At 43.3% G+C, this 57,671-nt stretch carries 44 protein-coding genes and 1 pseudogene (2 of these 45 only partly in view); 27 read left to right on the top strand and 18 right to left on the bottom strand.

The window, feature by feature from the left end:
- The 5 genes from groL to DXC10_RS10045 form a co-directional block, all read left to right on the top strand.
- Positions 1–348 carry the end of a chaperonin GroEL gene (groL, locus tag DXC10_RS10065; RefSeq protein WP_101544889.1) on the top strand. The gene continues 1,290 nt to the left of window position 1, outside the view, so the window shows 348 of its 1,638 coding nt (coding positions 1,291–1,638); its start codon lies off the left edge, out of view; it ends in the stop codon at positions 346–348.
- A 255-nt stretch (positions 349–603) separates the two neighbouring features.
- Positions 604–822 carry a winged helix-turn-helix domain-containing protein gene (locus tag DXC10_RS10060; RefSeq protein ID WP_117737801.1) on the top strand — a complete coding sequence of 73 codons (219 nt, stop codon included), beginning with the start codon at positions 604–606 and terminating at the stop codon, positions 820–822.
- A gap of 176 nt (positions 823–998) precedes the next feature.
- Positions 999–2,021, top strand: a complete 1,023-nt coding sequence (locus DXC10_RS10055; RefSeq protein ID WP_101544894.1) for a low specificity L-threonine aldolase — start codon at positions 999–1,001, stop codon at positions 2,019–2,021.
- 100 nt (positions 2,022–2,121) lie between these two features.
- Positions 2,122–3,090, top strand: a complete 969-nt coding sequence (locus DXC10_RS10050; RefSeq protein WP_117737800.1) for a J domain-containing protein — start codon at positions 2,122–2,124, stop codon at positions 3,088–3,090.
- 16 nt (positions 3,091–3,106) lie between these two features.
- Entirely contained in the window at positions 3,107–3,400 is a 294-nt protein-coding gene (locus DXC10_RS10045) for a chaperone modulator CbpM (RefSeq protein ID WP_101544898.1), read from the top strand.
- Positions 3,401–3,477: 77 nt separating this feature from the next.
- Here DXC10_RS10045 and DXC10_RS10040 read toward each other — a convergent pair whose 3' ends face one another.
- Genes DXC10_RS10040 through DXC10_RS10030 form a run of 3 tightly spaced genes read right to left on the bottom strand, consistent with a single transcriptional unit; the run spans position 3,478 to position 7,109 of the window.
- Entirely contained in the window at positions 3,478–5,184 is a 1,707-nt protein-coding gene (locus tag DXC10_RS10040) for an acyl-CoA dehydrogenase family protein (RefSeq protein WP_117737799.1), read from the bottom strand.
- Between the two features lie 7 nt (positions 5,185–5,191).
- Positions 5,192–6,211 (bottom strand): electron transfer flavoprotein subunit alpha/FixB family protein, encoded by a 1,020-nt coding sequence (locus tag DXC10_RS10035; protein ID WP_117737798.1) that lies wholly within the window; start codon positions 6,209–6,211, stop codon positions 5,192–5,194.
- Between the two features lie 4 nt (positions 6,212–6,215).
- Complete coding sequence (locus DXC10_RS10030; protein WP_101544906.1) at positions 6,216–7,109, bottom strand: electron transfer flavoprotein subunit beta/FixA family protein; 894 nt, start codon at positions 7,107–7,109, stop codon at positions 6,216–6,218.
- A 471-nt stretch (positions 7,110–7,580) separates the two neighbouring features.
- Between DXC10_RS10030 and DXC10_RS10025 the strand changes: the two genes are divergently transcribed.
- The 3 genes from DXC10_RS10025 (at position 7,581) to DXC10_RS10015 (ending at position 10,893) form a co-directional block, all read left to right on the top strand.
- Positions 7,581–8,504, top strand: coding sequence for a DUF362 domain-containing protein (locus DXC10_RS10025; protein WP_233519910.1), 924 nt, complete (start codon positions 7,581–7,583; stop codon positions 8,502–8,504).
- Between the two features lie 16 nt (positions 8,505–8,520).
- Positions 8,521–9,018 carry a DUF1893 domain-containing protein gene (locus DXC10_RS10020; protein ID WP_158557842.1) on the top strand — a complete coding sequence of 166 codons (498 nt, stop codon included), beginning with the start codon at positions 8,521–8,523 and terminating at the stop codon, positions 9,016–9,018.
- 111 nt (positions 9,019–9,129) lie between these two features.
- Positions 9,130–10,893 (top strand): 1-deoxy-D-xylulose-5-phosphate synthase, encoded by a 1,764-nt coding sequence (locus DXC10_RS10015; protein ID WP_117737797.1) that lies wholly within the window; start codon positions 9,130–9,132, stop codon positions 10,891–10,893.
- A gap of 187 nt (positions 10,894–11,080) precedes the next feature.
- On the opposite strand, the gene DXC10_RS16540 is transcribed toward DXC10_RS10015, so the two are convergent.
- The 3 genes and pseudogenes from DXC10_RS16540 to DXC10_RS10005 all read right to left on the bottom strand — a co-directional run bounded on the left by DXC10_RS16540 (position 11,081) and on the right by DXC10_RS10005 (position 15,137).
- Positions 11,081–12,475, bottom strand: a complete 1,395-nt coding sequence (locus tag DXC10_RS16540) for a hypothetical protein (RefSeq protein WP_233519908.1) — start codon at positions 12,473–12,475, stop codon at positions 11,081–11,083.
- A 612-nt stretch (positions 12,476–13,087) separates the two neighbouring features.
- A pseudogene (locus DXC10_RS16735) lies at positions 13,088–13,471 on the bottom strand (PL29 family lyase N-terminal domain-containing protein); the annotation flags it as partial.
- 466 nt (positions 13,472–13,937) lie between these two features.
- The gene (locus DXC10_RS10005) at positions 13,938–15,137 is read right to left on the bottom strand and encodes an aminopeptidase C (RefSeq protein WP_117737816.1); all 1,200 of its coding nucleotides are present in this window, start codon (positions 15,135–15,137) and stop codon (positions 13,938–13,940) included.
- 97 nt (positions 15,138–15,234) lie between these two features.
- On the opposite strand from DXC10_RS10005, the gene DXC10_RS10000 reads away from it, so the two are divergent.
- Entirely contained in the window at positions 15,235–16,083 is an 849-nt protein-coding gene (locus tag DXC10_RS10000; RefSeq protein ID WP_187120677.1) for a patatin family protein, read from the top strand.
- Between the two features lie 22 nt (positions 16,084–16,105).
- On the opposite strand, the gene DXC10_RS09995 is transcribed toward DXC10_RS10000, so the two are convergent.
- The 3 genes from DXC10_RS09995 to DXC10_RS09985 form a co-directional block, all read right to left on the bottom strand.
- The gene (locus DXC10_RS09995; protein WP_101544919.1) at positions 16,106–16,297 is read right to left on the bottom strand and encodes a hypothetical protein; all 192 of its coding nucleotides are present in this window, start codon (positions 16,295–16,297) and stop codon (positions 16,106–16,108) included.
- A 93-nt stretch (positions 16,298–16,390) separates the two neighbouring features.
- Positions 16,391–19,948 (bottom strand): pyruvate:ferredoxin (flavodoxin) oxidoreductase, encoded by a 3,558-nt coding sequence (gene nifJ, locus DXC10_RS09990; protein ID WP_101544921.1) that lies wholly within the window; start codon positions 19,946–19,948, stop codon positions 16,391–16,393.
- Between the two features lie 39 nt (positions 19,949–19,987).
- Positions 19,988–21,166, bottom strand: a complete 1,179-nt coding sequence (locus DXC10_RS09985; protein WP_101544923.1) for an ATP-binding protein — start codon at positions 21,164–21,166, stop codon at positions 19,988–19,990.
- Positions 21,167–21,328: 162 nt separating this feature from the next.
- Here DXC10_RS09985 and DXC10_RS09980 point away from each other — a divergent pair, with 162 nt between their 5' ends.
- Entirely contained in the window at positions 21,329–22,519 is a 1,191-nt protein-coding gene (locus DXC10_RS09980) for a hypothetical protein (RefSeq protein WP_101544925.1), read from the top strand.
- An 85-nt stretch (positions 22,520–22,604) separates the two neighbouring features.
- Here DXC10_RS09980 and DXC10_RS09975 read toward each other — a convergent pair whose 3' ends face one another.
- Positions 22,605–24,068 (bottom strand): glycoside hydrolase family 10 protein, encoded by a 1,464-nt coding sequence (locus DXC10_RS09975; protein WP_117737814.1) that lies wholly within the window; start codon positions 24,066–24,068, stop codon positions 22,605–22,607.
- Between the two features lie 126 nt (positions 24,069–24,194).
- Here DXC10_RS09975 and DXC10_RS09970 point away from each other — a divergent pair, with 126 nt between their 5' ends.
- From DXC10_RS09970 to DXC10_RS09960, 3 genes are read left to right on the top strand one after another with little or no spacing between them, the layout of a single operon-like run.
- Positions 24,195–25,625, top strand: a complete 1,431-nt coding sequence (locus tag DXC10_RS09970; protein WP_117737795.1) for a carbon starvation protein A — start codon at positions 24,195–24,197, stop codon at positions 25,623–25,625.
- On the top strand, positions 25,625–25,849 hold the full coding sequence (locus tag DXC10_RS09965; protein ID WP_101544930.1) for a hypothetical protein: 225 nt from the start codon (positions 25,625–25,627) through the stop codon (positions 25,847–25,849). Before DXC10_RS09970 ends, DXC10_RS09965 begins: the two co-directional genes overlap by 1 nt.
- Before the next feature lie 28 nt (positions 25,850–25,877).
- Positions 25,878–26,363, top strand: coding sequence for a hypothetical protein (locus DXC10_RS09960; RefSeq protein ID WP_101544932.1), 486 nt, complete (start codon positions 25,878–25,880; stop codon positions 26,361–26,363).
- Between the two features lie 164 nt (positions 26,364–26,527).
- On the opposite strand, the gene uvrA is transcribed toward DXC10_RS09960, so the two are convergent.
- The 4 genes from uvrA to DXC10_RS09940 form a co-directional block, all read right to left on the bottom strand.
- Positions 26,528–29,320 carry an excinuclease ABC subunit UvrA gene (gene uvrA, locus DXC10_RS09955; RefSeq protein WP_101544935.1) on the bottom strand — a complete coding sequence of 931 codons (2,793 nt, stop codon included), beginning with the start codon at positions 29,318–29,320 and terminating at the stop codon, positions 26,528–26,530.
- Positions 29,321–29,958: 638 nt separating this feature from the next.
- Positions 29,959–31,026: a BF3164 family lipoprotein gene (locus tag DXC10_RS09945; protein WP_117737794.1), complete on the bottom strand. Its 1,068-nt coding sequence runs from the start codon at positions 31,024–31,026 to the stop codon at positions 29,959–29,961.
- Positions 31,027–31,414: 388 nt separating this feature from the next.
- Positions 31,415–31,780, bottom strand: a complete 366-nt coding sequence (locus DXC10_RS16330; protein WP_158557840.1) for a hypothetical protein — start codon at positions 31,778–31,780, stop codon at positions 31,415–31,417.
- A 37-nt stretch (positions 31,781–31,817) separates the two neighbouring features.
- Positions 31,818–32,054 (bottom strand): winged helix-turn-helix domain-containing protein, encoded by a 237-nt coding sequence (locus DXC10_RS09940; RefSeq protein WP_147331302.1) that lies wholly within the window; start codon positions 32,052–32,054, stop codon positions 31,818–31,820.
- A gap of 473 nt (positions 32,055–32,527) precedes the next feature.
- Here DXC10_RS09940 and DXC10_RS09935 point away from each other — a divergent pair, with 473 nt between their 5' ends.
- The gene (locus DXC10_RS09935; RefSeq protein ID WP_117737792.1) at positions 32,528–34,489 is read left to right on the top strand and encodes a sensor histidine kinase KdpD; all 1,962 of its coding nucleotides are present in this window, start codon (positions 32,528–32,530) and stop codon (positions 34,487–34,489) included.
- Between the two features lie 21 nt (positions 34,490–34,510).
- Complete coding sequence (locus DXC10_RS09930) at positions 34,511–36,022, top strand: glycoside hydrolase family 10 protein (protein ID WP_101544947.1); 1,512 nt, start codon at positions 34,511–34,513, stop codon at positions 36,020–36,022.
- Between the two features lie 81 nt (positions 36,023–36,103).
- Here the strand turns inward: DXC10_RS09930 and DXC10_RS09925 are convergent, their stop codons facing one another.
- The 4 genes from DXC10_RS09925 to purL all read right to left on the bottom strand — a co-directional run bounded on the left by DXC10_RS09925 (position 36,104) and on the right by purL (position 45,175).
- Positions 36,104–36,652 carry a chromate transporter gene (locus DXC10_RS09925; RefSeq protein WP_101544949.1) on the bottom strand — a complete coding sequence of 183 codons (549 nt, stop codon included), beginning with the start codon at positions 36,650–36,652 and terminating at the stop codon, positions 36,104–36,106.
- Positions 36,653–36,702: 50 nt separating this feature from the next.
- Entirely contained in the window at positions 36,703–37,251 is a 549-nt protein-coding gene (locus tag DXC10_RS09920) for a chromate transporter (protein ID WP_101544951.1), read from the bottom strand.
- Positions 37,248–41,279 carry a hybrid sensor histidine kinase/response regulator transcription factor gene (locus DXC10_RS09915; protein WP_117737791.1) on the bottom strand — a complete coding sequence of 1,344 codons (4,032 nt, stop codon included), beginning with the start codon at positions 41,277–41,279 and terminating at the stop codon, positions 37,248–37,250. Before DXC10_RS09915 ends, DXC10_RS09920 begins: the two co-directional genes overlap by 4 nt.
- A gap of 191 nt (positions 41,280–41,470) precedes the next feature.
- Positions 41,471–45,175 (bottom strand): phosphoribosylformylglycinamidine synthase, encoded by a 3,705-nt coding sequence (gene purL / locus DXC10_RS09910; RefSeq protein ID WP_117737790.1) that lies wholly within the window; start codon positions 45,173–45,175, stop codon positions 41,471–41,473.
- Between the two features lie 359 nt (positions 45,176–45,534).
- On the opposite strand from purL, the gene DXC10_RS09905 reads away from it, so the two are divergent.
- The 12 genes from DXC10_RS09905 to DXC10_RS09845 form a co-directional block, all read left to right on the top strand.
- On the top strand, positions 45,535–46,188 hold the full coding sequence (locus DXC10_RS09905; RefSeq protein WP_101544957.1) for a LysE family translocator: 654 nt from the start codon (positions 45,535–45,537) through the stop codon (positions 46,186–46,188).
- 35 nt (positions 46,189–46,223) lie between these two features.
- On the top strand, positions 46,224–46,763 hold the full coding sequence (locus DXC10_RS09900; protein WP_101545132.1) for a DUF4924 family protein: 540 nt from the start codon (positions 46,224–46,226) through the stop codon (positions 46,761–46,763).
- 49 nt (positions 46,764–46,812) lie between these two features.
- Complete coding sequence (gene rfbD / locus DXC10_RS09895; protein ID WP_117737789.1) at positions 46,813–47,667, top strand: dTDP-4-dehydrorhamnose reductase; 855 nt, start codon at positions 46,813–46,815, stop codon at positions 47,665–47,667.
- Positions 47,668–47,688: 21 nt separating this feature from the next.
- A complete protein-coding gene (locus DXC10_RS09890; RefSeq protein WP_101544961.1) occupies positions 47,689–49,263 on the top strand; it encodes a peptide chain release factor 3 in 1,575 nt (524 codons plus the stop codon).
- A 184-nt stretch (positions 49,264–49,447) separates the two neighbouring features.
- The gene (locus DXC10_RS09885; RefSeq protein WP_101544963.1) at positions 49,448–50,428 is read left to right on the top strand and encodes a hypothetical protein; all 981 of its coding nucleotides are present in this window, start codon (positions 49,448–49,450) and stop codon (positions 50,426–50,428) included.
- A gap of 134 nt (positions 50,429–50,562) precedes the next feature.
- Positions 50,563–51,663 carry an ATP/GTP-binding protein gene (locus DXC10_RS09880; protein WP_101544965.1) on the top strand — a complete coding sequence of 367 codons (1,101 nt, stop codon included), beginning with the start codon at positions 50,563–50,565 and terminating at the stop codon, positions 51,661–51,663.
- A complete protein-coding gene (locus DXC10_RS09875) occupies positions 51,660–52,472 on the top strand; it encodes a hypothetical protein (protein WP_101544968.1) in 813 nt (270 codons plus the stop codon). Before DXC10_RS09880 ends, DXC10_RS09875 begins: the two co-directional genes overlap by 4 nt.
- Positions 52,473–53,232: 760 nt before the next feature.
- The gene (locus tag DXC10_RS09870) at positions 53,233–54,027 is read left to right on the top strand and encodes an ADP-ribosylglycohydrolase family protein (protein ID WP_101545134.1); all 795 of its coding nucleotides are present in this window, start codon (positions 53,233–53,235) and stop codon (positions 54,025–54,027) included.
- Positions 54,028–54,381: 354 nt separating this feature from the next.
- The gene (locus DXC10_RS09860) at positions 54,382–54,870 is read left to right on the top strand and encodes an HU family DNA-binding protein (RefSeq protein WP_117737788.1); all 489 of its coding nucleotides are present in this window, start codon (positions 54,382–54,384) and stop codon (positions 54,868–54,870) included.
- Between the two features lie 218 nt (positions 54,871–55,088).
- Positions 55,089–55,349, top strand: coding sequence for an OadG family protein (locus DXC10_RS09855; RefSeq protein WP_101544975.1), 261 nt, complete (start codon positions 55,089–55,091; stop codon positions 55,347–55,349).
- 39 nt (positions 55,350–55,388) lie between these two features.
- The gene (locus tag DXC10_RS09850) at positions 55,389–57,221 is read left to right on the top strand and encodes a biotin/lipoyl-containing protein (RefSeq protein ID WP_101544977.1); all 1,833 of its coding nucleotides are present in this window, start codon (positions 55,389–55,391) and stop codon (positions 57,219–57,221) included.
- Positions 57,221–57,671, top strand: the beginning of a protein-coding gene (locus DXC10_RS09845) for a sodium ion-translocating decarboxylase subunit beta (protein ID WP_101544979.1). Its footprint extends 785 nt past the window's final position; 451 of the gene's 1,236 nt are visible here — the first part of the coding sequence; the start codon lies at positions 57,221–57,223; its stop codon lies beyond the right edge, outside the window. Before DXC10_RS09850 ends, DXC10_RS09845 begins: the two co-directional genes overlap by 1 nt.

Raw genomic sequence — 57,671 nt, 5'->3', positions numbered from 1 at the left:
GGTGAAAATGCTGATGAGACTACAGGTATTGATATCATTAAACGTGCCATTGAGGAACCGTTACGTCAGATTGTTGCCAATGCCGGTAAAGAGGGTGCTGTTGTCGTACAGAAAGTACGTGAAGGTAAAGCTGATTTCGGATATAACGCCCGTACTGATGTTTATGAAAATCTGCATGCGGCCGGTGTAGTAGATCCTGCCAAAGTGACTCGTGTGGCTCTTGAAAATGCAGCTTCTATTGCAGGTATGTTCTTGACTACTGAATGTGTGATTGTAGAAAAGAAAGAAGACAAACCTGAAATGCCGATGGGCGCTCCTGGAATGGGAGGTATGGGTGGAATGATGTAATAATTGTTTTTTCCCTGATTTCTGAATTAAATAAAGTGACTGCGGTATCTTATAGAGACACCGCAGTTTTTTTATTCTCTTTTCCTTGATATATGTCAATATAAATCGTGTAAAATTACAAAACTGTTACAAAAGTAATTAAATCCTATATCTTTTGTTTGATTTTAGTGTTATCCAACTTTAAAACGGTATCTTTATATTTCATGGAGATAACCTGATCAACAACTATTAACCTTTTTTAATTTGGAAAGTAAAATGAACAAAGACGAAATTGGGCTGAATGCCGGTAAAATTTGGCAATTGCTCAGCGATTATGCCAAATGGAGTTATGGTACCTTGAAAAGAAAGTCCGGATTGAAGGACAAAGAATTGGGAGTAGCCATTGGTTGGCTTGCCCGTGAGAATAAGATTGAGCTTTATCAGGAAGATGATGAACTTTATGTCTCACTGGGAGTAAACGTATATATCGGATAAGGAGAACCGATTAAATTAAGTTTTGGAGAGACGCGGATTTTGCAATACGGAAGGAATTTTGGGTAGATTGTGAAATTTGTGTCTCTTTCTATAAAATCTGTATCTCTTTGTTTTCTCATGTTGTAGAATATTATTTCCTTTGTGTATCCTTTTTCAATAAAATAAAAAAAACGACAATGAGAAGTTTTGCATCAGACAATAATTCCGGCGTACATCCTTTGGTAATGGAGGCTTTGAACCGGGCAAATCAGGACCATGCTGTAGGTTATGGTGATGATCCTTGGACAGAAGAAGCTATCCGTAAAATCAAGGAAGTATTTACTTCCGATTGTGAGCCGTTGTTTGTATTCAATGGAACAGGCAGCAATGCAGTAGCCCTACAACTCTGTACGCGTCCTTTCAATTCCATTATATGTGCCGAGACTGCACATATTTATGTGGACGAGTGTGGCTCGCCTGCTCGCATGACAGGTTGTCAGATACGTCCTATAGTCACTTCTGATGGTAAACTTACTCCTGAATTAATTCGTCCTTATTTATGTCATTTCGGTGAGCAACATCATTCGCAACCGGGAGTTATTTATATCTCCCAATGTACTGAAATGGGTACTATCTATAAGCCAGAAGAACTTCGTGCTCTTACTGAACTGGCACATTTATATGGTATGTATGTCCATATGGATGGTGCTCGCTTGGCGAATGCTTGTGCAGCATTAAACCTTGGTCTTAAAGAGTTGACAGTGGATTGTGGAATTGATGTACTTAGTTTTGGAGGAACGAAGAACGGTTTGATGGTAGGTGAGAGCGTTATCGTCTTCAATCCGATTTTAAAGAAAGAAGCTTGTTTTATCCGTAAGCAGTCTGCTCAGCTTGCCTCTAAATTACGTTACTTGTCGTGTCAGTTTACTGCTTATTTGACAGATGAACTTTGGTTGAAGAATGCTTTACATGCCAATGTAATGGCGAAAGTACTGTATGATGGCTTGAAGAAATTACCCGGCGTTCGTTTTACGCAGTCGATGGAAAGTAACCAGTTGTTTCTTACCCTGCCTCGTCCTGCTATTGAACGATTATTCAAATCTTATTTCTTTTATTTTTGGAATGAGGAGGCAAATGAAATACGTTTTGTGACTTCTTTTGATACAACTCCCGAGGATATTGAACATTTATTGCAATCGGTAAGAGAAAGTTTATCGTAGTTCCTCGTTCAATTAATTATCGTTTACTTATTTTAGCACATCAAACTTTGGTTTGGTGTGTTATTTGTTTTTGTATATATAGAAACAAAACTTATAAACTATGGCTTATATTGATTATTATCAAGTTCTTGGAGTGGACAGAACGGCATCTCAGGATGACATCAAAAAGGCGTTCCGTAAATTGGCTCGCAAATATCATCCTGACTTGAACCCTAATGACTCTACGGCTAAGGATAAATTTCAGACCATCAACGAGGCAAACGAAGTGCTGAGTGATCCTGAAAAGCGGAAGAAATATGACGAATATGGTGAACATTGGAAACATGCTGATGAGTTTGAAGCACAAAAGAAGGCACGGCAACAAGCCGGTGCAAGAGGCTTCGGAGGATTTAGTGGAGGCGGTTTTGATGGAGCAGGTTTCGGTACGGATGGAAGTGGTACGTATTGGTACTCATCGGACGGGCAGGAATTCTCGGGTAGCAATGCCGAAGGTTTCTCTGACTTTTTTGAGCAGATGTTTGGACACAGAACTCGTGGTGGAGGTGGTGCAAATTCCGGTTTTCGAGGGCAAGACTTTAATGCAGAACTAAGCCTGTCACTTCGGGATGCTGCTCAAACCCATAAACAAATATTGACGGTGAACGGAAAAAAAGTCCGTATTACTATACCGGCAGGTGTGGCTAATGGGCAGGTCATCAAGTTGAAAGGTTATGGTGGTGAAGGTATTAACGGAGGACCTGCGGGAGACTTGTACATCACTTTTATGATTGCAGACGATCCTGTATTCAAACGTTTGGGCGACGATTTATATGTAGATGTGGATGTTGACCTTTATACGGCACTTCTGGGGGGTGAAAAGTTGGTGAATACGTTGGAAGGTCAAGTGAAGTTGAAGGTGAAACCTGAAACACAAGGTGGAACGAAAGTTCGTCTGAAAGGGAAGGGTTTCCCTATATATAAGAAAGAAGGACAGTTTGGTGATTTAATTGTGACCTATTCTGTGAAGTTGCCAACGAACCTGACGGAACAACAGAAAGAGATGTTCCGTAAAATTCAAAGTATGAACTAAAAAAGGAGAACGAGTTATGCAAAGCGAATTAATTATAATCAGTGAGTATTGTGACAAGTGCCACATAGAGCCCTCGTTCATTGAAATGCTGCAGGAAAGTGGTCTGATAGATATTCAGGCGGAGAATGGAGAACGTTATTTGTTGTTTTCCCAATTGCCGGATGTGGAACGCTACAGCCGCATGTATTATGATTTATCCATTAATATGGAAGGCATTGATGCCATCCATCATTTACTGGAACGTATGGAGGAAATGCAGCGTGAGATACACTCCTTACATAACAGGTTGAGGTTGTTTGAGGATTTCTGATTGAGAATAAATAGATAAAAAAACGTTCCATCTTTCAAAAGAAGGATGGAACGTTTTTTTGTGAGAGTATCTATTGTTTATTTACGATAGCTTTCCAGTTCTTCAGCTCTGAACTTACGGATAAAATTGAAGTGCTTTTCTATTTCTGCTTCTGCATAATTTACATAAACAAGAGCAGACTTAGAAAACAGTTCGGGAGCCTTTGTTGCATCTTGAATCAGTAAATGAGACATTACGCATACGGCAGCCATTTCGTAAAGACGGCGTGAAACGAAATCCAGCAGTTCTTGATTACCGCTTTCCTTTACGGCATTGTTGCAAGCATCGAACTTGTTGGTCATTTCTTTTATACGCTCCATCAACGGCTGCATTTCTGCGCTGCAAGATATTTGCTCATAATCACGTAAGGTGGCGGTATAAGAACCATTCGTTACATAGCGGATGGCGGCTACTGTCTGTAACTGGGTAGTACCTTCGTAAATACTCGTGATACGTGCATCACGGTAGATACGTTGGCATGCATATTCCAACATGAAACCGGAACCGCCATGTATTTGGATACTGTCGTATGCATTCTGATTGGCATATTCGGAGTTCATACCTTTAGCCAGCGGAGTGAAAGAGTCAGCCAGTTTGGCATATTTCTTTTGTTCCTGACGTTCTTCCGGGGTTAGTTTACGTTCGCGGGCAATATCATCCAGGGCTTTGTAAATGTCTACATAACGTGAGGTCTGGTATAGCAATGCACGACCGGCATCCAACTTGGCTTTCATGATAGCCAGCATGTCGTATACGGCTGGGAACTCAATGATTGCTTTACCGAACTGCTTACGGTCTTTTGCATATGCCAAACCTTCATTGTAGGCGGCCTGACTCAAACCAACCGACTGGGCGGCGATGCCTAAACGTGCACCGTTCATCAGTGCCATTACATATTTAATCAAACCGAGCTTACGGTCACCGCAGAGTTCAGCTTTGGCATTCTTATAAACCAGTTCGCAAGTAGGTGAACCGTGGATACCTAACTTGTTTTCAATACGGCGAACGTTTACACCACCTTCGCGTTTGTCATAGATGAACATGGAAAGACCACGGCCATCTTTTGTCCCTTCTTCAGAACGTGCCAATACGAGGTGCAAGTCAGCATCACCATTAGTGATGAAACGCTTTACACCGTTCAGACGCCAACAGTTGTTTTCTTCGTCGAAGGTAGCTTTCAACATAACACTTTGGAGGTCGGAACCTGCATCCGGTTCCGTCAAGTCCATAGACATGGTTTCTCCGGCACAAATACGCGGGATGAAACGGCTATGTTGGTCTTCGTTACCAAATTCATAAAGCGTTTCGATACAGTCTTGCAATGACCAGATATTACCAAAGCCGGCATCGGCTGCTGCAACGATTTCCGCACACATGGTGTACGGGGTAATCGGGAAGTTCAGCCCACCGAAACGGCGTGGCATGGTCATACCGTTCAATCCGGCTTTTACCATGGCATCGAGGTTCTGCTTTGTACCACTGGCATATTCTACACGGCCATTGGCACAGTGGGGACCTTCTTCGTCTACACCTTCTGCGTTGGGAGCTATAATCTCTCCGGTAATTTCACCGGTAATTTCCAGCACTTTGTCATAAGAGTCTATTGCGTCCGTATAGTCCTGCGGGGCATAGTCAAACTTATCTTTATCTGCATATCCGCGTTCTTTCAGTTCGCAGATGCGCTCCATCATCGGATTGTTTAAATGGAACTTGAGTTCCGGAATTTCTGTATAAAAATTAGCCATAGTTTCCTTACTTACTGTTCTGTTTGTAATACTTGATCATCTTCGGAATTACTTCTTCAACCGTACCATTGATTACGTAATCGGCAATAGTATTGATAGGAGCATTCTCGTCATTGTTGATAGAGATGATGATACCACTCTCTTGCATACCGGCAATGTGCTGAATTTGTCCGCTGATACCGCAAGCGATATAAAGTTTGGGACGAACCGTAACACCTGTCTGACCTATCTGGCGGTCGTGGTCTGCGAAGCCTGCATCAACAGCGGCGCGGCTGGCACCTACCTCGGCATGAAGTTCCTTAGCCAGTTCGAACAGCATATTGAACCCTTCCTTGCTCCCCATGCCGTAACCACCGGCAATGACGATAGGGGCACCTTTCAAATTGTGTTTGGCTTTTTCTACATGACGGTCAATGACTTTCACTACATAGTCTGTTTCGGGAACATACTTGGCAACGTCGTGTCTGATGACTTCACCTTTATAGTTGGCATCGAGAATTTCTTTCTTCATCACACCCTCGCGTACAGTCGCCATTTGCGGGCGATGTTCGGGATTTACAATCGTAGCCACGATGTTGCCACCGAATGCGGGACGGATTTGGTATAACAGGTTTTCATATACTTTACCTTCTTTCTTGTCTTCGTGTTCACCGATTTCAAGAGCCGTACAGTCGGCGGTCAATCCACTGGTCAGTGCCGAAGAAACGCGCGGACCGAGGTCGCGGCCGATAACAGTGGCGCCCATCAGGCAGATTTGCGGTTTTTCTTCCTTAAACAGGTTGATGAGTACAGAAGAGTGGGGAAGAGAAGTATAGGGGAATAGACCCGGAGCGTCGAAAACATGGAGTTTGTCAACGCCGAAAGGGATTACTTGTTTTTCAATACCTGCCAGATTACTTCCGGCAGCCACAGCTTCCAGCTGGCAACCCAACTGATTAGCTAATTTACGACCTTTGGTCAGGAGTTCGAGACTGACATCGGCAACTGTAGTACCTTCTATCTCTAAATATACAAATACATTATTCATAATCTTATCCTATCGTGTGGTTAGCTAACAGTTCAACAATCAAATCTTCTACATCCCGGTCGCTGCCTGTCAGTGTCTTGCTTTCTTTGGCTTGGAATGAAATATTCTGAATGGTTTTTACCTTGGTAGGCGAACCGCTCAGACCACATTGAGGAAGGTCACCGTTTACGTCGGCTACACTCCATTCCGTAATGTTCAGATAAGGATATTTCTCATAAAGTTCTGCATAAGCCAGTGCGGCGCCTTCTTTGGTGATGGCGGCTTTTTCTTGTGCACCGAGGGCACGTTTGTATTTCTGTACCAGTTTGGCATTGCGCGGACGGCAAGGAGCGGCACTTCCGTTAACGGTAATAACGATAGGCAGAGGAGCCTCTACTGTTTCTACGCCACCGTCAATATGACGTTTCACGGTAATCTTTTTGGAGGCTTCGTCTACATTCAGAATTTCTTCCGCGTATGTAACCTGTGTCAACCCCAATTTCTCGGCAACCTGCGGACCTACCTGTGCCGTGTCACCATCGATAGCCTGGCGGCCACCGATGATAATATCATAATCACCGATTTTCTTGATGGCAGTGGCGAGAGCATACGAGGTAGCCAACGTATCTGCACCGGCAAAGGCGCGGTCGGTCAACAGATAACCGTTATCGGCGCCACGATAAAGTCCTTCACGAATAATTTCGGCTGCGCGTCCCGGTCCCATGGTCAGGATCGTCACGGTAGAACCCGGATGTTCATCTTTCAGTCGGAGAGCTTGCTCAAGGGCGTTCAGGTCTTCGGGGTTGAAGATGGCAGGGAGTGCCGCACGGTTAATGGTTCCGTCGGCTTTCATGGCATCTTTCCCGACATTACGTGTGTCGGGAACTTGTTTTGCCAATACAACAATTTTCAAACTCATGCTATATAATTATTAGTATTAGTATTTCGTCAGGTCAGTGCCGGGAATAGGAGTAGTAGAATCTTGCTACTGAAATTATCCGGTTAACTATCAGCGTGCAAATTTACGCAAAGAGTTGGGTTTGACAAGAAAAAGGGATGAAAAATGCACAAGTTGAGGGATTTTGCGCAAAGAGGAAGGGGTACACTGGTTTTCTTCACGGTGACTGATAAATGTTTGTAAGTAAGAAGTAATCTATCGATATAGAGTTTATTTGCCATCCTGTAATATTGGTAAAAATTACCGTAATATATCTACCGACAGGCATTGGAAATCCCGGTACTTTTGCAAACGATTTCAATCGTAAATAGCAACTATATAACAAAAAGAAAAATAATAATTATGATTATGAGAAAGTTTTTAGTCTTTTCTACAATGCTTGCTTGCGTCAGCTTATCGGCTTGCGGAGGCAAAAAGAATGGGAATACGGAAATGGCTGCCGACTCAGTTTCAATTTCCGAAACAGTTATTCCCAAAGTATATATGACAAGGGAAATCACACCCGAAGCGTTGGTAAAGGTTTATGAAGCGCTGGGACGTCCCGCCGAAGGACGTGTTGCTGTGAAAATCAGTACCGGGGAACCGGGAGGACACAATTTCCTGCAACCTGCTCTTATCAAGAATTTGGTACAGAAAGTAAAAGGAACGATTGTAGAGTGCAACACGGCATACGGAGGTAAACGTTCCACTACCGCCGAACATCTTCAGGCGGCACGCGATCACGGTTTCTTTGAAATTGCCGATGTTGACATCATGGATTCCGAGGGTGAAATCAACATTCCGGTCAAGGATACAACACATATCAAATATGACATTGTAGGTTCACACATCAGCAACTATGATTTTATGATTAATCTGGCGCACTTCAAGGGGCACGCCATGGGTGGTTTCGGTGGAGTACTCAAGAACCAGTCCATCGGGGTAGCTTCTGCCAACGGAAAAGCCTATATCCATACAGCGGGTAAAACCACGAAACCGGGTGAACTTTGGGGAAATCTGCCCGAACAAGACCATTTTCTTGAGTCCATGGCGGCTGCTGCCCAAGCTGTACATGATTACTTCGGAGACAAAATCCTATATATAAATGTAATGAACAACCTTTCCATCGACTGTGACTGCGATGCCCACCCGCACGCTCCTGAAATGAAAGATATCGGTATTCTTGCCTCTACAGATCCCGTAGCACTCGATCAGGCTTGTCTCGACCTCGTTTTCAACGTAAAGCCCACCGAGGGAGACAATAATCAGCCATTGATAAATCGCATTAAAGAACTTCATGGAACGCATACTGTGGAGTATGCGGCAGCGATAGGTTTAGGAAGTATGGAGTATGAATTGGTGTCAATTGATGATTAAAAAGAATGGTTATACAATGAAACGGATATATAAATATGTATGGCTCCTTGTCCTTCCCTTTTTATGCACTACCGGACTGATGGCGCAATCAAAGGTGGAAGAAGCCAGAAAACTGATTCAGGATGGCAAGGCCGAGTGTATATTGATAAAGAATGATACCATTTACGGACAGGAGCGAGGACATGGTGTCAGTCCGCTATTGGTGATGTACGATGAGCATAGGGAGGCGATGTCCGATGCAGTCTTGGTAGATAAAGTCATAGGGCGTGCGGCGGCTGCCATAGCCATTTGTGGCAAGGTGAAGCATGTACATGGCGAACTGATGAGTGAAGATGCTATAGAGTTTCTGAACAAAAACGGTATCACGACGAGCTACACGATACTGGTTCACCGGATATTGAACCGGAAAAGAGATGGCCTTTGTCCTTTGGAACAATCGGTAGAAGGTGTGGAGGATGCCGCAAGTGCTCTTGTGGCATTACGCAAACGGATAGAGACATTACAAAAACAATAGATGAAAAAGATGGAGTATCTGTTCAAAACGAACAAGATATCCAAACAAAAGTAGAATTCGGACATTAATATTAATAACCCGGAATTGAAAAATAACTTAAAACCATAAAGTATGTATATTGAAAGAATAAATAACCCTGCTGACTTGAAGACGCTTCAAGTTGATGAGCTGGAAACATTGAGCGGAGAAGTCCGCCGAATATTATTGGACAAACTGAGCGCACATGGCGGACATGTAGGTCCCAACTTGGGAATGGTAGAAGCTACGGTAGCTTTGCATTATGTGTTCTCTTCGCCTATCGATAAGATTGTTTATGACGTTTCGCACCAGAGTTATGCACATAAAATATTGACCGGACGTAAAGAAGCCTTTATTAATGCTGCTAAGTACGATGACGTATCGGGATATACCGAACCGTCGGAAAGCGAACATGATTTCTTTGTCATCGGTCATACGTCGACCTCTGTCAGCCTTGCCACCGGACTTGCCAAGGCGCGTGACCTGAAAGGAGAGCGGGGGAACGTGATTGCCGTCATCGGTGATGGTTCCCTGAGCGGAGGTGAGGCATTCGAAGGGTTGAATGTGGGAGCCGAGTTGGGTTCGAATCTCATTGTCATTGTCAACGATAACCAGATGTCCATTGCCGAGAACCACGGCGGACTTTACCGCAACCTGCAGCTGCTGCGCCGGACAGACGGACAAGCTCCCTGCAACTATTTCAAGGCGATGGGTTACGACTATTTCTATGTGAAAGACGGTAATGACGTGAAGCAACTGCTGGAAGCCTTCCGTCGGGTGAAGGATATAGACCATCCCGTCGTGGTGCATATCAATACCTTGAAGGGTAAGGGATACCGTCTGGCAGAGGAGCAGCAAGAACGTTTTCATTACAGTATTCCGTTTAACCTTGAAACCGGAAATCCGACCGTAGGTTTGGATGAGGAAGAAGATTATGCCGACCTCACTGCCACCTATCTTTTGCAAGAAATGAAGAAAGACCCGGCTCTGGTAGGCATTACAGCGGGTACGCCTACCGTGTTTGGCTTCACGGCCGAACGGCGCAAAGAAGCTGGCAAACAGTTTTTGGATATGGGTATCGCCGAAGAACAGGCGGTCGCCATGTCTTCCGCCATTGCCGCAGGAGGTGGAAAACCTGTGTTCGGGGTTTACAGTACCTTCATCCAGCGTGCCTACGACCAGTTGTCGCAAGATCTTTGTATCAACAATAATCCCGCGTTGATACTTGTTTTCTGGGGAAGTTTGTCGAGCATGAACGACGTCACTCACCTTTGTCTCTTTGATATCCCTGTTATCGGCAATATCCCTAATATGGTTTATCTGGCACCCACCTGCCGCGAAGAGTATCTGGCGATGTTGGAGTGGGGAATTCGCCAGACGGAACATCCGGTTGCCATCCGTGTACCTGCCAATGGGGTTATCCGCAGGAATATCGAGCCGGAAAAAGATTACGGTAGGATATTGAACCGTTACGAGGTGTCGCACCGCGGTAGCAAGGTGGCTGTATTGGGGCTTGGTTCCTTCTACCAGTTGGGCGAGGCGGTGGTTGCCCGTCTCAAGGAGGAGAACGGCATTGATGCCACACTTATCAATCCCCGTTACATTACCGGGGTGGATGAGGCTTTGCTCAATGACCTGAAACGTGACCATACACTGGTCATCACTCTTGAAGACGGCGTACTGGACGGTGGTTTCGGGGAGAAGATTGCCCGCTACTATGGAGCTTCGGATATGAAGGTGTTGAATTATGGTGTGAAGAAGGAGTTCATGGATCGTTATAAGGTGAGTGAACAACTGAAAAAGAACCGTCTGACGGTTCCACAGATTGTGGAGGACATTTGTCACTTCGTGTCTTGATAGAAAGGAGAATACCCAATGAACGTCGGCTTCTGCAAAGGGATAAAAATCAACCTTGCAGAAGCCGGCGTTATGAATGTTTATCCCGGAGGATTTTCGTTTTGATCTTCACGCTGTCATGGATGAAACCGCTTTCCGGGTGTTCATCCGTTTTTTGCTCCGTGGCGATCCGTTTTCCGCAGCCCGGTTATGGGGTGGTGACGGCTTTGAGCACGAGCGGTGTCCGGGCGCCGGTGGCTGCGTCGGAATTGGCTTCGTACTTATAGTTGCACTTCAGGGAGGTGTCCGTTTGATTGGCGTTCCATGTGTCGATGGCGGCGTTCATGGTGGCGAGGGCGTTGTCGGCGCCGCTGCCTGCCGTCCATTGCACGGTGCTGCCGTCTACTTTTACAGGGGGATTACTGCTGTCGTTGTCGTAGCCAATCGCGTTGAGGGACGAACCGCCCGGGATGCCCCAGTAGCAGGTGGATTGCTCTCCGCCGTCGCGTGATCCGATGGCACCTCCCAAAGAGGCTCCCGAGGGACCGTTGACGTTGCCTGTGCTGTAGCAAGCGGTGATATCTTTTTGGGTAGTGCCTACGATGCCGCCTGCGTAGCTGCTGCCGGTAGTCGCCACGTTGCCGGTGTTGTAGCAGGCGATGAGGCTTCCGTACATATAACTTCCGGTGATACCGCCTACCGTATATTTTCCTGTAATGTCTCCTGTATTGATGCATCCGGAGATGATATCACCTTTTGTCTCTGCTGTAATGCCGCCGACGCATCCAATTCCCGTCACATTTCCTGTGTTGGTACATCCGGTGATGGTATTATTGTTTTTTCCCGAAATACCTCCTGCATATCCATCGTTAGCATCACTTTCGCCTTCCGATAGTATGGTTGCCGAATTGGTACAGTTGATGATGATACCTTCATCGTAATTACTTCCCGTTATGCCGCCTATCGGGGAGCTATAATTACCGGTAGCTGTTATCTTTGCTTCGTTGTGGCAGTCGATGATGGTTCCGTCATTCTCTCCGGTGATGCCGCCTGCATAGCCTGCATCTTCTCCTTCTTCTGTAGCAGAATTCGCTAATACAATACATTGGTTGGTACATCCGCTGATAGTTCCTCTGTTGCCTGCCGCGATACCGCTTATGTATTTATATCCCGATACTTCCCCCTTCAGGGTAAAGTTCTTCACCGTGGCGTTTGGCCCGATATAGCTGAACAGGGCTTGGGCGTTTTTTCCTTTCGATACTCCGTTGATGTATAGCCCGCTGATGGTGTGTCCGTCGCCATCGAAGGTGCCTTCAAAGCTTGCGTAAATATCATTATCATAATCGGCATATCCTATCGGTGTCCAGTCAATCCCCGCGCCGTCATTCAAATCCTTGCCACATACATCGGCAAGGTCGATGTCCCGCGTCATTTTGAAGTGGCTGCCCTCATAGTTTTGTTTCGCGTTCACTATTGTAGCAAGCCCTTTTAGTGCTTGTGCAGTGGCCAGCAGGTAAGGTTCTGCCGCCGTGCCCTTTCCCTCGAACGCGAATTTCACCGGGAGCGTGTAGCTGCGGCTGAAGTCTTTGTTGTCCGTCAGCATCACTACCAGCGTTGCCGAGAGGGTGGTGTAGGTACTGGATAGGGTGATGGTTTTCGTTGCGCGGTCTGCTTTTGCCGTCCATCCTTCGCCATCCGCCATCAGTGCGCTCACGGTCAGGTCGTTTTGCATTACACTGGCGTCGCTGCCGGTCAGGGTATAAGTCAGCACGTTGCCCTGTATCACGTTCAGCGGTTGCGTCAGGTCGAGGGCGGTGGCGGAGCCTTGCAAGGTCAGGGTGATGCCTATGCCTTTATAGAGGGGGATGCGCAGGGTGGGGTTGTCTGCGGGGTCGTCCGGCGTGTTGTCCGCCAGGGTGAAGGTGACGTAGTCCGTACTGGTGGTATAGTCCACGCCGTTCTTGGCGAAGAGGACGTCACCGTCTGCACCGTCTGTTCCGTTGATGCGATACCACGTCACTTTGTTGTCTACGCTCAGGTACCAGGCATCGTCGTTCTTTGCTCCGCCGTCGGTCTTGATGGTGATGCCTGTGGGCAGGCTGCTGCCCAGAAGTATCTGCGGGGCGGGGGCGGAAGTGCCCGGTTCTCCTTGCTCTCCCTGTGTGCCGTTGGCCTGTATGGCATTTCCCGCTTCGTCTTTCAGCGGTTCGCCGTTCAGCGTCCAGTACCAGTTGCCGTCCGCTTGCTGCGCGACGCTGATTTTGGGGGTGCTTCCCGCTTCGCCCTTTTCGCCTTGCGCGCCGCTTTCTCCTTTTTCACCGTTATAAATGGTGATGGGGGCGGTGTGCAGGAACTGGATGGTGTAGCCCACCTGTACGCCGCTTTGGGTGACGGGCGTGACGCCGGTGATGTAGTCCGTGGTACTGAGCAGTTGTTGCAGGGAGGCAAGGTTGCTGTTCACCTCTTCCTGCCACTTTTCGAGCGCCTTGATGCGGTCGGCGTTGCTGTTGATTTTCTTCCACAGGTCGGTGTGGTCGCAGTTGCACCCGGCAAGGAGTATTGCCGTGAGTGCCGTTAATAGATAACTCTTCAATCTCATAGTAGTATAAAATATTGATTAATTGATTACGGTGCCTGGTGTTCCTAAGCTATTGTTGGCAGGAGGGATACTACGATTGCCGCCCGTAGAGTAGGCTTGTGGCTTACTTTACGGGCGGAAACTTCGCTCGCAGCACGGGACTGCAAGTATTGTAAGGTTAATAATGTTTACAAATGCGGGGGGGGGGTAAAAGCTCTTTTCCGGCTGCAAGGCAGTGGGAGAGGAATATATACGCCGGTGTAGTTTGTTTTGTTGCGTGAGTGGCTCATTACGGCAATTTTTAGAATTATTAAAATACAAAGTTAAGTATTATAAAGAAGCGGCAATGCTTTTCGGAGTATTTTTTTTCGGAAATTTTATTTATTCATTACGTTCCGGCCGGTGATATAAATAAAACCGAAGCATTTCTTCTCTTGATATCGGGAGAAGAGATGCTTCGGTAAGTACTGCTCTTTATGTCAGGTCTTTATTTCAAGCCCAGTTTTTTCTTTATATCTTTAGGCAGCGCGTCTTTGTGTACAACGATGTTCATCGTTTTGTAGCGTGCAAACGCTTTGGAGGCATACCACAGTCCTTCATACTTGCCGGCTTTGCCCCAGGAATTCTTTACCATGTAGTATTCGTTACCTGCCTGGTCCTTAGCTATACCATAAATCAGCATACCGTGGTCGTCGGTTGTTTCCCAGTTGTCGTAACCCTCTTGGCGTTCTTCTTGGGTACACCATTTCTGTGGTTGAGGTTTGCTGTTCAACTTCTTCTCTTCGGGTTTCATTTTCAGCCAGTGTGCCATGTCCGAACCGCTCAACTCCTGTACTTTTTCTGCATCGGGCATCACGGCTATACCGTCGCGGGTAAAGCCTTGTTCGCTTACGTCGGCACCCCAGGCAATGGTGTAGCCGTTGTTGATTGCATTGTCAAATACCTGCATCAGCTCGTCAATGGGCAGGTTATAGGAAAGTCCCCAACGCCAGTTGTCTTGAATTTCCAGTACGAACGGCTGATAGAACGGATGGTGGGTATAAGAAGTCAGTGAGATATAATCATCGGCGTTCAGTCCGGTAGATTCATAGAAAGATTGCGGGGTATATTCTTTACCTTGATAGGTAAACTTCTCGGGACGTTGACCCAGGTAGATGTCATGGATGGCGGTAACGGCCTTTTTCCAAAGCGGGTTTTTATCTTTGTCGGTCTGCAAGCTACGGAGTTTTCCTTTGGCGATGGCTGCCACTACGGCATCGGCCACGGCAGACAGCTCGGTGTGGTTGCTCAGGGTATCACCATACATTACTCCCGGACGCATTTCCTCTTCGGGTACCAGCCCGAAAGTTTTCATGCCGTATATCACGTCGTAGAATGAACCGCCTTGAGAGAAGGAAATGTCGCCGTGTGTGCGTACTGCCTTGTCGGCACGGTCCAGGTAAGTATTGTGTACGATATACATTTCGGACAAATCATACTCTCCCTTGCCCATACGGAGCAGCTCGGACTCGATGAACGCCAGCCCGGAGTAGCACCAGCATGTACCGGCACGATTCTGGTTCTTGATGGAGGTGATAGGATTTTCTTTGACGGTTGTAAAGACAAATCCCTCTTCTTTCGGAGTGTCTTGAGCTGTTGTGTGCAGGCTCAACAATCCCATTGCGACAATTAATATCGATTTTTTCATCATGATTAAAATATTTTTGATTTATTAGTTGTGACCGCAAATATAGGCAGAATATCGTAAACAAAAGCTATCTTTGGGGCGTTAATTCCCACACTGTATGATGAAAACTATACAAATAGACAATTTGAGCGGACTTGTTCTTGAAGGCGGCGGTATGCGTGGCGTCTTCACTTGTGGTGTGCTGGACAATTTTATGGATCGGGGTGTCCGGTTTCCTTATACCATTGGTGTAAGTGCCGGAGCATGTAACGGACTTTCGTATCTGTCCGGCCAGCGTGGACGTGCCAAATACAGTAATATAGATTTGTTGGAGAAGTATAATTACATAGGTCTGAAGTATCTTCTGAAGAAACGGAACATCATGGATTTTGACTTGCTGTTTCGGAAGTTTCCCGAACATATTTTGCCCTATGATTATGAAGCTTATTTCAATTGTCCCGAACGTTACGTTATAGTGACTACCAATTGCCTGACCGGTGAAGCAAATTATTTTGAGGAAAAACGAAATAAAGATCGTGTGATTGATATTGTCCGGGCTTCGAGTAGTTTGCCGTTTGTTTGCCCCATTGTCTATGTAGATGGCATTCCTATGCTGGATGGGGGGATTGTAGACAGTATTCCCCTGATGCGTGCCCGGCAGGATGGTTATACCCGTAATGTTGTAGTACTGACCCGTAACCGTGGTTACCGGAAGGACATCCAGGGAACTAAAGTACCCCCTTTTATTTATCGCCAATATCCCCGTTTGCGTGCAGCCATCAATATGCGTAGCCGTGTCTATAATGCGCAGCTGGATTTGGTGGAACGCATGGAGGATGCAGGTGAGATCACCGTGATCCGGCCGCAAAAACCGGTTATTGTAGACCGTATTGAGCGGGATATCCGCAAGCTGACCGATCTTTACGAAGAGGGGTATGCCTGTGCGGCGGAATTCCAAATCTGTTGATAATGTCTAACTATATAGGACACTATTTCAGCATTTGCGGCAAATTCTCTTTGCCCCAGAAGTAATACACGGCCAAGCCTATCCAGCTGGTTAAGATTATGAGTATGATTGCTACTATTTTTTTCTCGGCAGCAATATCTTTCCATTGCCACATTTCCATGGCTGCTTTGATTGTCAGTATTACACCGATAATCCAAATGATAAATCCTATCATAACATTCGTTGTTTTTGTTTCTCAAAACAAATAAAGGCTGTATCCGGTTCACGGAACAGCCTCTATTTTAGTTTATTATTTCAGAATTTAAAATTATTCGGAAACTTCAGCGCCCCAATTTTCTTTAGACAGACGCTTATAGCTATTATAACGCCATTTAGCGTTCTCTTCAGCAGCCTTGAACAGTTCATCAGCTTCCTGTGGATATTGTTTCATTACAGAAGCATAACGAACCTCACCTTTCAAGAAGTCTTGGAAGCCGCTCCAATCCGGCTCTTTGCTATCCAGCGTGAACGGATTCTTGCCTTCTGCTTCCAAAGCCGGGTTATAACGCCACAAGTGCCAATAGCCACATTTAACAGCCTTTTCTTCCTCAGCTTGGCTCTTACCCATACCTTGTTTCAAACCGTGGTTGATACAGGGGGCGTAAGCGATGATGAGTGACGGACCGGGATAAGCTTCTGCTTCACGGATAGCTTTCAATGTCTGAGCTTGGTCAGCACCCATTGCAATCTGGGCAACGTATACATAACCGTAAGTAGTAGCCATCAAACCGAGGTCTTTCTTACGTACACGCTTACCGGCAGCAGCAAACTTAGCGATAGCACCTACCGGAGTAGCCTTAGAAGATTGACCGCCTGTGTTAGAATAAACTTCAGTATCCAGAACCAAGATGTTGACGTCCTTACCACTGGCAATTACATGGTCGAGACCACCGTAACCGATATCGTAAGAAGCACCGTCACCACCGATGATCCACTGGCTGCGTTTAACAAGATATTGAGACAATTCGGAGATTTGCTTGCAATGGTTGCATTTGTCCTTACCTGCTTCAACCAAAGGAATGATCTTTTCAGCTAATTCCTTGGTCTTATCGGCATCGTACATGTTTTCGATCCATTCGCTGAACAGAGTTTTTGCTTCTGCCGGAGTACAATCGGCTGCGATAGCCTCTTGCATAACTTTCACGATACGTGCACGCATTTTTTCATTAGCAAGCTCCATACCTAAACCAAATTCGCAGAAGTCTTCAAACAAAGAGTTTGCCCATGCAGGACCATGACCCTTTTCGTTCTTTGTATAAGGAGTAGAAGGTACTGAACCAGAGTAGATAGAAGAACATCCAGTAGCGTTAGCAACCATTTCACGGTCACCGAACAATTGAGAAATCAATTTTACATACGGAGTCTCACCACAACCTGAGCAGGCACCGGAGAATTCAAACAACGGAGTAGCGAACTGAGAATTCTTCACGTTAGCTTTAATGTCAACCAGATGTTGTTTGCTCTTTACATTCTCTACGCAGTAAGTCCAGTTGGCAGCTTCAGCCAATTGGCTTTCAAGATGCTTCATGGTCAAAGCCTTACCGCCTTTCTTCGGATTACCCGGACAAACATCGGCACAGTTACCGCAGCCCAAACAGTCAAGAACGTCTACTTGCATACGGAATGTCATGCCATCGAATGCTTTACCAACAGCTTTCAACTGAGTGAAGTTAGCGCCTTTTTGTTCTTCAGCATCGAGTACAAACGGACGGATAGAAGCGTGAGGACAAACGTAAGCACATTTGTTACATTGGATACAGTTCTCCGGATTCCATTCTGGAACGAAAGCTGCTACACCACGTTTTTCATATTTTGCAGTTCCCTGATACCAAGTACCGTCTTCGATACCCTTGAATGCAGATACTTTCAACAAGTCACCGTCTTGTGCATTAATAGGACGAACTACTTCGTTGATGAATGCCGGATCGTTGTTTTCAGCTTTGGCGTCGTCACTCAGGTTAGCCCAAGCCGGATCAACAGTCAAAGTCTTGTATTCACCACCACGGTCTACGGCAGCATAGTTCTTGTTGACTACGTCTTCACCCTTCTTTCCGTAAGACTTAACGATGAATTTCTTCATCTGCTCAACAGCTTGTTCTACAGGGATTACGCCTGTGATACGGAAAAATGCAGATTGGAGGATTGTATTGGTACGGTTACCCAAACCGATTTCCTGTGCAATCTGAGTTGCGTTGATATAGTAAACAGAGATATTATTCTGTGCAAAGTATTTCTTCACTTTGTTAGGCAGATTCTTAGCCAACTCTTCGCCTTCCCAGATAGTGTTTAGCAAGAACGAACCATTCTTACGCAAACCACGGGTTACGTCATACATGTGCAGGTAAGCCTGAACATGGCATGCCACGAAGTTCGGAGTGTTTACCAGATATGTAGAACGAATCGGAGTATCACCGAAACGCAAGTGAGAACAAGTGAAACCACCTGATTTTTTGGAGTCGTATGAGAAGTAAGCCTGGCAGTGCTTGTCGGTATTGTCACCGATAATCTTCACTGAGTTCTTGTTGGCACCTACCGTACCGTCAGCACCCAGACCGTAGAACTTAGCTTCGAACATACCTTCACCACCCAATGCGATTTCTTCTTCCTGGGGCAGAGAAGTGAAAGTAACGTCATCTACGATACCGATAGTGAAGTGGTTTTTAGGCATCGGCATAGCCAAATTCTTGTAAACGGCGATGATTTGGGCAGGAGTCGTATCCTTAGAACCCAAACCGTAACGACCGCCTACGATAACCGGAGCATCTGCTGCACCGTAGAAGCAGTCTTTTACGTCAAGATATAAAGGCTCACCGTTGGCACCCGGTTCTTTCGTACGGTCAAGTACGGCAATCTTCTTGGCTGTCTTAGGTACAGCAGCGAGGAAGTGCTTAGCGGAGAATGGGCGGTACAAGTGAACTGCAACCAAACCAACCTTTTCACCATTAGCTACAAGGTAGTCGATAGCCTCACGGGCAGCTTCTGTTACAGAACCCATAGCGATGATGACACGTTCTGCGTCTTCTGCGCCATAGTAGTCGAACAAACCGTATTTACGACCTGTAATTTTAGAAATCTCATTCATATATTCTTCTACAATAGCTGGTACTGCTTCATAGAAGTTGTTACATGATTCGCGGTGCTGGAAGAAATGGTCAGGATTTTCGGCCATACCGCGAGCAACAGGATTCATCGGATTCAATGCGCGGGCACGGAATTCAGCCAAAGCTTCCTGATCAATCAGCGGAGCGAGATCTTCATTTTCCAACATTTCGATCTTTTGGATTTCATGAGAAGTGCGGAAACCGTCAAAGAAGTTGACGAACGGTACGCGACTCTTAATAGTAGCCAGATGGGCTACACCTGCCAAGTCCATAACTTCTTGTACAGAACCTTCTGCCAACATGGCAAAACCGGTCTGACGTGTGGACATTACATCTTGGTGGTCACCGAAGATACATAGTGCGTGACTTGCCAGCGTACGCGCAGATACATGGAATACACAAGGCAGGAATTCACCGGCAATCTTGTACATGTTAGGGATCATCAGCAACAAACCTTGTGAAGCAGTGTACGTAGTAGTCAACGCGCCCGCCTGCAGAGAACCGTGAACAGCGCCGGCTGCACCAGCTTCAGACTGCATTTCCTGTACCAATACTGTTTCGCCGAAGATGTTTTTGCGACCTGCGGCAGCCCATTCGTCTACGTATTCAGCCATCGTAGAAGAGGGAGTGATGGGGTAGATAGCAGCTACTTCAGAGAACATATACGAGATATGCGCAGCAGCCTGGTTACCATCACAAGTAATGAATTTCTTCTGTTTAGTCATAACTAAATTGAATTTATTAAATAAAAAAATCTCTCGAATTTAATATAGAAAACCAAACAACCAGAGTGGAATTTGATTTCCCCGGCCTATCTCCGCTTTATGCAGTGCATAGGTCACTCCCGGATTGTTTTTTATTTTTATTCCTTCTGGACAAATTTTGAAAGGCATCACTTCATCCACCATAAAGGAAATGTTCTTGTCACCCTTGTTCACCTTATGATCTTTCCACAAAGTATTTACAAAGAATGTATCCAGCACATCCTGCTCTTCCACTTTTACGGGATAGATGGAGTACATCAGATTGGAGTTGTGCATCATTATTTTGGATGGTTTCTTGGGGAATTCTTCACCCTTCGGATAGACCATATTAATGAGCCGCGCGTCTGCCAAATACTTGATATAGTTCATCACCGTAGCGCGGGAAGTCTGTATATCGTTTGCCAATTGGCTTACGTTCGGAGCTTTCGGCCCATCTACGGCAAGCAAATATAACAATTTCTTTATTTTTGAGAGGTATTTCAGCTCAATTTGTTTAATGAGTAAGATATCTACCTCTACCATCATGTTCATTGTCTTCAATAAATTTTCCGAGAAATTACGCTTTTCAAGAAAGAAGGGGTAGAACCCGTGATGCATATAATCTTGCAAATATTCCAAAGGACGTACTTTCGAGAGGATACCTTTAGCTATCTGTTCGTGGTTGCTTAATATCTCCTCCAAAGAGTAAGCGTGGAATTTCATGCCTGTCTGCAAGTTCAGATATTCGCGGAAAGAGAAACCACGCAGATTATAGCTCTTCACAATATCGCGTAATTCCAGATTTTCCTCTTTCAACCGCATTACCGACGAACCGGTAAATACAATTTTAAGATTCGGAAAACGATCGTAACACAGACGTAACTCCTTGCTCCAGTCAGGATGCTTGAAAACTTGATCTATCAACAAAACCTTTCCGCCACGACGCTGGAATTCATAGGCGAAATCCACAATACTGTGCCCGGAAAAATAGAAATTATTCATGTTGATGAAGAGACAAGAACGGTCAGTACCGAATTTCTCTTTGGCATATTGCAATAAGAAAGTAGTTTTACCTACGCCTCGAGTACCTTTGATACCGATGAGCCGGTCATTCCAGTCAATCTCATCCATGAGGTCACGACGGACAGGGGCATTCGTATGCTCTACCAGATAAGCGTGTGTTCGGTAAAATGCTTCCATGCTTTTAAATTCGGTTTATCGGGCGACAAATATACACCTTTTTTATAGATTTGCAAAGTAGAGATAGCAAAATATATTTTTCATAGTTAAGTTTTATATATTTTGTATCCTGTCCTTTTTCTCTGTAAGTTTGTAGTCTTTAATGATAACGAACTCTAATTAATGAAACTATATCTTTTCAATCCCGATTCCGATCTTGCGTTGGCCAGTAACGAAGAAAACTACATGGCTCCGGCATCTGCCCGCCGCATGATACAAGATTTGGCATTACTGCCGATGTGGTATGCCCAGCCCGGCAGTGCGGTATTGGCACCTTCTGCTTATAATATGGATTTCCTGAAACGAATGAAAGAATATTTTCCGTTGCAGGTACAACTGGTCACGGAACCTGAGTTGCCCGATTATACCGAGGCGCAGATTATGCCGTGGGGATGGAACCCTGCTCTGCGCAAGTATCTACTGAAAGGAGGAGTATTGGAACGGAAACTTCCCACCTTGCGGTTTCTTGCAGAATACCGGTTGCTCTCTTCCCGTCTTCAATGTATCTGGCTGACAGAAATCGTAAGGCGCAATTATCCCGAATATACTTGCGGCAGGCATTATCTTATCGAGACGATGGTAAGTTGCAGGGAGGTGGTAAAAGAAATGCATACTTGTCTGTTTAAAGCTCCTTGGTCCGGTAGCGGCAAAGGTTTGAATTGGTGCCGTTGTGGTTTCACCAAGAACTTGTCCGATTGGTGCGAACGGGTTATAAAAGAGCAAGGGTATCTTGTGGCAGAACCTATATATGATAAGGTGGAGGATTTTGCCATCGAATTTTATTCCGACGGGTATGGAAAAGTTCTTTTTGCGGGTTACTCCTTGTTTTCCACCAACGGACGAGGTGCCTATGCAGGTAATGTCCTCGTTTCGGATAAGTGGGTGGAGGAGTGGATCGAGCAATATATTCCCCTCACGGAATTGATACGTATCCGCGAATGCTTGCAAAGTAACTTGGCAACCGCTTATGGTGATTTTTATACCGGTTATTTGGGTGTAGACATGATGGTATGCCGCAGGAATAGCGGACGCAGGTACGTCATTTATCCTTGTGTTGAAATAAATATGCGAATGAATATGGGGGTTGTCTCCCGCCTTTTCTACGATAACTTCGTGTTACCCGGTAATACAGGGCGTTTCAATATCGAATATTTCCCTACCAATGAAGCGTTACGGGCACAACACGAACAGGACATGCGCGAATTCCCGATGGTAGTGGAAGCTGGTAAACTGGTTTCCGGATATCTGCCATTGGTACCAATCACCCCAAAGAGCCGTTATCGGGCATTTGTGGAGGTAATGGCGCGAATGTAGATAGTCTAAAAGGTTTGCCATTATAAGCGCCGGGTTTCTCTGTCGTGATGGAAACCGGTTCCACTCACGGAGGAAGCGGTAGAACTCATTGGATGGCTTCACTTTCGTTTCCGCATCTGTCTATGGCCGTTACCGCAAAATATTTTTTGGCAGTCCAAGGCCGTATCGGGGCGTATATATATTCGGTACCTGCTACCCGCTGCGCTAAAATATTCTCAGGATTGGAAGTATCTACGGGATAGGTGTCCGAACCATAGACAACGTAAAACGGTGCATTTCGTTTATCATTGTCGGTAGAAGGTTGCCAGCGTAAAAGGGTATACCCTTCGGATTGCTTTTCCACACTGAGATGAGTGGGGGAAGTGGGAGGGATGTTGTCAATCCACGGCATGGCAGGTTGCAGGGCGGGGGCAGCATAATAATTTTCTTCCAGAATGTCGTAGATCTCTTGCGTATTATTCATCAGGTATTTTACGCGGTAGTGACCTTCTCCAGCCAGTCTGTGGGCACGGATAAAATGAATCTGGCGCTCTATTTCGTCTACTGTCCAGTTGCCTTCGGCAGGATCAAGGAAATAGATGCCGAGACCGGGGATAATGTGCCGGTTATTGTTCTGTTCCTGCCAGTCGAGGGCGAAGGGATAGAAACCGTTACCACGGAAGTACATCATGGGATAAATTTGGTCTTGGATACCTTCACCAAGCCAACCTTGTACATCCTGATAGACAGTATTGAAAGAATTCCAGCCACGGGAAGAGTAACGAGAGGTGTCACGATATTTACCAACGGGACAGGTACTGACCTTCACCCAAGGCTTCAGCGCTTTTACGCCTTTGTAGATGTATCGGACAATGTCGGTGATGTTGTCTCTCCGCCATTGGGCAAGGCTGCGGCCGTTACTACGCTTTTTATAGTCATAACTGTCCGGGAAACGTGAGGCGTTTTCGGGATAACGAAGGTAGTCGAAGTGTACACCATCCACATCGTAACGTTCAACCACCTCACGGACGAGGCTCATTAGATATTCTTTTGTTTGCGGATGGCCGGGATTGAGGAAATATTCACGTTTATAAGGTACACAAATGGCAGGTTTACGTTTGGTGACGGATTGTTTGCCAAGAGCGGCCACATGCTTACGGTTACCTAAAGGGATGGTTACCATCCAGGCGTGACATTCCAATCCTCGTTTATGGCATTCGGTTACGGCGAAAGCGAGAGGGTCGTAACCGGGATTACCTCCTGTTGTTCCTGTCAATATCGGGTTATAGGGTTCGATAGCGGATTTATATAGAACATCGCCACGGGTACGGGTCTGAAACAGTACCGTATTGAAGTTGGCGGCTTTCAACTTGTCGAGGATTTCAATCAGCTCGTCTTGTTGTTTGCGGATGGAAGCGGGAGAGGTGGCACGGGTTTGTGGCCAGTCAAGCCCATAAACGGCGGTGACCCAGGCAGCGCGGACTTCGTGTTTGGGAGGCTGGGCGACAAGAGATGATAGGGGTAATAATAGTACACATATATATATAAGTGGAATACAGATACGTTTCATGGATAGTCTTCCTTTTTTCTTTATTTCTGTTATATTTAGCGGCGAAGTTAAGCAAAACACTTGATAATTTTGTGATGTTTGCTTGGAAACTGTTACATTTGCGTGCATTAAAAAGACTAACACGCCATGATTACATTTACGCTTTGCCTGTTGACATTAATTGCGGGCTACTTCATTTATGGACATCTTATCGAACGCGTCTTTGGTCCTGACGACCGTAAAACTCCTGCTCTGACTAAGGCCGATGGAGTGGACTACATGCCTCTGCCTACCTGGAAAATATTTATGATACAGTTCCTTAATATCGCCGGAGTCGGCCCTATATTCGGTGCCATTATGGGAGCTATGTTCGGAACGGCTTCTTACCTTTGGATTGTATTTGGTTCTATTTTTGCGGGAGCGGTACACGATTATCTGGGAGGTATGCTTTCTCTCCGTCATGGTGGAGAGAGTCTTCCCGAAATTATCGGACGTTATCTGGGGTTGCCCACCAAACAAGTGATGCGCGGTTTCACTGTTATTTTGATGATGTTGGTGGGTGCGGTTTTTGTGGCTTCTCCAGCGGGATTACTTGCCAAATTAACTCCGGGTGCTTTGGATAACACATTCTGGATAATAGTTATATTTGTTTATTATATAATGGCTACATTACTTCCCGTTGATAAAATCATCGGTAAGGTTTATCCATTGTTTGCCATAGCCTTGATATTTATGGCGGTAGGAATACTGGTGATGCTTTATGTATATCATCCTGCACTGCCCGAAATATGGGACGGATTACAGAATACGCATCCGAAAGCAGCTTCCAATCCTATCTTCCCGATGATGTTTATCACGATTGCTTGTGGGGCCATTTCTGGTTTCCATGCTACGCAAAGTCCGCTGATGGCACGTTGCATGACCAGTGAACGTTATGGACGTCCTATCTTCTACGGTGCTATGATTACAGAAGGTATCGTAGCTCTTATATGGGCAACTGTCGCAACTTATTTCTTCCATAAGGAGGGGATGGGAATAACCGATGCGTCGATAGTGGTATTTGATATCAGTAAGGGATGGTTGGGGACATTCGGTGGTGTACTTGCCATATTGGGTGTAGTGGCTGCACCGATTACCAGCGGAGATACGGCATTTCGTTCGGCACGTCTCATTGTAGCTGACTTTCTGGGATTAGAACAAAAGTCAATGCGGAGACGTTTGTATATTTGTATTCCGATGTTTGCTGTAGCAGTGGGATTGTTACTCTATAATTTGCGTGATTCGGATGGCTTTCAAACGATATGGCGCTATTTTGCATGGGCCAATCAGACATTGTCCGTTTTTACATTGTGGGCTATTACGGTATATCTTGTGCGTGAGAGAAAGGGACATTATTTTTATGTAACTTATTTACCGGCTCTTTTTATGACGGCTGTTTGTACGACGTATATCTGCGTTGCTCCCGAAGGATTTGGCATGCAACTGCATGTTGCTCCTTTTGTCGCTATCTTTGCAGCATTGGTAGCCGCTATTTGGTTTAAGATTTGGTATTTTAAAACGACTAAAAAACTTTGGTAATGAAGAAGATTAAGAAATCAACCGGCCTGACTTTAGCTTTACTTATCTATGTTACTGCAACCGCTGCCTACTTCTTGCCCCGTAATACGGAAATCAGCAATACGGAGAAATATGTGACTGTAGCTGTATCGTACGTAATTGTATTGGTACTGTGGTTGGTACTCCGTAAAAAGGAAGATTTGCAACGAAAGCGTTGTGAGGAGGATAAAAATAGAATGAAATGATAATTATTTACTTAAAAATAAAAACAAGATGAAAAGACTTGCATTACTTATTTGTCTGCTTGTTGCCACAATGGCTGTCCAGGCACAATTTGAAAAAGGAAAATGGTTTGTAAATCCTTCTGTAACCGGCCTTAACCTTTCATACAATACGGAAGCGGACAAGGTTAGTTTCGGTATTGAGGCCAATGGCGGTGCATTTTTGATGGATAATGTTGCCTTATTGGTAAAAGCCGGTGCAGGTTGGAATCAAGGAGATTTGCGAAAGGATGTTTATACCCTTGGTGTAGGCGGTCGTTATTACTTTGATAAAATAGGTATTTATCTGGGTGCTGACGTCAATCTGAATCGTTATGATTGGGATGGAGGTGACAGAACTCTTTTTGGATTCGGTATGGAAGCTGGTTATGCTTTCTTTCTCACGCGTACAGTAACCATTGAACCGGCTGTTTATTGGGATATTAATAAGGATCGTTCCGTATTGGGATTGAAGGTAGGATTTGGATTCTATTTCTGATGAATAAATGAAAATTTATTTCATCACAGAGGTCACTGATGGATTTTATTCAAACGCAGACTCACACAGGTTTTCGTGAAGAAAAAAAGGATTTGAATTTTGAGCTCTCTGTGACCTTTGTGGTGAAATAAAATACTCACACGAATGGAAGCCTTGTTCCGTCATTATACCGATAAATTATCATTCTCCCGTAACTTTTCTTTCAAGAACTGCCCCGTATAGCTTGCCGCACATTCCGCCACTTCTTCCGGAGTACCCACAGTTACAATGTTACCCCCCTTGTCACCACCTTCGGGACCAAGATCTATGACGTAGTCGGCACATTTCACTACATCCAAATTGTGCTCAATAATGACAATGGAATGACCACGGCGTATTAGGGCATCGAAAGCTTCAAGTAGTTTACGGATATCATGGAAATGTAGTCCGGTAGTCGGTTCATCAAAAATGAATAGAGTAGGATCTGCTTTTTCAATACTGAGATAATAAGCCAGTTTCACACGCTGGTTCTCACCACCGGAAAGGGTAGAGGAGGACTGGCCGAGTTTGATGTAGCCTAATCCTACATCCTGTAGTGGTTGCAAACGCTTTACAATCTTTTTTTGTCCATGCATGCTGAAGAACTCAATGGCTTGGTTGACGGTCATTTCAAGAACATCGTAAATATTGGCATCATGGAATTTTACTTCCAGCGTATCGGCTTTAAAGCGTTTTCCGTGGCAAGATTCACATTCCAGAACAAGGTCTGCCATAAATTGCATTTCTACGGTGATGGTACCTTCTCCCTTGCATTCTTCGCAACGTCCGCCTTCGCTGTTGAAGCTGAAGTGCCCGGCAGTATAGCCCATTTGTTTCGCAAGCGGTTGTTCGGCCCATAGCTTGCGAATTTCCTCGTATGCCTTGATGTAGGTTACAGGGTTGGAACGTGACGACTTTCCGATGGGATTTTGATCTACGAACTCCACATTGCGCAGGTTCTGTAAGTTACCGCTGATAGAGGCAAATTCACCGGGGCGGTCGCTACATTCATCCAATTCACGTTTCAAGGCACGATAGAAAATGTCGCGTACCAACGTGCTCTTTCCGGAACCGGATACACCTGTAACAACGGTCATCACGTTGAGTGGGAAACGTACATTTACTCCTTTCAGGTTGTTTTCGCGGGCACCTGTTATTTCTATATATTGGTTCCACGGACGGCGGCTTTCCGGAATTGGAATAGTTTCTTCACCCAGAAGATAGCGGACGGTGTAGCTGTCACTACCTTTTTGAATATCTTTCATATCTCCCTGGTATACCACTTCTCCACCCAGGCGACCGGCTTTAGGACCTATATCAATGATGTAGTCTGCCGCACGAATAATTTCTTCATCATGTTCTACTACAACTACCGTATTACCCAATTGTTGAAGCTGGCGCAACACATGTATCAACTTGTCGGTATCCCGGCTGTGCAGACCGATACTCGGTTCGTCCAAAATATAGAGACTACCTACCAGGCTACTGCCTAAAGAGGTAGCTAAGTTGATACGCTGACTTTCACCACCGGATAGTGAATTGCTGAGGCGGTTGAGCGTAAGATATCCCAGTCCTACGTCCAAAAGGAAACGGATACGACTGTTGATTTCCGTCAGGATGCGACGGGCGATATCAGTATCATGCTTATCCAGTTTCAGGTTGTCGAAGAATAACTTCAGTTCGGTGATAGGCAGGTCTACCAATTCCGAAATATTGCGTCCTCCTACTTTGACATAACCGGCTTCCGGTTTCAGACGGGTACCGTGACACGTGGGGCAAAGTGTTTTGCCACGATAGCGGGCCAGCATCACGCGGTATTGTATCTTATACTGGTTTTCCTGTAGCATTTTGAAGAAAGCGTTGATTCCTTCAAAATAACGGGTGCCTTCCCATAACATCCGTCTTTGCTCATCAGTCAGTTGATAGTAAGGCGTAAAAATAGGGAAACCGGCTTTCTCCGCGCCACGTATCACCATATCTTTCCATTCACCCATTTTCTCTCCTCGCCAGCAAACCACGGCACCATCGTAAACGGAGAGTGAACGGTTGGGGATGACAAGATGTTCGTCAATACCGATAACGCGGCCGAAACCTTCACATTCCGGACAAGCGCCAATCGGAGAATTGAAAGAAAACATCTGGTCGTTAGGTTCTTCAAAAGTGATGCCGTCCGCCTCGAACTTAGTGCTGAAGCGGTAGAGGCAGGTAGACCCGTCCGTTTGGTAAAAACGTAGCAGGCAAGATCCGTCTCCCTCATACATGGCGGTTTCCGCGGAGTCCGTCAAACGGCTGATTGCGTCTTTTTCCCGGGAAGCGGTCATACGGTCTACCAACAGGAAGACGGTATCTCCTTCTTCCGGGGTATATTCGTCGATGCGGATCATTTCTCCGTTCACTTCCAGACGGTTGAACCCCTGTTTCATGTCTATCTCCAGCTGTTGTTTCATCGTGCGTCCTTCGTGAAGCAGAATAGGGGTGAGCACAGTGTAGCGCGTTCCTTCAGGATGTTCCAGCATACAGTTCACGATATCTTCTGCGGAATGCTTTTTTACCTCTTGCCCGCTGATGGGGCTGAATGTACGTCCTACACGCGCATAGAGCAAACGCAGATACTCATAAATTTCAGTAGAAGTACCTACGGTAGAGCGTGGATTACGGCTACTTACTTTCTGTTCAATGGCAATTGCCGGCGGGATACCTTTGATAAAGTCGCACTCCGGCTTACTCATACGTCCCAAAAACTGGCGTGCGTAGCTGCTGAGACTTTCCACATAACGGCGTTGCCCTTCGGCATAAAGAGTATCGAATGCAAGTGATGATTTACCGGAACCGGACAACCCGGTGATGACGACTAATTTATTACGGGGAATCTCTACATCGATATTCTTGAGGTTATTGACGCGAGCTCCTTTTATGATGATAGATTTCTGTTCAGCCATAATTCTTATACAATACGCTTTAAACCGCAAATTTACTGATTTTTTTGTTGAAATAGAAATGAGGTGTAAGTAGTTTTATTGGAATTTAGGAAAAGATGTGTCATCTTCAATCTGTCAAATTGATTTTAAAATACTCCTTTTTAGGTGCTTTCTGTCTCTAAATTACCCGTTTTGCTGATATGATCACTTTCTGAAAAAACAAAAGCGTACGGTTAAAAGCATAAATATGCCGTGTTTTTATCGAATATCCACTGGTTTTTATACTTTCCGAGGGAGGGATGTTAACTTCCCACATGAAGGATATTAACTACCTATGCGAGGGATGTTAACTTCCGGCGTGATGGATGTTAACTTCCCTTCCGGGAAAGATGAACATTTCTCCTGAGAGTATCCTTTTTTTGCCGGGGAAAGGGTGTTTTTACATGGAAAGCCGGCTATGTCCCGTCTATTTGAGTTGTATATATTTCTGTATTCCGCTATCCATGAGGAAGATACCGTTTTCCGTTGGCATATTTCCACTCACACCTGTCAACGGGTGGAAATACGCTATTCTCGGAACGCGGGAAATTCAAAGTGTCAAGAACTTACGTCTTTGTCACAGCGGATGAAAAACATCCGCTGTGACGGATATATCAAAATCAGATAGCATAGTTTACTATGCTCCATCCACCCTCTGCATTTTTCACTGCGGCATACACAGTTTGATTAGTATCATCGACTGCAATATAATAAGCATCGGTATCTAAAATATACTTTTGTATGGCATTACCATCCCAATCAAAAACCAATATCACATTAGATTTTCGTCCTTTTTCAAAAAACTTTTTATCCGAATACAATGCATATATATACTTGGATGTAGCACTAAGATTTATATAACCCACGCTGCTATTTTCCGTTAAGTCCACACTTTGATATATTCCATCTGACATGGGCTTATATAGCGGATCAGCAAATCTTAATGATTTTATCAATTTGATTTTCTGACCAACTATTTCGACAATGTCTAAATTAGAGGAAAAGTTGACAGAGTAAGCAAACACATTCTTTCCGGGCTGCATAACTAAATCTCCTTGATTAGCCAAATACTTGGTATACATATTAAAAGCATCATCAGAAGCATTATAAACATTTATACCATAATCTAATATTTTGCTATTTTTATCAAACAGCAAATATTGATATTTGGAATTGTATGTTCCGGCACCCAAGAAAGTGCTGTCATTTATAGCAATAAGCCTTGATATTCGTGCATCCGAGATCTTATATTTTGCTAAGCGTACAGGGTGCTTTACCATACTATTATTACGAAGAGAATCAAGACTATATTTCATTACTAATCCTATTTGGTCATCAAATACTGAAAACTTTTTGTTCCGCAAATAGCCATAACAACCTGCGGGTATTTCATCAGGCCCCTGTCCTATAGTCCCAAAGCGAGTAATATATGCTCCCGTATTTTTATCAAACAGGGTATAACTTTCACCTGAATGAAGATCATAAACAATCAAATTCTCCTCATCACAAACCAATCCTTCTATCACAGCCAAAGAATCATCCGGAATATTACTCTTCTTTTGAGATAATAACCGGGATTCCGAAAATAAATCCAATACTGAATGAGGCTTTTCATTCTTACACGCTCCCAAGATGCATATAAATAGTAGTATGAGTAAGAAGCTGTTTTCTTTTGTCTTTTTTTTCATTATATAATATTATTAATAAATTTATCTGCAATGAGCATACCAGGAGATATACTCATTGCAAAAATAACTACAAAAGATTACTTACATACACCTCTTTATAATTATTCATTTTCTTCATACTATTTCTATTTTTTATTAGTATAAGATTAATCTTTTTATGATATATCACAAGCATAGTGCTTGCGTGCAAGAGACAAGATTAAAGAATCTTGGAGAACTTTTTTTTCGCCATATCTATCGAAATGGCAGAAAATACATTCCGATTTCAATTTTATTTTATATCTTTGCCAAGACCTCCTTTTTTGGTGGGTTTATGGAACGGACGGCACGCAATGCATCAACAAGACGTTCGCCGTCCGTTCCTCTTCATCTACATTAATATTCAATTTTATCCATACATGCTCTGATCGAGACTGTAGTGTCTTGCTACGAAATACACCTTAACATGGGTTGAAGGGCAATCTACAGTACCGGTTCCCACACAGTGAACAGGTTTGTCCCATTCACCTGATGCCAAAGCATCTATATTTTCAGCACCAAACTCTCCAAACAATCCTTCTTTGAATTGAATTGAAAAGAAGCCGCAATGGCTGCAATCAAAAAGATCCCGATAAATAAATTTTTCTTTTTCATACTTTCCAAGTTTTCTATGATTGATAATTTTGTTCCTAAGAAGTTGATACAAAGTTACAGGAAAAGAAAAGAAATCACCCAATAAAAAGCCTGACAAAGTCTGACATTGCGCAAAATACACATTTGTCAGGCTATACTCTAAAACTCCAATTATCGCTCTATTCTTCGATGGAATGGGGATTTTTTAACTGATAACTGTCATTTTCATTCATTATCTTCCAATCAGAAAGAGTAATTAAGTCTTTACGAAGTCTTTTTATAATAGTATATACCCTTGCGATGTCCACCGCATCCCCAGACCATAATAGCTCAATAATCTCATTGACAGATAATCTGCGTTTTTCTGCCTCCAAGAAACCCTGTAGCAATTTTGCCGGCATTGAAGTCAGTTTCACAAAGTATCCTTTCGGCTCAACACACCTGACCCTGTATAAAACCGCAAATCATCTTCCAACTGATAAATACGAGCCTGATCCTTTTCGACCATAACGACCGGCACTTTCTTTTCAACTACCACGGTAGCTTTCTTGACGAAGAAATAGCGATAAACCTTTATTATATATTCTTGTATAAAAAACAGCGGCTGAAGAATATCCGCTGTGGCGAAGCGCTCCAGATAAAGTAGACATTTAAACCATTTTCATCCCCACTACCTATCTGCCCCATACTTGGTTCATACCCAGCCCAATGCTATGGACACGGAGCAAATACGGCCATGGCACGTTCGGATTATAAAAAAACGGAGAAAAAGGACAAAAGCAGGGGGCATTTCCGGCAAGGTTAAGATTTGTTATACTTTCTGATATCTGCAAATTTACCTTAAATAAAAACGTTATTTTCGCATCATACACTTAATCTACAATCTGAAATGATAAAAGCTGCCGTAAAACGGTTTATTATTGTGCTGATGCTGGGACTGTCTCCTTGGGCTTTAAAGGCCGTTGATCTTCCTGAGGAAATGAAAATTCTGGCGGACAGTGCGCAAGGTTTATTGGGAAACAGCCGGTTGCCTGCCCTGAATGCCCAATGGATGGAAATAGCCCGGGAACTGAATGATACAACTCAAATGGAGGCGGCTTATGATAATCTGATATCACACTATTATCGTTTGGGAGATATTGACAGCTTAAAAGAGGCGACTTATGAGTATATGGATTGGTGTACGAGGTATAACAAGCCGGATATGCGTTATATGTACTGGCGCCAGTATATTCAGCGTGTAACAGAAAAAGGTATGCAGGAAGAGGCTATTGCCGAAACTGCCCGTTTACATCAAGATGCTGAACAGGCTAAAAGCAAATATGGGTTGGCATGCAGTGAAATGTGTATCGGATATAATCACCGGATATTTGCCAATAATGTGGAAGTTTGTATAGAATACTATAATTATGCGCTGAAGCATTTTGAAGAAGGCAAGTATTATAGAGATGTCTATGTGGTATTGCTCAACATTATCCAGACTTATCTTTCACGTAACGAGTATGTCGAAGGCGAAATATATCTGAATAAGTTGGAGCAACTGGAAACAAAGCTGAGACAGGAAAAGCAGAAAATAGACCCTTCTTTACATTTGCGTTTTAGTGAGTTCCGTGTAATCTGTATGTTGGCAAGTAGAGGGAAAATAGCCGCTGAGCCTTATATCAAAGAAACAGATAATTTTTACCGTCAAAATCCGGAAAGTACGATCCCTGAAGCATGGTTTGCATATAAAATAATGTGTTGTCGTATTTTAGGTGACTTAAAGGGCAATATTGCTTATGTCGATTCTCTAATGGCCTACCAACATTCTTTGGGTATTTGCTATCCTTACAATCATAGGATGAAAGCTGAATTGCAAGCGCAGTTGGGAGATTATCGTAAGGCATATCAAAGTTATACCGAATATGCCCAAGTCAATGATTCTGTACGAAAAGCAGAACAAGATGAACTGTTGAGTAAATATACAGCCAAATTTGAGGTAGACAAGCTGAAGATGGAGAAGTTGGAATTGAGTGCCAAATTGAATAAAGATAAACTGACAATTGCTTTGATAGCCGGAAGTGTGGTATTGATACTATTGTTGGTGATAAGTTATTTGTATATCCGTACTCTTTCGATGAACCGTAAATTGGATGCAGCACATAAGGCGGTGAAAAAGATGAGTAAAGTGAAAAGCTCGTTTATTCAACATATTACTCACGAGATACGTACACCTTTGAATTCTATTGTAGGTTTTTCTACTTTGCTGGCTGAAGACGAGGTGGAGGAGGACGAAAAGAAAGAATATGCCGCTCAGGTAGAGAACAATAATACTTATCTGTTGGGGTTGATAGAGAATATTCTTACTATGGCGGATATGGATTCATTGGTATTGGATAGGTCACGGGAAGAGGTGGATATCAGTATATGTTGTCAAGAATGTGCTGCTTTACTTCATCCGGTTCTGAAAGAGGAGGTTATATTAGAATGTATTCCTTCATCGGAGACTTTTACTATTTATACCGTTCGTCCCTGGTTGAAACTTGTGATGATGGCACTACTGGATAATGCTGTGAAGTTTACAAATGAAGGTTATATCCGTGTCTCTTGTAAACAAGATAAAGTTCGCGGGGTGTTGGATATCATTGTAGAAGATACAGGTATCGGCATCAAGCCGGAGAATAAGAAACGTATTTTTGAACGTTTCTATAAGGTGGATACTTTTATTAGAGGTACAGGACTGGGACTTGCCATAGTACAGGAAATTATGGATATGGTTGGTGGACGAGTTTATCTGGATGAGACTTACCGGAAGGGTTGCCGTTTTGTTTTGGAATGGCCAATGAGAGAAAAAACAGAATATAAATTATAAGTATAAAGTTGTAACTGAAAAATGAAAGTAAAATTCCTTTTATGTTTATTCCTCTTGTTGATGATGGCAGGAGGAATTTTTGCACAAGTGCAAATACCATCTGCATATCCTAAACGTGAATTTCGTGCTGCCTGGATTCAGGCAGTGAATGGACAGTTTCGTGGTATACCAACTGAGACCTTGAAACAAACATTGATAAACCAGTTAAATTCTTTACAGGGAGCGGGTATTAATGCCATCATCTTCCAAGTACGTCCTGAGGCAGATGCGCTCTACGCATCCCAATATGAACCATGGAGCCGTTATTTGACTGGTGTGCAAGGTAAGATGCCCGAACCTTTTTGGGATCCGATGCAGTTTATGATTGAAGAATGTCATAAACGGAACATGGAGTTTCATGCCTGGATAAATCCTTACCGGGTAAAAACCTCATTGAAGAATGAACTTGCTCCGACTCATGTTTACAGGGAACATCCCGAATGGTTTGTGACGTATGGTAATCAGATTTATTTTGATCCGGCTTTGCCCGAGAGCCGTAATCATATCTGTAAAGTGATAACTGATATTGTATCCCGTTATGACGTGGATGCTATTCACATGGACGATTATTTCTATCCTTATCCAATCAAAGGGACAGACTTCCCGGATGATGCCAGTTTTGCACGTTTTGGTGGCGGTTTTGCTAATAAAGCAGATTGGCGTCGCAGTAATGTGAATATATTGATCAAGAAGATACACGAAACTATTCGTGGACTGAAACCCTGGGTGAAGTTCGGTATTAGTCCTTTTGGTATTTATCGCAATGAAAAGAATGATCCGTTGGGCAGTAAGACCAACGGTTTGCAGAATTATGATGATCTGTATGCAGATGTGTTACTATGGGCGCGAGAAGGTTGGATTGATTATAATATCCCCCAAATATACTGGCAGATAGGTCATCCGGCTGCCGATTATGAGACTTTGGTAAAGTGGTGGGCCAAGCATTCGGAAAATCGCCCTCTGTTCATCGGGCAGTCTGTGATGAATACGGTACAGAATGCTGATCCGCAAAATCCGTCGATTAACCAGCTTCCCCGTAAGATGGCTCTGCAACGTGCTTATCAGACGATTGGAGGCAGTTGTCAGTGGCCTGCAAGTGCAGTGGTGGAAAATGTAGGTAACTACCGGAGTGCTTTGATTGCAGAGTATCATAAGTATCCGGCTCTTCCTCCTGTTTTTGATTTTATGGATAATGAAGCACCCGACAAGGTACGTAAGATGAAGCCGGTATGGACCGAGGATGGATATATCTTATTCTGGACAGCACCGAAATATGATGACGAAATGAATCGTCCGGTACAGTATGTGGTGTATCGTTTTGCTTCAAAAGAGAAGGTGAATATAGATGATCCGTCGCATATTGTTGCTATCACACGCAATACTTTCTATAAATTACCGTACGATAACGGAAAAACCAAGTACCGCTATGTTGTGACGGCATTAGACCGCTTGCATAATGAATCAAAATCAGTTGGGAAAAAGGTGAAATTATAGATATACACTCTTTATATGTTGGGGTTATACCCTTTGTTCCTTACTGTAATATAGTTAAGGGATAAAGGGTATAACTCTTTTTTAGTAGAGTATAAGTCCTGCAATTCCGCATATGATAATCATTAATATTGGATTGGCCTTGTATTTTTTCGTTCCAATAAAAACAACGAGAAAAATTATTACACTCATGATGAAAGAATAGAGGTCTTCCATAGGAGAATTGAAGTTTTCTGTATTCATCAATACCAATGCGGCAGATGCCAACAAGCCTACTACTGCCGGACGGAGTCCACTGAATACTGCTTCTACAGACGGATGTTTTTGATATCTCAGAAAAAACTTACTGATGGTGAGCATCAGGATGAATGAGGGTAATACTACTGCAAAGGTAGCTACAACAGAACCCCATATGCTTCCCGTTGCCGTGAAGCCTACATAGGTAGCGGAATTGATGCCGATGGGACCCGGAGTCATTTGGCTGATAGCTACAATGTCTGTAAATTCCTGTGACGAGAGCCAGCCATAACGAGTGACTACTTCACCTTGTATCATAGAAAGCATGGCGTATCCACCGCCAAAACCGAAAAGGCCGATTTTGAAGAAAGTATAGAATAATTGAAGGAATATCATGATAAGTGATTAATGGTTAGTGATTGGTAATTTATCATTGACGGAACTTTTTATTTCTTGTCTTTCCGATGTTTCCAACGTCCGAAACAGTAACCGCCCGCTCCGGCAGCAATAATGATCCAGATGGGGGAGAAGCCCAGTAACCAAATAAGCAAGGCAGAAATAACAGGTATCCAGATATTATAGCGATTGATCCGGGCTGATTTAGCCATGCTGAATGTGGGGGCGGCAATCAAAGCAACCACCGCTGGACGTATACCTTTGAAAATACGTTCCACATAAACATTGTCCTTGAAGTTATGGAAAAACAGCGCTATGGCAAGGATAATGAGAAAAGAAGGTAATATGGTACCTAAGGCAGTGATAATGCTTCCCCTCAATCCGCGTAGTCGATAACCGATAAAGATGGAAATGTTAACAGCAAGGATACCTGGAGCCGATTGCGATATGGCAAGTAAATCGATAAAATCTTCCTGAGCTATCCACTTACGTTTGGTTACAATTTCATTCTCAATCAGCGGTACCATGGCGTAACCACCTCCAATAGTAAATGCTCCTATTTTGAAAAAAATGGAGAACGCTTCGATATACATATTCATTTTTCTTCTTTTTCCTTTACTTCTTCTGAATCTTGTTTACCATATTGACTCGGACTCATATTGAAATATTTCTTGAATACCTCACGGAAATATTTGGCGTCGTTGAAACCTGTCATTTCCGCAATCTCGGTGACTGTATGCTTTTGCTCTTTCAGCAGTTTGGCGGCATATTTCAAGCGGATAAAACGTATGTAGTCACTTGGTGCCTGGTCTGTTAATGCTTTGAGTTTGGAGTAGAAGCTACTTCGACTCATATTTAGCAATTTGGCAAGCGTATCGACAGTGAAGTCGGAATTATCCATATTATCTTCTACGCTTTTCTTAATGGTTGCGATAAATTTCCATTCCTTATCCGAAGAACAGTTGATGCAATCGCTATGATTTTCATCATCGTCTAATTCCAAATTGGCATATTTACGACGCAAGATGGCGCGATTTACCAAGAGGTTGGCTATAGTGGCACGAAGAATTCCGATATTGAACGGTTTCACAATGTATTCATCTGCACCAATTTGTAATCCTTCGATAATGTTTTTATCTGTATTGAGGGCTGTGAGCAAGATGATAGGAATGTGGGAGGTAGTGATATCGCTCTTTATCACCTTACATAATTCATCACCACACATTTCGGGCATCATGATATCAGAAATAATCAGGTCTGGGAAATATTCTTTCACAATGATGAGCGCATCTTTGCCGTTACTGCATATTTGTATATTATATTCCTCAGAAAGGGAATTACGTAAGTAGTTACGTAATTCATCATTGTCCTCTACGATCAATATTTTCTGACGTTCTTCAGCTTCAAGAGTTTGTTGTTTCATGTTTTCGTAGATGCTACTGTCTGGCTGAGAAATACTGACTGGTACGCCAGCTTCCGAGTAAACCACTTTCTCACCCTTCAATGGAGGGCGCTGTATAGCTTTACGATAATATTTCTCTGCTTTCGGGAACGTAACCTTCATATTGGAACCCTTACCTTCGGTGCTGGTAAAACTCAATTTACCTTTGTGTATACTTACGAGTTTACCTACCAAAAGCAATCCGATACCACTACCGGTAATCTTGGAATTGATAGCATTGCTACCTCTGAAATGTATCTTGAACAGTTTCTTTTGTTCAGATGCGGGAATACCGATACCGGTGTCCTTCACTTCAATACACCAGTTGTCCGAACTTTCGCCTGCATAGATATGTACACTTCCACCTTCAGGAGTATATTTCAAGGCATTGGATATAAGATTTTTCAGAATTGAATCCATCTTATCCTTATCCAGCCAAACATTCAGATAACGGAAGTTCGTTTCATAAGTTAGATTAATATGTTTTACATTGGCGTATGAACGGAAGGCATTGACAGTTTCTGTCATATAGGCATTCAATTCATATTCGGATATATAGAGACTGGATGTATATGTATCGGCACGCTCAAAGTTGATTAAGTTTGTTGTCAAACGTAACAGGGCATTTACATTACGTAAGGAAGTATTGATATTATTACGTCCATTGTCGCTCAATGTCTCGCGATCGGCAATTTCTTCCAAAGGAGCTTTGATAAGTGTCAATGGGGTACGGATATCGTGTGCTGTATTGATGAAGAACCGTATTTTCTCATCGGATATTTTTCTTTGTTTACGCATTACAATAACGCGCAAAGTGATGCTTGCAATCGCTATGATGATTATGGCGTATAGTAATAAAGCCCATATACTAAGCCAGATGGGTTGTTCAATGATGATAGTCATCGCACGTTCTTCCAGAATAATGCGGCGATCTTCATTGGAGATGGCACGTACACGCAATGTGTATTCGCCGGGGCTCAAATTCGTGAAACGGATAATGTTTTCCTGTCCCGGACGGCTCCATCCGTTGTAAAAACCTTCCAACTTCCAAGAATATAGAATGAGAGAAGGATAATCATAGTTGATAGTCGAAACGTTTAAAGAAAATATATTCTGATTATATTTTAATTGTAAGGTTTTTGTTTCGTCTATATCCACCATTAATGGAGAACCGTTATCTTTAGGATAAACGGTTTGGTAGAATACGCGGAGGTCACTGAAGATCATCTTAAACTTATAATCACGTGGTAATACCATGTTTTTATCAAATTCAATGGCACCGTCCGTGCTGCCAAAGATGATATTTCCATTTTTGCGTAATGTACCCGAAGCTGCACTGAAGTGATCTGATTTTAAACCTTGTTCCTTAGTCCAATTGTGGAAAGTCTTTTCTGTAGGATTGAAACTGGATAAACCGTGTTCCGTGCTTAAGAATATATCTAGTTTCCCATCGGAGAGTATAGTATATATATTATTGGAAATAAGTGCACTGTTATCTTTATGGAAATGTTCAAACTTTTTGGTTTGAGGATTATAAATCAACAATCCCGAATTATTGGTTCCTATATATAATAAACCCTTGGGTGATTGATATAAAGAATATATATAGATCGATTCTACCGGCATTGGGATATATTGATATTTGCCAGTTGATTTTTCTAATAAGTAAAGCCCATTGGCAGTACCTATCCACATGTATTGGTCATTCTTCTCAATGATTCCCGTAATTCCGTCCAATCCGGGAATGTATTCTATTTTCTTATTTACGTAGTCTATCTTTTTGAGATTATAATAGCCTCCCGACCATATATTCCCTTTATTATCTTTGGTAATGGCACGGATATATTTATCCGGACGGATATTCAGATTACTAAATAAGGAAGGTGTAAAAAAGTCTACAGACAAATTCTTTTTATCTATTTCGTAGATACCGGAGCTGTAGCCTCCTACCCAAATGATACCAGGGCTTACCTCGCATAGTGAAATAAATGTGTGGTTTTGGTTGTGGTTATCCTTATTGAATACACTGAGGAAGGAATGCCATTGCTTTGTTTTTTCAACGTATAAACTTACTCCATTATTAGTGGCATACCACATGTCACCATCAGTATCTTCCATGACGGCATTTACTTGGTCATTGATAAGCGACTGGGAATTTCCGATAGAATGTTTTATCCATTTATAATCGTTATATCGGTTATTTCGTACAGTAATGCCGATAGGATAGTTGGCCATCCAGATTCGTTGTTCATTATCAACATATATATCATTGATGGTATTGCCGTTCATGGCATTATAACGATTGTAATCGGCTACAATGTATGGTTCGCATTTATAGGTGTCTACATTCATTTTGTAAACTCCTGCGCCATCGGTGGCGATCAGTATCTCATTATCACCAAAGATACAGATACGGTTGATACTAATATCTTCCAAACCAGATTTCAGCATGACCGTGTGATGAAGGTTCAGGTCATACACGAATATTCCTTTTTGAAACGTTCCAATAAATACTTTATTACTACCTTTATGGAAATAGAGTTCATTGATCTGGAATTGCAATGTATCAAGTTTGTCACAAGGACTGAGTGACAGAATATTATTCTTCAACTCTGCATAATGTATGCCGACATCTGTTCCAATAAAATAGTGTAAACTGTCTATCTGTACAATCTTTGTTATGTTTTCTTCAATAGCGTTTCGAATTACAATGGACTTGTCTGTTTTGCTATCATATAAGTATATGGCTTTATCATTGCATAACCATACGATATCATTATTGTCGATATAACCGAAAGTGACAGGAGTATGACGGTTTTTGGATTCACTGTCGGGTAACTTATATACCAGTTGGAAGCGATCATGCTTATTCTCATAACGAAACACGCGGCCTTTCTTGCCGATTTGCCATAATCTGTCTTGGGTATCTACATAGAGCCAATTTAAGTTCATCATGGAGTTGACTTCTTCTTCGCCATCCATTAACTTGTACTGTTTGAAGTCTTTACCATTATAGCGATCGATCCCATCGTGTGTCAGAAACCACATGTAACCTTTGGACCCCTTTTGAATTGCGTATACCCGTCTATTACTTAGTCCATCTTCTACACCAATATATTTATATGTCTGAGCGGTGCAAAAAAGTGAAGACAAAAGGTACACAAGAAAAATGAAAAACTTTCTCATAAATAACCTATTTAGGGTTTGAATATGATGATAAATTCTGGGGGGACTAAAAATTAACACAAAAGTAGTGAATTTGTTTATGATATGCAAAAAAAAATGGAGAATACGCAAGGAATAATAAGCAAAAACAGACGCGGATTATAGAAAAATCCGCGTCTGTAAGTTTCTGTGGAAAGTGATATAAAATGTTTTTATTTTTTCTTGTTTTCTACCCATTTACGTGCATTGACGAAGGCTTCTATCCACGGGGTAATCTGATCGGAATTTATGCGATCTGCAGGATAATAAGCATTCTGCCACGGGAAGATGGCACGTTCCAAGTGAGGCATCATTGCCAAGTGGCGTCCGTCGGCACTTGCTAAACCGGCTATTGAATAATCTGAACCATTGGGGTTGGCTGGATATTCGTCATAAGTGTATTTTAGTACAACGTTATACTTATCTTCATCGTAAGGCAGTGAGAACTTACCTTCTCCATGAGCTACCCAAATACCCAATTTACTACCACTCAATGAACCAAACATTACACTACGGTTGGTAGGAACGGTAACGCTGAGGAAACGGGACTCAAACTTGTGGGAGTCGTTATGCAACATCTTGCCTTGTTTCTTTAGTTCAGGATTAATAAGATTGAGTTCCATCATCAATTGGCAACCGTTGCAGACACCTAATGAAAGGGTATCTTCGCGGGCATAGTACTTATCAAGGGCTTCTTTAGCCTTCGGGTTGAATAGGAACGCGCCTGCCCATCCTTTGGCAGAACCGAGAACATCGGAATTGGAGAAACCACCACAATAAACAATCATATTTACGTCTTCCAATGTTTCACGTCCGCTGATAAGATCAGTCATGGTCACGTCTTTTACGTCGAAACCGGCAAGATAGAGTGAGTAAGCCATTTCACGCTCGCCGTTGGTGCCTTTCTCACGGATAATGGCCGCACGGATACCGGTTGTATTGCGACGGTTCGGATCAATTTCATACTGAGAGAATTTACCTTTGAATTGAGGCATAAAGGTTAAATCCATTGGTTGCATTTTATAGTTCTCGAAACGTTTTTTGGCACAACCGTTCATGGATTGCTTACGGTCGAGCAGATAAGAAGATGAGTACCACACGTCACGCATATAGTCTATACCAAATTGGTAGGTAGCGCCATTCTTGGAAACAAGGATATGGCGTTCATCTGTCGGCTTACCGAGTTTTACGTAACCTATACCGGCGTTTTCCAGTATTTGTTTTACTTCTTCTTTATGTTTGTCGCTTACTTGGATAACGATACCCGGGTTCTCTGCAAATAGAATTTTGATGAGGTCTTCTTCCTTTATTTTATCCAGATTGATTTCCATACCGCCTTCTACATTGGAGAAGCACATTTCCAGTAAAGTGGTGATAAGGCCACCGGCTGAGATATCGTGTCCGGCAAGAATTAAGCCTTTGTTCACTAATTCTTGTACAGCAAGGAAAGCATCGCGGAAGTACTCGGCGTCTTGTACGCAAGGCACTTCGTCACCTACTTTACCCAAGGATTGTGCAAACGCAGAACCACCAAGTTTCAGCTTGTCGAAACTGAAATCAATATGATAAATAGTAGTCTTCTCATTGTTGACGAGAACAGGAGAAACGACTTTTTTTACATCGGAGACTTCACCGCCTGCAGAAACAATCACTGTACCTGGAGCAATGACTTTACTTCCGTCGGGGTATTTCTGGGTCATGGAGAGAGAGTCTTTACCTGTCGGTACATTGATTTGTAGGGCACAGCAGAAATCGCTCAATGCCTTGACTGCAGTATAAAGACGTGCATCTTCGCCTTCCTGTGAACGGCAAGGCCACATCCAGTTGGCCGAGAGTGATACGCTGTCCAAACCTTCGGCAAGAGGAGCCCAAACAAGATTGGTCAATGCCTCACTGACGGAGAGTACTGAGCCGGCAGCCGGATCGGCAAGTGCTGCTTGGGGAGCATGGCCGAGAGAAGTTGCAATACCTTTCTCGCCACGGAAATCCAAAGCAACTACACCACAGTCGCTCAACGGTAACTGAAGTTCACCCAGACATTGCTGACGGGCAATTTTACCTGTTACGGAACGGTCTACCTTATTGGTCAACCAGTCTTTACAAGCAACAGCTTCCAACTGAAGTACGTTTGTGAGATATTCATGTAACTGTGGAAGCTCATATTTCGGCATTTCGTAATGGCGCTCCACAGTCTTGTCTACCATATAAGTTTTAGGAGAGGAACCGAACATTTGTTCTACGGCAAGATCGAACGGGCGGATACCGTCAGCTTGTTGGAAAGCAAAGCGATGATCTCCGGTTGTTTCACCGACTATGTACATTGGAGCGCGTTCGCGTTCGGCTACTTTACGTACGTGGTCAATTGCTTCTTCCTGGATGAGTAAGCCCATACGTTCCTGACTTTCATTGGCGATGATTTCTTTGGCTGACAATGTCTTGTCACCGATAGGCAATTTATTCATGTCAATTAAGCCGCCACATTCTTCTACCAACTCAGACAAACAGTTGACGTGTCCGGCAGAACCATGGTCATGGATGGAAACAACCGGATTGTTTTCTTCTTCACAGAGGGCACGCACTACATTGTAGGCACGTTTCTGCATTTCTGCATTAGCACGCTGTACGGCATTTAATTCGATGCCGCTGCTGTAGCGTCCGGTATCTACTGACGATACAGAGCCACCACCCAAACCGATTCGATAATTATCACCACCGATTACAACTACTTTGTTTCCGGCTTCAGGAGCACCTTTCAGGCAGTCACGTTGTGTACCGTAACCTACACCGCCGGCAAGCATGATGACTTTATCGTACCCATAAACTTCGTTTTTTTCTTTGTGCTCAAAAGTAAGTACGGAACCACAAATCAATGGCTGACCAAATTTGTTACCAAAGTCGCTGGCACCGTTGGAAGCTTTGATTAAAATTTGTTCCGGCGTTTGATATAACCATTGACGTACAGGTAAGATATTCTCCCATTCACGATCCTCGTCCGTACGGGGATATGAAGTCATATAAACAGCAGTTCCTGCAATTGGCCAGGAACCTTTACCGCCACCCATACGGTCGCGGATCTCTCCACCCGTACCGGTTGATGCGCCGTTGAACGGTTCTACAGTTGTTGGGAAATTATGTGTTTCAGCTTTTAGTGAGATGACACTTTTGATATCTTTCACCTGAAAATAATCAGTTTTGGAATGGTCTGCCGGGGCAAACTGTTCGATAATCGGACCTTCGGCAAAAGCTACATTATCTTTATAAGCGGAAATTATCTTATTGGGATTTTCTTGAGTGGTTTTCTTAATCATTTGAAAAAGAGAAGACTCTTGTTCTACTCCATCAATGATAAAAGTACCGCCGAAGATTTTATGACGACAGTGCTCTGAGTTGATTTGTGCGAAACCAAACACTTCGGAATCGGTCAGAGGGCGCCCAAGGTCTTTCTCTACTTTCTTAAGATAGTCCATTTCTTCTTTAGAAAGTGCAAGACCTTCTTTTTCATTGTATGCTTCCAGATCCTCAATGTGAACAATAGGTTCAGGCTGACGATTGGTTGTGAATACATTCTGATCCAACCCTTTATACATACGTTGCAACATCGGGTCATACTCTGCGTTTTCATCTTTTACAGGGAAGTACTCTTCAATGCGGGTGATACTTTCCAAACCCATGTTTTGGGTGATTTCCACGGCATTTGTACTCCAAGGAGTAATCATTTCACGGCGCGGGCCTACGAAATGTCCTTTCAGGTTGTCTTCACTTTCGGGGGTGGCTTCTCCAAAAAGCCAGCAGAGTTTGTCGCTGTCTGCTTGTGGGAGTTCGTGGTCACATTCTACGGCAATCACGCTCTTGGATGGGGTTCTGAAAAAAAGAATCATAGTTATATTTACGATTTTACGATTTTACGATTTTACGATTGAAGTTACTAAAAAATAGTTTCTTCATCTTTTCTTCCTGAGTGCAAAGATAGGGAAATCGAATGAATTATAATCAAGTTTACTTGAATTTGTCTGGTCGATAAAAACTTCAACCCTGAAGGATACCCTTTTTCCCTTACCTTTTATCCATTAGGAGACTAAAATATATTTGATGTTTTTGTAATGTAATTCTCTTAATATATCTAAACATATAAATATCAGGTCTGAAAAGGGATATTCTTTACTTTTAAGATCCTTTTCCGTCGAAAAAACGTTAACTCTATTCGTTCGTCTCATAAAAAAGTCCGATATTTGCAGGCATGATTCAGATAGAGACCATATTTGACATATTATGGAAAGGATTCATAATCGGTGTTATTGTGTCCGCACCATTGGGGCCTGTAGGGGTATTGTGCATCCAGCGTACTTTGAATAAAGGACGTTGGTATGGTTTTGTAACCGGTATAGGAGCTTCTTTGAGTGATATTGCATATGCTTTGTTGACGGGCTACGGGATGAGTTTCGTTTTTGATTATGTTAACAAGAATATTTTTTACCTGCAACTTTTCGGAAGTATCTTGTTATTGGTATTTGGTATTTATACGTTTCGCAGCAATCCTGTACAATCTATTCGTCCGGTTTCTACCAACAAAGGGTCTTATTTTCATAACTTCATCACTGCTTTTGCCGTTACACTCTCCAATCCACTGATTATCTTTCTGTTTGTCGGCCTTTTTGCTCGTTTTGCTTTTGTAAGTGAGGGAGTATTGGTATTTGAGGCTGTTACGGGATATTTTGCCATTGCTTTAGGCGCTTTAGCATGGTGGTTCGGTATTACTTATTTTGTAAATAAAGTTCGTACGCAATTTAATTTGCGTGGTATTTGGATATTGAACCGTATCATCGGAAGTATTGTCATGGTGGTGTCTGTGCTTGGGTTGGTGTTTACTTTGATGGGAGAATCTTTGTATTAGTTGATAAACGATAGTTGATAATTGATAATTTCCCGATGAAGATTGCAAAACAACTGAAAGAAAAGAATATTGCCGAATACCTTATATATATGTGGCAAGTAGAAGACTTGCTTCGTGCCAATAAGTGCGATATTGATGAAATACGTCATAATATCATTTCCCATTACGCAGAAGAAGAACGTGCTGCGTTAGAAGAATGGTATGCCAATCTGGTTGAGATGATGCGTACGGAAGGAGTGAAGGAAAAAGGACATCTGCAAATCAACCGTAATGTGATACAGAGTCTGACAGAATTGCACGCTGTTTTACTGGCTTCCACCCAATATCCGTTTTATAACGCCGCTTATTTCAAAGCATTGCCTTTTATTGTAGAATTGCGCCGGAAAAACGGAAAAGAGGATGAACCGGAGTTGGAGACTTGTTTCGAGGCCCTCTATGGTATATTATTACTGCGTTTGCAGAAAAAAGAAATCAGTCAGGGGACTGCCAAAGCTATGGAAGCAATCAGCAGTTTCGTTTCACTGCTGGCCAATTACTACGATAAAGAAAAGCGTGGCGAATTGGAGCTGGATTAAGGGAGAATTGTTCATCGTAACATTAATATTTATAAGTGTAACTCTTTAAATGAATATTTTAGTAACCGGTGCCAACGGTCAACTTGGCAATGAAATGCAGGTATTGTCGCAAGAAAATCCTCAACATTCCTATTTCTTTACCGACGTGCAGGAACTGGATATTTGTGACGAACAGGCAGTGCGTGCGTTTGTAGTAAATAATCAGATAAATGTTATTGTGAATTGTGCTGCCTATACAGCAGTCGATAAGGCGGAAGACAACGCTGAACTTTGTGATAAACTGAACCATGTCGCTCCGGGATATCTGGCCGCCGCCGCTGAGGCTTGCGGCGCTGCATTGATTCAAGTTTCCACGGATTATGTTTTTGACGGTACGGGACATATTCCTTATACGGAAGAAGTTGCCCCTTGTCCCAATTCCGTATACGGCTCCACAAAGTTGGCAGGAGAACAAGTTGTATTGAAGAATTGTAGCCGTGCCATGATTATCCGTACAGCATGGTTATATTCCATTTACGGAAATAATTTCGTGAAGACCATGATCCGTCTGGGACGCGAGCGTGAAACTTTGGGTGTTGTCTTTGATCAGATAGGAACGCCGACATACGCCAATGACTTGGCACGTGCCATTTTTGCAGCTATCAATCAAGGTATCATTCCTGGCATCTATCATTTCAGTGATGAAGGTGTTTGTTCCTGGTATGATTTTACTTTGGCGATACACCGTCTGGCAAGTATTACAACCTGTAAGGTAAGTCCATTGCACACGGATGAATTTCCGGCTAAAGCACCACGTCCGCATTACTCTGTATTGGATAAAACAAAGATAAAGAAGACATTCGGTATTGAAATTCCTCATTGGGAAACAAGCTTGGCTGCCTGCATTAAGAATTTGGAAAAGTGATTATTACTGACTAATTGATATATGGCCAATAACAACGAAATAGAAAGAAGACGGACATTTGCGATTATCGCGCATCCGGATGCCGGTAAAACGTCATTGACTGAGAAGCTATTGCTTTTCGGTGGACAGATACAAGTAGCCGGAGCTGTAAAAAGCAATAAAATAAAGAAAACGGCGACATCCGACTGGATGGATATTGAAAAACAACGTGGTATTTCTGTTACCACTTCCGTGATGGAGTTTGACTATCGGGATTATAAAATCAATATCCTCGATACTCCGGGTCACCAGGATTTTGCTGAGGACACTTATCGTACGCTGACTGCTGTAGACAGTGTCATCATTGTAGTGGACGGTGCGAAAGGTGTGGAAACCCAGACCCGTAAATTGATGGAAGTTTGCCGTATGCGTAATACGCCGGTGATCATCTTCGTCAACAAGATGGACCGTGAAGCGAAAGACCCGTTCGATTTGCTTGACGAATTGGAGGAAGAACTCTCTATCCATGTGCGTCCCTTGACGTGGCCCATCGAAAGCGGTGTCCGTTTCAAGGGAGTATACAATATCTATGAACATAATCTGAACCTCTACCAACCCTCCAAGCAAGTTGTCACGGAAAAGGTAGAAGTAGATATCCATACCGAAGAACTGGATAAACATATCGGTTCATCGCTGGCCGACAAACTTCGCGGCGAGCTGGAACTGATAGATGGAGTTTATCCCGAATTCAATAATGAAGAATACCTGAAAGGCGAGCTTGCCCCGGTTTTCTTTGGCTCTGCATTGAACAATTTTGGTGTGCAAGAGTTGCTGGACTGTTTTGTGGAGATTGCCCCGAGTCCCCGTCCCGTAAAAGCGGAAGAGCGTGAAGTGGCGCCGGAAGAACCTAAATTTACCGGTTTTATTTTCAAGATTACAGCCAATATCGATCCGAACCACCGTTCCTGTATCGCTTTCTGTAAGATATGTTCCGGCAAATTTACACGGAATGCTCCTTACTTGCATGTGCGTCACGGAAAAACGTTGCGTTTTTCTTCACCTACCCAGTTCATGGCGCAACGCAAGACTACCATTGATGAAGCTTGGGCGGGAGATATTATCGGTTTGCCGGATAATGGTACCTTTAAGATCGGTGATACGTTGACTGAGGGCGAAATGCTTCATTTCCGTGGATTGCCAAGCTTCTCTCCCGAGATGTTCAAATACATCGAAAATGCCGATCCGATGAAGCAGAAACAGCTTGCCAAAGGTATCGACCAGTTGATGGACGAAGGTGTGGCACAGTTGTTTGTCAACCAGTTCAACGGTCGCAAGATTATTGGTACTGTAGGCCAGTTGCAGTTCGAAGTCATCCAATACCGTTTGGAAAATGAATACAGCGCCAAATGCCGTTGGGAGCCGTTGAGCCTGTATAAAGCCTGTTGGATTGAAAGTGATGACCCTGAAGAACTGGAGGCTTTCAAAAAACGTAAATACCAGTATATGGCGAAAGACCGTGAAGGCAGGGATGTGTTCCTGGCTGATAGCGGTTATGTACTACAAATGGCGCAGATGGACTTCAAGAATATAAAGTTCCACTTCACCAGCGAGTTTTGAGCTATATGATTTTGGCTGACTCACGACTATGAATAATACAGGTCGAAGAGAAATATAACTGAAGAGGTACAAAGTAATGAAAAACTTTGTACCTCTTTATTTATTGTGGGAAGAAAGTGTTACCTTTGTTTCTGTAACTTTGCCGTTCCTCTCTACCTTATTATTATAAACACAAAATTTCAAAATGAAATACATCTCTCTTTTTCTCTTACTTACCCTCCTTTGGGGACTGACAGCCTGCTCGAAACCTTCCGGTAAGACGTTGATGAACTACGAACAGTCCCTTGTCCGTGCCGACTCGCTGGTACAGACGGGTATTGTTGACAGTGCCCAAGCCGTCCGCCTGATTTCCGACTTGCACCGTGAATACAATCAGATAAAGAAACTTTCCGATGGCAGGCATGTGCGGTTGAAACCGGTCAGTGGTTACGAACGTTTCTTCTGGGGAGTGTTTTCTATAATCATGTTCAGTATCTCCGGTGCTATGTTGTTCAGCCTTGTCCGGTTCAAGAAAGAGCGCCGTCACCGCAACTACCTTATCACCCTGAGCGAGAATGAACAGCGTCTGCGCAACAACGAACGCGAACGTGAGGAACTGGAAGAGTGCTTGAAGGAGATGTCGCTGACCGACGAAGAGCGCGAAGAAGTGCATGGCTCGCTGACAAACCTCATGGAACATGGCAGTCGTCTGGATAAAGAAAACGAGTCACTCCGCACCCGTCTCAAGGAGTATGAAGACAACCCCGTGCCTCGCGAACTGGAACTGTTGAGGAAAGAGGGCGAGCGTGTCCGTATGCTCGACGGGCAGGTACAGGCGCTCGCTTCCGCCATGATAGACGCAGACGAGGTGATGAAGCAGTTGCGTACACAGCCCAAATACCTTGCGGACAGCCAGTGGGAGTATTTGCAGAAGCTTACTGACAGAGTGTACAAGGGCGCTTCCAAACGCCTTGTCTTGCGTTTTCCCCAGCTTACGCCTGCCGACAGCCAGCTTTGCATGCTTATCCGCCTGCACTTCAGCAATGCGCAGATTGCCACGCTCACTGCCGTGTCTCCCGCTTCCGTGTCCCAGCAGAAGTTCCGCCTGAAGAAACGGATGATGCAGGTGGATGGCAGGTTGTTTGCCGATGGAGAGACGCTGGATACAGTAGTGTGTCATGTCTGAAATTTCGGATTGCAAGACAACAGCAACAAGGGTATGAAACTATTAGGTGGGCATTAAGATAAATTAAGCCCGTAATTTTTTTACGGAAATCCTTTTCCGTATCTTTGTCTTCTGAAAGTTAAGTCAATAGAAGTATGTTAGTAAAATTCGCTGTTACCAACTATCGTGGATTTGCAGACCGCATCGAGTGGGATTTGTCAAATCCGGCAAATTATGAGTTCAATAAAAATGCTATCAAAGACGGTATCATAAAAAATGGTATAGTATATGGTCCGAACGGGTCGGGTAAAACAAACTTCAGTTTGGCCTTATTCGATATTGAGAACCATTTGTCTCCCAAATGGAAAAAGATAGATTATTATGTGAACTTCATTTATGCCGGAAAGAAAGAGGGAACAGTCGAGTTTGAATATACATTTAGATTTGGGAACGAGACAATTCTCTATACCTATTCCAAAGGTGCAGGCGGTATATTAGCGTCCGAATCGCTTCGAGTGGACGATAATTTGGTTTTTGAACGGAAGAATGGTTCTTTTTGTATAGACAAGCAACAGTTTCCTATGGAAGAAACCATAGAGAATAACCTCGGAAGCAATGCAAATAACGTGTCGATAGTCAATTTCTTATTGACTTCTTATCCCTTAAGCAAAGAGCATTATCTGATAAAACTCAGCAAGTTTGTTAACTCTATGCTTTGGTTCAGAAATCTCGATATAAGGGAGTTTATCGGGCTTGAAACAAGCGTAACGAATCTTGATGAGTTTATCATTGCAAATGGGCTACTCAAAGAATTTTCAAATTTCCTGCAGAGTGTCAGCGGGCAGAATTTTCAACTTACTGTGCATTCCTCTACTGATAAGCAGATTCTTTGTGATATAGACGGTTCTGAGATTCCCTTTAACTTGGTTGCATCTACGGGAACCAGATCACTGCAATTACTTTATTTTTGGATGAAACGAATGAGTGAAGCGTCATTTGTCTTTATTGACGAATTTGATGCGTTCTATCATTTCCGTTTAGCCTTTGAAGTGTGCAAAATGCTGTTCAATATGGATTGTCAGATATTTACGTCTTCGCATAATACATATTTGATGACAAATGATTTGCTGCGTCCGGACTGTAATTTCATCTTGAATGAAAATAAGATTAAGCCTTTGTGTGACTGTACAGATAAAGAGTTGAGATTCGGACACAATATTGAGAAACTTTTTCGGGGTAACACTTTTAAAGTATGATTCTATTTATTTTTGAAGGCAAGAAATGTGAACCTCGTCTTTTTGAGACTTTGAAACATTTGTTTTTCACCAAAGAGGTGGAGCCTTTTGTTTGTACTTACAATAGCAATATCTATTCTTTGTATTCAAAGTTGAAGGGGTATGACGTCTTTGAAAATGTTACAGCAAGCGGAAATACGGTAACTATACTTAATGATATATTGCAAAAGAACGGGGATGATACTCTTGCTGGCATTCTGGAAGTAGATGTTTCTGAAATATTCTTGTTTTTTGATTATGATTTTCAAGAATCCCGATTGACATTGGAAGAGAATAACCGGCATATTGGTGAAATGCTGGAGTATTTTGACGATGAAACCGGAAATGGGAAATTGTATATCAATTATCCGATGGTGGAGTCTGTGTTCTATACCAAGCAACTGCCGGATAAGGATTATCTGAGTTATGACATTACTCGTGAGAAATGTTATAATTTTAAAGCCTTGGCTCGTGATTTTTCTTTTTATAATTCTTTTGAGCATCTGCTTGTATCAGGTAATAAAAATGAGAAAGAGGAAAAGAAGTTGCTGAAACAACAGGTTGCTAAAGAGAATTGGTTGCATTTGACCGATATGAATGTTCGGAAGGCAAACTTCATTTGTGTAGGTGTTGATGCTATACCAGTTTTAAAAGAAAATCTCGCTCAGAGCAACATATATGAAAATCAACTGGCTAAGTATGTAAATACAGAAAATTGCAGAGTAGCTGTCTTGAACTCATTTCCGATATTTTTATATGATTATTTTAGAGATATAGCCAACCTGTGTTGATTTATTAGGACAAAAAGTCGCTGATTTCCCCTATTCTCAATTCTGTTTTGCTACTAATATAACCTCGGTCTTATACTGAACCCTATTCAGTCGTATACTGAATGCCATTCAGTCGTATATTGAATCCTATTCAGTCGTATACTGAATTACCCCCACTTCAGAAGGCGTTCCGGGAGGGGATGGACTGTGGCAGATTGATGGCTTGAAGCGGATGGTTTTGGATTTTGAAATGTTGTTACAAAATGAGAAGTGGGTAGATTTGTAATTTTAGAAAATATTGCTATTCATAGTTTTCTTTCTCTTTTGTATTTACGTTTAATAGAAGAATATCAGATGATGATTTTGAAAGCCTTGCAAAACTAGCTGTTATTTGTTATATTATAGTACCTTAGCCACTTTGATAGATTGATTTATCAGGTGCAGGCAGAGGTTGGTGGAAAACTTACTGGGCTAACAGGAAAACTACAGAATAATTATAAATCAAGAAAAAATGGTTGGTGGGAGAGATTCAAAAACAGTCTGTTTGCTGATGACCAATTTACGTAAACAGATAGCAGAGGCTAATGGCATAGAATATGTACAGACAGAATGTACTCATGTGGGATCTTGCAGTGGCACTTGCCCGGCATGTGAACAGGAATTGCAGGATCTTGAACGGAAATTGAATGAGAAAGAAAGTAGAGGAGAGCATGTAATAATAGATTGTGTATCTCTTTTTAATGAGGAATTGCTATCTTTCAGAAATAAAAATATTGAAGCGATGAATACAGAAGATATTTTGTTGGGAGCCATTGCCGGAGACATAATAGGCTCTGTCTATGAATTCTCGCCGGTAAAAGAGTGGAATTTCCCATTGTTTACCGAAGCATCGAAGTTTACCGATGACACCGTTATGACAGTTGCCAATGCAGATTGGTTGTTGACGGGAGATAGTCTTTTAGGTATCATGCAGGATTATGGAAACCGTTATCCATTAGCAGGATATGGTAGTAGTTTTATCCGTTGGCTATGGGCTGATGATCCGCAGCCTTATAATAGTTGGGGAAACGGCTCGGCCATGCGTGTCAGTCCTGTGGGATGGTTTTTTGATACACTGGAGGAAACATTGGTTGCGGCAAAGCGGAGCGCGGAAGTAACGCACAATCACTCTGAAGGGATAAAAGGAGCGCAGGCTACGGCGGCTTGTGTCTTTTTGGCACGTACGGGCAAATCCAAGCAGGAGATAAAGAAGTATGTAGAGGAGATGTTTGGTTATAATCTTAGTCGTACTTGTAATGAGATAAGGCCTACTTATAGTTATGATATTTCTTGTCAAGGTACGGTGCCGGAATCTATCATTGCTTTTTTGGAAAGCACGGACTATGAAAGTGCTATTCGGCTGACTGTATCTTTAAGAGGAGATGCGGATACGATGGGGGCTATTACGGGTGGCATTGCGGAAGCCTATTATGGTGGTGTACCTGACTTTATAAAGGAGGAAGTTATCAAAAGATTACCTGATGAGTTTGTGACGGTAATGAGAAAATTCTCGATTGCAAAATTAAAATGTAAATGATATCATAACAACCACCTTGTAGAGCCAGAAGATATAGGTGTATTCATTATCAGATATTTATGGATAGTGTTTGTAGAGATTACTACCTTGTTCTTCTTATTCCTGCTTTATATTTTCCTTCTCCTTGTAGAGACGGTGTTTTTGTAATCTTTTGTTTTTAAGTGATTTATGTAAATCGGCTGTAGATGCCATTTTCTTGTTTTCCCTTGTACCTTGCCCTAACTTTGCAACATCGAATTTGAGAAAAGCAGACGGCTGAACCGTTGAGGCCTCACGATGAAGACTTCTGTTTCTCGGGTGAGACAAGAGAAACCGGATATACATTATTAATTAATCATTTAAAACATTACGATTATGGCATTTTTTAGAAGAATTCAGAAGAAAGTAAACGATTTGTGGTACCCTCAATCAGTAACCTGGGGCAAGGCGGTTACTACCCGTGAAGTGGCAGATGAACTGTCCGTTCTCTCTACCGTGACCCGTGGTGACACGTATGCGGTAATGGAGAACTTGGGACGTGTATTGAGTAATTTCATGGGGCAGGGACGTACTGTGAAGATAGACGGCATAGGTACCTTCTATTATACGGCTACTTCTGCCAAAAGAGGGGTGCCGACGGCTGAGGAGGTAAGCGCTTCGCTGATTAACGGGGTACGTGTCCGTTTCTTGCCCGAAGTGGAGCGTAACAGTGGCCGCCAGGTGACTACCCGCAGCATGGTGAATACAAAGATTGTTTGGGAAGAGTGGGGCAAGTTGTCTGTTTCTTCCGGTGACTCTTCCACCGGCGGCAATCCGGGTGAGGGCGGTAGCGATGAAGACCAGAACGAGAATCCGTTGGGATAGGGAGGTTCCGCCGTTAGCTCAGCTTTTTAGTTGACAGGACCTGAGGGGACGAGTTGACGAGGGGGAAGTATTCTCCTTGTCAACTCGTCCCCTTGTTCTTTCTTCCCGGACTCCTATTTTAGCAAATTTTATTATTATATTTCTGCATTTTCTCATCAATTATCGCTAATTTCGGACGTTTTTATCTAAAAATGGCTGAATAACTAATAAATTATAATATGGAAAACTTGAATACGGCACTTTTGCTGATGGTTGTGGGTATGGCTACGGTCTTTGCTATCCTGTTGATTGTTATCTATATGGGAAAAGGTCTTATTGCGCTTGTGAATAAATATGTCCCTGAAGAAGTGGTGCCTGCCAAAGCTGTGGGGAATGCTCCTGCACCTATTCCCGGAAATATCCTGGCTGCTATCAGTGCGGCTGTAACAGTGGTTACACAAGGTAAAGGTAAGGTGGCGAAGGTAGAAAAAATTAAATAGTAAAATTAATCTTATATAAAAAATACACTGAAAAATAGTATGAAAAGAGAAATTAAATTCAGCTTGGTGTTCAGGGATATGTGGCAGAGTGCCGGAAAATATGTTCCTCGTGTAGACCAGCTGGTGAAGGTTGCTCCCGCTATTATTGAGATGGGCTGTTTTGCCCGTGTAGAAACCAATGGCGGAGGTTTTGAACAGGTAAATTTATTGTTTGGGGAAAATCCTAATAAAGCCGTACGCGAATGGACGAAACCATTCCATGAAGCAGGTATTCAGACTCATATGTTGGATCGTGCACTGAACGGGCTTCGTATGAGCCCTGTACCGGCCGACGTGCGTAAACTTTTTTATAAAGTAAAGAAAGCGCAGGGTACGGATATCACTCGTACTTTCTGCGGATTGAATGATACCCGTAATATTATTCCTTCTATCGGCTATGCACATGATGCGGGAATGATTTCCCAATGTTCGCTGTGTATCACTTTCTCTCCGGTGCACACGGTGGAATATTATGTGAACATGGCTAAGGAACTCATTGAGGCGGGTGCAGATGAGATTTGTATTAAGGATATGGCCGGCATCGGGCGTCCGGTATCTTTGGGTAAGATTGTAGCAGGTATCAAGAAGATAAAAGATATTCCTGTCCAGTATCATAGCCATGCGGGCCCCGGTTTTAATATGGCAAGTATCCTTGAGGTTTGTGAGGCAGGTTGCGATTATATAGACGTGGGTATGGAGCCGCTTTCATGGGGTACGGGACATGCTGACTTGCTCAGTGTACAGGCTATGTTGAAAGACGCCGGTTTCCAGGTGCCTGAAATCAATATGGAAGCCTATATGAAAGTCCGTGCTCTTATTCAGGAGTTTATGGATGACTTCCTCGGACTTTACATCAGCCCGAGAAATCGCTTGATGAATTCCCTGTTGATAGGTCCGGGACTTCCGGGTGGTATGATGGGTAGCCTGATGGCTGACTTGGAGTCCAATCTGGAATCTATCAATAAGTATAAGGCAAAACGTAATTTGCCGTTTATGACGCAAGACCAGTTGCTTATCAAGTTGTTCAACGAAGTGGCATACGTTTGGCCCCGTGTGGGTTATCCACCGTTGGTGACCCCGTTCAGCCAGTATGTTAAGAACCTTTCCATGATGAATGTCATCGCTATGGAGAAAGGTAAGGAACGTTGGGGGATGATTGCCGATGACATCTGGGATATGTTGCTGGGCAAGGCAGGTAAGTTGCCGGGTACGTTGGCTCCCGAACTGATAGAAAAGGCTGAACGTGAAGGACGTAAATTCTTCACCGGAAATCCGCAGGACAACTATCCTGACGCGTTGGACAAGTACCGCAAGATGATGAAAGAGAATAAATGGGAACTTGGCGAGGACGAAGAGGAACTCTTTGAATATGCCATGCATCCGGCACAATATGAGGCATATAAAAGCGGTAAGGCGAAAGAAGATTTCTTGGCTGATGTTGAAAAACGCCGTGCAGAACGGGATAAATCTCCGTTGGATGATGCCAAACCTAAAACTCTCACGGTGCAGGTGGACGGACAGGCTTATCGCGTAACGGTGGCCTATGGTGACATTGATCTTCCGGCTTCCGCTACTGAAAAGGTTACTGCTCCCGTAGGTGAAGGGCAAGATGTGCCGGCTCCGCTGGAAGGTAAGTTCTTCCTTACCAAGAATGCGCAGGAAACTCCTCTGAAAGTGGGGGATAAGGTAGAGAAGGGCGATCTCCTTTGCTATATTGAAGCCATGAAGACGTACAATGCCATCCGTGCCGACTTTGCCGGAACGGTGACTGCCATTTGCGTTAATCCGGGTGACTCTGTTTCTGAAGATGATGTATTAATGAAGATTGGATAATGGAAGATATATTTGCAAAACTCTATGATATGACGGCTTTCAGCAATATTATTGCCGATCCGTCATTCCTCGTGATGTATGCCATTGCTTTCATTCTGCTTTATCTGGGAATTAAGAAACACTACGAACCGTTGTTGTTGGTGCCTATCGCTTTCGGTGTACTCATAGCCAACTTTCCCGGCGGTGATATGGGGGTAATTCAGGCGGATGAAAATGGAATGGTTATGGTAAACGGGGTGTTGAAGAATATCTGGGAAATGCCGTTGCATGAGATTGCACACGACTTGGGATTGATGAACTTCATCTATTATATGTTGATCAAGACCGGATTTTTGCCTCCCATTATCTTTATGGGAGTAGGTGCGTTGACAGACTTTGGACCGATGCTTCGTAATCTGCGTCTCTCTATATTCGGTGCGGCAGCGCAACTTGGTATTTTTACAGTATTGC

Origin of the sequence: Bacteroides sp. OM08-11, assembly GCF_003438665.1 — a bacterium.
In the GTDB taxonomy this organism is placed as follows: Bacteria; Bacteroidota; Bacteroidia; order Bacteroidales; family Bacteroidaceae; genus Bacteroides; species Bacteroides cutis.
This window is presented reverse-complemented; position numbering and strand designations above follow the sequence as displayed.

Excerpts from the sequence above, each read along its gene's own strand:
- DXC10_RS10045 (WP_101544898.1), top strand. The coding sequence starts at position 3,107 with ATGCAAAGCGAATTAATTATAATCAGTGAGTATTGTGACAAGTGCCAC.
- DXC10_RS09970 (WP_117737795.1), top strand. The coding sequence starts at position 24,195 with ATGATTACATTTACGCTTTGCCTGTTGACATTAATTGCGGGCTACTTC.
- DXC10_RS09945 (WP_117737794.1), bottom strand. The coding sequence starts at position 31,026 with ATGAAAAAAAAGACAAAAGAAAACAGCTTCTTACTCATACTACTATTT.
- DXC10_RS10030 (WP_101544906.1), bottom strand. The coding sequence starts at position 7,109 with ATGAGTTTGAAAATTGTTGTATTGGCAAAACAAGTTCCCGACACACGT.
- DXC10_RS10050 (WP_117737800.1), top strand. The coding sequence starts at position 2,122 with ATGGCTTATATTGATTATTATCAAGTTCTTGGAGTGGACAGAACGGCA.
- DXC10_RS10040 (WP_117737799.1), bottom strand. The coding sequence starts at position 5,184 with ATGGCTAATTTTTATACAGAAATTCCGGAACTCAAGTTCCATTTAAAC.
- DXC10_RS10055 (WP_101544894.1), top strand. The coding sequence starts at position 999 with ATGAGAAGTTTTGCATCAGACAATAATTCCGGCGTACATCCTTTGGTA.
- DXC10_RS10060 (WP_117737801.1), top strand. The coding sequence starts at position 604 with ATGAACAAAGACGAAATTGGGCTGAATGCCGGTAAAATTTGGCAATTG.
- DXC10_RS09850 (WP_101544977.1), top strand. The coding sequence starts at position 55,389 with ATGAAAAGAGAAATTAAATTCAGCTTGGTGTTCAGGGATATGTGGCAG.
- DXC10_RS10015 (WP_117737797.1), top strand. The coding sequence starts at position 9,130 with ATGTATATTGAAAGAATAAATAACCCTGCTGACTTGAAGACGCTTCAA.
- DXC10_RS09920 (WP_101544951.1), bottom strand. The coding sequence starts at position 37,251 with ATGAATATGTATATCGAAGCGTTCTCCATTTTTTTCAAAATAGGAGCA.
- DXC10_RS09905 (WP_101544957.1), top strand. The coding sequence starts at position 45,535 with ATGATTCAGATAGAGACCATATTTGACATATTATGGAAAGGATTCATA.
- DXC10_RS09885 (WP_101544963.1), top strand. The coding sequence starts at position 49,448 with ATGAAATACATCTCTCTTTTTCTCTTACTTACCCTCCTTTGGGGACTG.
- DXC10_RS09900 (WP_101545132.1), top strand. The coding sequence starts at position 46,224 with ATGAAGATTGCAAAACAACTGAAAGAAAAGAATATTGCCGAATACCTT.
- DXC10_RS10000 (WP_187120677.1), top strand. The coding sequence starts at position 15,235 with ATGATGAAAACTATACAAATAGACAATTTGAGCGGACTTGTTCTTGAA.
- DXC10_RS09875 (WP_101544968.1), top strand. The coding sequence starts at position 51,660 with ATGATTCTATTTATTTTTGAAGGCAAGAAATGTGAACCTCGTCTTTTT.
- DXC10_RS09980 (WP_101544925.1), top strand. The coding sequence starts at position 21,329 with ATGAAACTATATCTTTTCAATCCCGATTCCGATCTTGCGTTGGCCAGT.
- DXC10_RS09975 (WP_117737814.1), bottom strand. The coding sequence starts at position 24,068 with ATGAAACGTATCTGTATTCCACTTATATATATATGTGTACTATTATTA.
- DXC10_RS09985 (WP_101544923.1), bottom strand. The coding sequence starts at position 21,166 with ATGGAAGCATTTTACCGAACACACGCTTATCTGGTAGAGCATACGAAT.
- uvrA (WP_101544935.1), bottom strand. The coding sequence starts at position 29,320 with ATGGCTGAACAGAAATCTATCATCATAAAAGGAGCTCGCGTCAATAAC.
- DXC10_RS09935 (WP_117737792.1), top strand. The coding sequence starts at position 32,528 with ATGATAAAAGCTGCCGTAAAACGGTTTATTATTGTGCTGATGCTGGGA.
- DXC10_RS09870 (WP_101545134.1), top strand. The coding sequence starts at position 53,233 with ATGAATACAGAAGATATTTTGTTGGGAGCCATTGCCGGAGACATAATA.
- DXC10_RS09960 (WP_101544932.1), top strand. The coding sequence starts at position 25,878 with ATGAAAAGACTTGCATTACTTATTTGTCTGCTTGTTGCCACAATGGCT.
- DXC10_RS10020 (WP_158557842.1), top strand. The coding sequence starts at position 8,521 with ATGAAACGGATATATAAATATGTATGGCTCCTTGTCCTTCCCTTTTTA.
- DXC10_RS10005 (WP_117737816.1), bottom strand. The coding sequence starts at position 15,137 with ATGAAAAAATCGATATTAATTGTCGCAATGGGATTGTTGAGCCTGCAC.
- DXC10_RS09930 (WP_101544947.1), top strand. The coding sequence starts at position 34,511 with ATGAAAGTAAAATTCCTTTTATGTTTATTCCTCTTGTTGATGATGGCA.
- DXC10_RS09925 (WP_101544949.1), bottom strand. The coding sequence starts at position 36,652 with ATGATATTCCTTCAATTATTCTATACTTTCTTCAAAATCGGCCTTTTC.
- DXC10_RS10035 (WP_117737798.1), bottom strand. The coding sequence starts at position 6,211 with ATGAATAATGTATTTGTATATTTAGAGATAGAAGGTACTACAGTTGCC.
- nifJ (WP_101544921.1), bottom strand. The coding sequence starts at position 19,948 with ATGACTAAACAGAAGAAATTCATTACTTGTGATGGTAACCAGGCTGCT.
- DXC10_RS09890 (WP_101544961.1), top strand. The coding sequence starts at position 47,689 with ATGGCCAATAACAACGAAATAGAAAGAAGACGGACATTTGCGATTATC.
- DXC10_RS09880 (WP_101544965.1), top strand. The coding sequence starts at position 50,563 with ATGTTAGTAAAATTCGCTGTTACCAACTATCGTGGATTTGCAGACCGC.
- purL (WP_117737790.1), bottom strand. The coding sequence starts at position 45,175 with ATGATTCTTTTTTTCAGAACCCCATCCAAGAGCGTGATTGCCGTAGAA.
- DXC10_RS10025 (WP_233519910.1), top strand. The coding sequence starts at position 7,581 with ATGGCTGCCGACTCAGTTTCAATTTCCGAAACAGTTATTCCCAAAGTA.
- rfbD (WP_117737789.1), top strand. The coding sequence starts at position 46,813 with ATGAATATTTTAGTAACCGGTGCCAACGGTCAACTTGGCAATGAAATG.
- DXC10_RS16540 (WP_233519908.1), bottom strand. The coding sequence starts at position 12,475 with ATGCTGACGGACAACAAAGACTTCAGCCGCAGCTACACGCTCCCGGTG.
- DXC10_RS09855 (WP_101544975.1), top strand. The coding sequence starts at position 55,089 with ATGGAAAACTTGAATACGGCACTTTTGCTGATGGTTGTGGGTATGGCT.
- DXC10_RS09915 (WP_117737791.1), bottom strand. The coding sequence starts at position 41,279 with ATGAGAAAGTTTTTCATTTTTCTTGTGTACCTTTTGTCTTCACTTTTT.
- DXC10_RS09995 (WP_101544919.1), bottom strand. The coding sequence starts at position 16,297 with ATGATAGGATTTATCATTTGGATTATCGGTGTAATACTGACAATCAAA.
- DXC10_RS09965 (WP_101544930.1), top strand. The coding sequence starts at position 25,625 with ATGAAGAAGATTAAGAAATCAACCGGCCTGACTTTAGCTTTACTTATC.
- DXC10_RS09860 (WP_117737788.1), top strand. The coding sequence starts at position 54,382 with ATGGCATTTTTTAGAAGAATTCAGAAGAAAGTAAACGATTTGTGGTAC.